The sequence below is a fragment of the Paraburkholderia lacunae genome (genome assembly GCF_003353175.1).
GTDB lineage: Bacteria > Pseudomonadota > Gammaproteobacteria > Burkholderiales > Burkholderiaceae > Paraburkholderia > Paraburkholderia lacunae.
The window spans coordinates 227642-276662 of record NZ_QHKS01000011.1; the positions used below are offsets into that span (position 1 = coordinate 227642).

48 protein-coding genes, 1 tRNA gene and 1 pseudogene (1 of these 50 only partly in view) are annotated in these 49021 nt (G+C 61.6%); 37 read left to right on the forward strand and 13 right to left on the reverse strand.

The features are described from left to right. The 6 genes from DLM46_RS18860 to DLM46_RS18885 all read left to right on the forward strand — a co-directional run. Positions 1 to 745, forward strand: the 3' portion of a protein-coding gene (locus tag DLM46_RS18860; protein WP_115102450.1) for an acetolactate synthase 3 catalytic subunit. It extends 1019 nt beyond the left edge of the window; only the last 745 of its 1764 coding nucleotides appear in the window; its start codon lies beyond the left edge, outside the window; its stop codon occupies positions 743 to 745. 125 nt (positions 746 to 870) lie between these two features. Further along, positions 871 to 1362: an acetolactate synthase small subunit gene (gene ilvN / locus DLM46_RS18865; protein WP_011487482.1), complete on the forward strand. Its 492-nt coding sequence runs from the start codon at positions 871 to 873 to the stop codon at positions 1360 to 1362. Between the two features lie 125 nt (positions 1363 to 1487). After that, a complete protein-coding gene (ilvC, locus tag DLM46_RS18870) occupies positions 1488 to 2504 on the forward strand; it encodes a ketol-acid reductoisomerase (RefSeq protein WP_115102452.1) in 1017 nt (338 codons plus the stop codon). A gap of 129 nt (positions 2505 to 2633) precedes the next feature. Next, entirely contained in the window at positions 2634 to 3272 is a 639-nt protein-coding gene (locus tag DLM46_RS18875) for a phosphatidylserine decarboxylase (RefSeq protein WP_115102455.1), read from the forward strand. 23 nt (positions 3273 to 3295) lie between these two features. After that, a complete protein-coding gene (gene pssA / locus DLM46_RS18880) occupies positions 3296 to 4165 on the forward strand; it encodes a CDP-diacylglycerol--serine O-phosphatidyltransferase (RefSeq protein ID WP_115102458.1) in 870 nt (289 codons plus the stop codon). A gap of 400 nt (positions 4166 to 4565) precedes the next feature. Further along, a complete protein-coding gene (locus tag DLM46_RS18885; protein WP_115102460.1) occupies positions 4566 to 6113 on the forward strand; it encodes a 2-isopropylmalate synthase in 1548 nt (515 codons plus the stop codon). A 124-nt stretch (positions 6114 to 6237) separates the two neighbouring features. Here DLM46_RS18885 and DLM46_RS18890 read toward each other — a convergent pair whose 3' ends face one another. The 3 genes from DLM46_RS18890 to DLM46_RS18900 all read right to left on the reverse strand — a co-directional run bounded on the left by DLM46_RS18890 (position 6238) and on the right by DLM46_RS18900 (position 9330). Next, the gene (locus DLM46_RS18890) at positions 6238 to 7827 is read right to left on the reverse strand and encodes a SulP family inorganic anion transporter (protein WP_115102600.1); all 1590 of its coding nucleotides are present in this window, start codon (positions 7825 to 7827) and stop codon (positions 6238 to 6240) included. Between the two features lie 87 nt (positions 7828 to 7914). Continuing rightward, the gene (locus tag DLM46_RS18895; protein ID WP_115102462.1) at positions 7915 to 8550 is read right to left on the reverse strand and encodes a carbonic anhydrase; all 636 of its coding nucleotides are present in this window, start codon (positions 8548 to 8550) and stop codon (positions 7915 to 7917) included. A 228-nt stretch (positions 8551 to 8778) separates the two neighbouring features. Next, a complete protein-coding gene (locus DLM46_RS18900; RefSeq protein ID WP_115102601.1) occupies positions 8779 to 9330 on the reverse strand; it encodes a hypothetical protein in 552 nt (183 codons plus the stop codon). Between the two features lie 190 nt (positions 9331 to 9520). On the opposite strand from DLM46_RS18900, the gene DLM46_RS18905 reads away from it, so the two are divergent. The 28 genes from DLM46_RS18905 (at position 9521) to DLM46_RS19040 (ending at position 36848) form a co-directional block, all read left to right on the forward strand. Beyond that, the gene (locus tag DLM46_RS18905) at positions 9521 to 10924 is read left to right on the forward strand and encodes a branched-chain amino acid ABC transporter substrate-binding protein (protein WP_244306288.1); all 1404 of its coding nucleotides are present in this window, start codon (positions 9521 to 9523) and stop codon (positions 10922 to 10924) included. A 193-nt stretch (positions 10925 to 11117) separates the two neighbouring features. Next, positions 11118 to 11390 (forward strand): 30S ribosomal protein S15, encoded by a 273-nt coding sequence (rpsO, locus tag DLM46_RS18910; RefSeq protein WP_115102468.1) that lies wholly within the window; start codon positions 11118 to 11120, stop codon positions 11388 to 11390. A 326-nt stretch (positions 11391 to 11716) separates the two neighbouring features. Next, a complete protein-coding gene (pnp, locus tag DLM46_RS18915; protein WP_208866300.1) occupies positions 11717 to 13864 on the forward strand; it encodes a polyribonucleotide nucleotidyltransferase in 2148 nt (715 codons plus the stop codon). Between the two features lie 243 nt (positions 13865 to 14107). Beyond that, positions 14108 to 15124 carry an NAD(P)H-quinone oxidoreductase gene (locus tag DLM46_RS18920; RefSeq protein ID WP_115102472.1) on the forward strand — a complete coding sequence of 339 codons (1017 nt, stop codon included), beginning with the start codon at positions 14108 to 14110 and terminating at the stop codon, positions 15122 to 15124. A gap of 145 nt (positions 15125 to 15269) precedes the next feature. Beyond that, entirely contained in the window at positions 15270 to 16049 is a 780-nt protein-coding gene (gene tpiA / locus DLM46_RS18925; protein ID WP_115102474.1) for a triose-phosphate isomerase, read from the forward strand. Positions 16050 to 16131: 82 nt separating this feature from the next. Further along, positions 16132 to 16509 (forward strand): preprotein translocase subunit SecG, encoded by a 378-nt coding sequence (gene secG, locus DLM46_RS18930; protein WP_115102477.1) that lies wholly within the window; start codon positions 16132 to 16134, stop codon positions 16507 to 16509. A gap of 114 nt (positions 16510 to 16623) precedes the next feature. Continuing rightward, positions 16624 to 16708 (forward strand) — tRNA-Leu (locus tag DLM46_RS18935). 159 nt (positions 16709 to 16867) lie between these two features. Next, positions 16868 to 17227, forward strand: coding sequence for an NADH-quinone oxidoreductase subunit A (locus tag DLM46_RS18940; RefSeq protein WP_025496704.1), 360 nt, complete (start codon positions 16868 to 16870; stop codon positions 17225 to 17227). Positions 17228 to 17289: 62 nt separating this feature from the next. Next, positions 17290 to 17769 carry a NuoB/complex I 20 kDa subunit family protein gene (locus DLM46_RS18945; protein WP_006052903.1) on the forward strand — a complete coding sequence of 160 codons (480 nt, stop codon included), beginning with the start codon at positions 17290 to 17292 and terminating at the stop codon, positions 17767 to 17769. Between the two features lie 21 nt (positions 17770 to 17790). Continuing rightward, positions 17791 to 18393, forward strand: coding sequence for an NADH-quinone oxidoreductase subunit C (locus tag DLM46_RS18950; RefSeq protein WP_115102479.1), 603 nt, complete (start codon positions 17791 to 17793; stop codon positions 18391 to 18393). Between the two features lie 9 nt (positions 18394 to 18402). Then, entirely contained in the window at positions 18403 to 19656 is a 1254-nt protein-coding gene (locus tag DLM46_RS18955) for an NADH-quinone oxidoreductase subunit D (protein ID WP_115102482.1), read from the forward strand. A 131-nt stretch (positions 19657 to 19787) separates the two neighbouring features. Further along, positions 19788 to 20273 (forward strand): NADH-quinone oxidoreductase subunit NuoE, encoded by a 486-nt coding sequence (gene nuoE / locus DLM46_RS18960; RefSeq protein WP_115102484.1) that lies wholly within the window; start codon positions 19788 to 19790, stop codon positions 20271 to 20273. After that, positions 20270 to 21595 carry an NADH-quinone oxidoreductase subunit NuoF gene (gene nuoF, locus DLM46_RS18965; protein ID WP_115102486.1) on the forward strand — a complete coding sequence of 442 codons (1326 nt, stop codon included), beginning with the start codon at positions 20270 to 20272 and terminating at the stop codon, positions 21593 to 21595. Before nuoE ends, nuoF begins: the two co-directional genes overlap by 4 nt. 123 nt (positions 21596 to 21718) lie before the next feature. Next, a complete protein-coding gene (gene nuoG / locus DLM46_RS18970) occupies positions 21719 to 24052 on the forward strand; it encodes an NADH-quinone oxidoreductase subunit NuoG (RefSeq protein WP_115102488.1) in 2334 nt (777 codons plus the stop codon). After that, positions 24053 to 25117: an NADH-quinone oxidoreductase subunit NuoH gene (nuoH, locus tag DLM46_RS18975; RefSeq protein ID WP_115102490.1), complete on the forward strand. Its 1065-nt coding sequence runs from the start codon at positions 24053 to 24055 to the stop codon at positions 25115 to 25117. Between the two features lie 15 nt (positions 25118 to 25132). Next, entirely contained in the window at positions 25133 to 25621 is a 489-nt protein-coding gene (gene nuoI / locus DLM46_RS18980; RefSeq protein ID WP_090803773.1) for an NADH-quinone oxidoreductase subunit NuoI, read from the forward strand. Between the two features lie 158 nt (positions 25622 to 25779). Next, positions 25780 to 26457, forward strand: a complete 678-nt coding sequence (locus tag DLM46_RS18985; protein WP_115102493.1) for an NADH-quinone oxidoreductase subunit J — start codon at positions 25780 to 25782, stop codon at positions 26455 to 26457. Between the two features lie 17 nt (positions 26458 to 26474). Then, positions 26475 to 26780 (forward strand): NADH-quinone oxidoreductase subunit NuoK, encoded by a 306-nt coding sequence (nuoK, locus tag DLM46_RS18990; RefSeq protein ID WP_115102602.1) that lies wholly within the window; start codon positions 26475 to 26477, stop codon positions 26778 to 26780. A gap of 17 nt (positions 26781 to 26797) precedes the next feature. Continuing rightward, positions 26798 to 28855, forward strand: coding sequence for an NADH-quinone oxidoreductase subunit L (gene nuoL / locus DLM46_RS18995; RefSeq protein ID WP_115102495.1), 2058 nt, complete (start codon positions 26798 to 26800; stop codon positions 28853 to 28855). A 14-nt stretch (positions 28856 to 28869) separates the two neighbouring features. Then, on the forward strand, positions 28870 to 30360 hold the full coding sequence (locus DLM46_RS19000; RefSeq protein WP_115102498.1) for an NADH-quinone oxidoreductase subunit M: 1491 nt from the start codon (positions 28870 to 28872) through the stop codon (positions 30358 to 30360). Between the two features lie 25 nt (positions 30361 to 30385). Further along, positions 30386 to 31858 (forward strand): NADH-quinone oxidoreductase subunit NuoN, encoded by a 1473-nt coding sequence (nuoN, locus tag DLM46_RS19005; RefSeq protein ID WP_115102500.1) that lies wholly within the window; start codon positions 30386 to 30388, stop codon positions 31856 to 31858. Next, positions 31858 to 32154, forward strand: a complete 297-nt coding sequence (locus DLM46_RS19010; RefSeq protein WP_007175603.1) for a DUF2818 family protein — start codon at positions 31858 to 31860, stop codon at positions 32152 to 32154. The genes nuoN and DLM46_RS19010 overlap by 1 nt, the downstream gene beginning before the upstream one ends. A gap of 43 nt (positions 32155 to 32197) precedes the next feature. Then, on the forward strand, positions 32198 to 32782 hold the full coding sequence (locus tag DLM46_RS19015) for an NUDIX domain-containing protein (protein ID WP_115102503.1): 585 nt from the start codon (positions 32198 to 32200) through the stop codon (positions 32780 to 32782). Between the two features lie 286 nt (positions 32783 to 33068). Next, on the forward strand, positions 33069 to 33497 hold the full coding sequence (locus DLM46_RS19020) for a DUF1178 family protein (protein WP_115102505.1): 429 nt from the start codon (positions 33069 to 33071) through the stop codon (positions 33495 to 33497). Positions 33498 to 33545: 48 nt separating this feature from the next. Then, positions 33546 to 34742, forward strand: a complete 1197-nt coding sequence (locus DLM46_RS19025) for an acyl-CoA dehydrogenase family protein (RefSeq protein WP_115102508.1) — start codon at positions 33546 to 33548, stop codon at positions 34740 to 34742. A 10-nt stretch (positions 34743 to 34752) separates the two neighbouring features. Next, on the forward strand, positions 34753 to 35880 hold the full coding sequence (locus DLM46_RS19030; RefSeq protein ID WP_115102510.1) for an acyl-CoA dehydrogenase family protein: 1128 nt from the start codon (positions 34753 to 34755) through the stop codon (positions 35878 to 35880). 36 nt (positions 35881 to 35916) lie between these two features. Then, entirely contained in the window at positions 35917 to 36375 is a 459-nt protein-coding gene (locus DLM46_RS19035) for a MaoC family dehydratase (protein WP_115102513.1), read from the forward strand. Continuing rightward, on the forward strand, positions 36372 to 36848 hold the full coding sequence (locus DLM46_RS19040; protein WP_115102515.1) for a MaoC family dehydratase: 477 nt from the start codon (positions 36372 to 36374) through the stop codon (positions 36846 to 36848). The genes DLM46_RS19035 and DLM46_RS19040 overlap by 4 nt, the downstream gene beginning before the upstream one ends. A gap of 88 nt (positions 36849 to 36936) precedes the next feature. Here the strand turns inward: DLM46_RS19040 and DLM46_RS19045 are convergent, their stop codons facing one another. The 6 genes from DLM46_RS19045 to DLM46_RS19070 all read right to left on the reverse strand — a co-directional run bounded on the left by DLM46_RS19045 (position 36937) and on the right by DLM46_RS19070 (position 43401). Next, positions 36937 to 37638: a glutathione binding-like protein gene (locus DLM46_RS19045; RefSeq protein WP_115102517.1), complete on the reverse strand. Its 702-nt coding sequence runs from the start codon at positions 37636 to 37638 to the stop codon at positions 36937 to 36939. 228 nt (positions 37639 to 37866) lie between these two features. Continuing rightward, a complete protein-coding gene (locus tag DLM46_RS19050) occupies positions 37867 to 39126 on the reverse strand; it encodes an acyl-CoA dehydrogenase family protein (protein WP_115102519.1) in 1260 nt (419 codons plus the stop codon). A 62-nt stretch (positions 39127 to 39188) separates the two neighbouring features. Further along, positions 39189 to 40295 (reverse strand): phosphotransferase, encoded by a 1107-nt coding sequence (locus DLM46_RS19055; protein ID WP_115102522.1) that lies wholly within the window; start codon positions 40293 to 40295, stop codon positions 39189 to 39191. 20 nt (positions 40296 to 40315) lie between these two features. Then, positions 40316 to 41032, reverse strand: a complete 717-nt coding sequence (locus DLM46_RS19060) for a histidine phosphatase family protein (protein ID WP_115102524.1) — start codon at positions 41030 to 41032, stop codon at positions 40316 to 40318. A gap of 27 nt (positions 41033 to 41059) precedes the next feature. Then, a complete protein-coding gene (locus tag DLM46_RS19065) occupies positions 41060 to 41848 on the reverse strand; it encodes an oxepin-CoA hydrolase, alternative type (protein WP_115102526.1) in 789 nt (262 codons plus the stop codon). Further along, positions 41845 to 43401 (reverse strand): 3-hydroxyacyl-CoA dehydrogenase, encoded by a 1557-nt coding sequence (locus tag DLM46_RS19070; RefSeq protein WP_115102603.1) that lies wholly within the window; start codon positions 43399 to 43401, stop codon positions 41845 to 41847. Before DLM46_RS19070 ends, DLM46_RS19065 begins: the two co-directional genes overlap by 4 nt. Before the next feature lie 125 nt (positions 43402 to 43526). On the opposite strand from DLM46_RS19070, the gene DLM46_RS19075 reads away from it, so the two are divergent. Continuing rightward, entirely contained in the window at positions 43527 to 44174 is a 648-nt protein-coding gene (locus DLM46_RS19075; protein WP_115102529.1) for a glutathione S-transferase family protein, read from the forward strand. 106 nt (positions 44175 to 44280) lie between these two features. Here DLM46_RS19075 and DLM46_RS19080 read toward each other — a convergent pair whose 3' ends face one another. Continuing rightward, positions 44281 to 45453 carry a pyridoxal phosphate-dependent aminotransferase gene (locus DLM46_RS19080; RefSeq protein ID WP_115102531.1) on the reverse strand — a complete coding sequence of 391 codons (1173 nt, stop codon included), beginning with the start codon at positions 45451 to 45453 and terminating at the stop codon, positions 44281 to 44283. 127 nt (positions 45454 to 45580) lie between these two features. Continuing rightward, the gene (locus tag DLM46_RS19085; RefSeq protein WP_115102534.1) at positions 45581 to 46078 is read right to left on the reverse strand and encodes a putative toxin-antitoxin system toxin component, PIN family; all 498 of its coding nucleotides are present in this window, start codon (positions 46076 to 46078) and stop codon (positions 45581 to 45583) included. A gap of 57 nt (positions 46079 to 46135) precedes the next feature. Between DLM46_RS19085 and yaaA the strand changes: the two genes are divergently transcribed. Further along, a complete protein-coding gene (yaaA, locus tag DLM46_RS19090; protein ID WP_115102537.1) occupies positions 46136 to 46918 on the forward strand; it encodes a peroxide stress protein YaaA in 783 nt (260 codons plus the stop codon). A gap of 35 nt (positions 46919 to 46953) precedes the next feature. Then, positions 46954 to 48108, forward strand: a complete 1155-nt coding sequence (locus DLM46_RS19095) for a M14 family metallopeptidase (protein ID WP_115102604.1) — start codon at positions 46954 to 46956, stop codon at positions 48106 to 48108. A gap of 130 nt (positions 48109 to 48238) precedes the next feature. Here the strand turns inward: DLM46_RS19095 and DLM46_RS19100 are convergent, their stop codons facing one another. Next, complete coding sequence (locus tag DLM46_RS19100; protein WP_115102539.1) at positions 48239 to 48898, reverse strand: BspC domain-containing protein; 660 nt, start codon at positions 48896 to 48898, stop codon at positions 48239 to 48241. Next, positions 48899 to 49021, reverse strand: a pseudogene (locus DLM46_RS19105) (IS630 family transposase); the annotation flags it as partial.

Sequence of the window (49021 nt, forward strand, 5' to 3'; positions counted from 1 at the left end):
GAAGGAAGTGCTGAAGGAGCTGATCGAGCAGCTGCAAACGGCCGAGCATGGCCCGGACACCGCGGCGCTCGCCGACTGGTGGAAGGACATCGAAGCCTGGCGTGCGAAAGACTGCCTGAAGTTCGACCGCAAGAGCGACATCATCAAGCCGCAGTACGTGGTGGAAAAGGCGTGGGAGTTGACCGACGGCAATGCCTTCGTGTGTTCCGACGTCGGCCAGCACCAGATGTGGGCGGCGCAGTTCTATCGCTTCAACAAGCCGCGCCGCTGGATCAATTCCGGTGGCCTCGGCACGATGGGCTTCGGCCTGCCGGCGGCGATGGGCGTGAAGATGGCGCACCCGGACGACGACGTGCTCTGCATCACTGGTGAAGGCTCGATCCAGATGTGCATCCAGGAGCTCTCCACCTGCAAGCAGTACGAGACGCCGGTGAAGATCATCTCACTGAACAACCGCTATCTGGGCATGGTGCGCCAGTGGCAGCAGATCGAATACAGCAAGCGCTATTCGCATTCGTACATGGATGCGCTGCCGGATTTCGTGAAGCTCGCCGAGGCGTACGGCCATGTCGGCATGCGTATCGAACGCACCGCGGATGTCGAGCCGGCGCTGAAAGAAGCGCTGCGCCTGAAAGATCGCACGGTGTTTCTCGACTTCCAGACCGATCCGACCGAAAACGTCTGGCCGATGGTTCAGGCCGGCAAGGGCATCACCGAGATGCTCATGGGTTCGGAAGATCTATAACGACCGTTTCTGACGCCGGCTTCGTCACGCACGCCTTCACAAAGGGCCACAGCGGACGAAGCGGCGCGAACCGGCCCGCCTTTATAGACATATCGCGATACATCGACATCTGGAAGAAGCGAAACATGAGACACATCATTTCCGTCCTGCTGGAAAACGAACCGGGCGCGTTGTCACGCGTGGTTGGTCTCTTCTCGGCACGCGGCTACAACATTGAAACCTTGACGGTGGCTCCGACCGAAGACCGTTCGCTGTCGCGCATGACCATCGTCTCCATTGGCTCGGACGACGTGATCGAACAGATCACGAAGCATCTGAACCGCCTGATCGAGGTGGTGAAAGTGGTCGACCTTACCGAGGGCGCCCACATCGAGCGCGAGCTGATGTTGATCAAGGTGAGGGCGGTCGGCAAGGAACGTGAGGAGATGAAGCGGATGTCGGATATTTTCCGCGGCCGCATTATCGACGTCACCGAAAAGACCTACACGATCGAACTGACGGGCGCGAGCGACAAGCTCGATGCCTTCATCGAAGGGATCGACGCCACCGCGATTCTCGAAACCGTCCGTACGGGCAGTTCGGGCATCGGCCGCGGCGAGCGCATTTTGAAGGTCTGACGCGCGCGCGGTTTAATACCGTCTCGATCGAAGCCGGGCAGTGTCTTCAAGAAACCCGGCCAAGCAACACAACATTCGCAGTATTTGAATTTCACTGAATCATCGAATTTAGCCAAGGAACCGACATGAAAGTTTTCTACGACAAGGACGCCGACCTCTCCCTCATCAAGGGCAAGCAAGTCACCATCATCGGCTATGGCTCGCAAGGCCATGCGCACGCACTGAACCTGAGCGAAAGCGGCGTGAAGGTGACGGTCGGTCTGCGCAAGGGCGGCGCATCGTGGAGCAAGGCTGAGAACGCCGGCCTGCAAGTCAAGGAAGTGGCGGAAGCCGTCAAGGGCGCGGACGTCGTGATGATGCTGCTGCCGGACGAGCAGATCGCCGACGTGTACGCGAAGGAAGTCCACGCCAACATTAAGCAAGGCGCTGCGCTCGCATTCGCACACGGCTTCAACGTTCACTACGGCCAAGTGATCCCGCGTGCCGATCTGGACGTCATCATGATCGCGCCGAAGGCACCGGGCCACACGGTTCGCGGCACCTACTCGCAAGGTGGCGGCGTGCCGCACCTGATCGCTGTCGCGCAAGACAAGTCGGGCGCAGCACGTGACATCGCTTTGTCGTACGCAGCAGCGAACGGCGGCGGCCGTGCCGGCATCATCGAAACGAACTTCCGCGAAGAAACCGAAACCGACCTGTTCGGCGAACAAGCCGTCCTGTGCGGCGGTACGGTCGACCTGATCAAGGCCGGCTTCGAAACGCTCGTGGAAGCGGGCTACGCGCCGGAAATGGCGTACTTCGAGTGCCTGCATGAACTGAAGCTGATCGTCGACCTGATCTACGAAGGCGGCATTGCGAACATGAACTACTCGATCTCGAACAACGCCGAATACGGCGAGTACGTGACGGGTCCGCGCATCGTGACGGCTGAAACGAAGAAGGCGATGAAGCAGGTGCTGACGGACATCCAGACCGGCGAGTACGCAAAGAGCTTCATCATCGAAAACAAGGCCGGCGCACCGACGCTGCAATCGCGCCGCCGTCTGACGGCCGAGCACCAGATCGAACAGGTCGGTTCGAAGCTGCGCGCGATGATGCCGTGGATCGCGAAGAACAAGCTGGTCGATCAATCGAAGAACTAAGCCAGTCTCTGCTTTTGTCCAGCGCGGCGCACTGCCGCGCAAGCGGACAGGTCAAAAAGCCGTCCAAGGGTGCTGAACCCTGGGCGGCTTTTGCTATCCTACGGTTTTACAAAAATACAGAAGCCATCCATGAATTACCCTCATCCGATCATCGCGCGAGAAGGCTGGCCGTTCATCGCCATCGCGGCCGTCGTAGCATTGCTGGTTCATGCCTTCGCGGGGTTCGGCTTTGCATGGCTGTTCTGGCTGATCCTGATCTTCGTGGTGCAGTTCTTCCGCGATCCGGCACGCCCGATTCCGACTCAGGCGAATGCCGTGCTGTGCCCGGCCGACGGCCGCATCGTCGCAGTCGAAACAGCGCATGATCCGTATGCCAACCGTGAGGCGCTGAAGATCAGCGTGTTCATGAACGTTTTCAACGTCCACTCGCAACGCTCGCCGGTGGACGGTGCGATCTCCAAGGTCGAATATTTCCCGGGCGCGTATCTGAACGCGGCGGTGGACAAGGCTTCGCTCGAAAACGAGCGCAACGCGGTGGTGATCGAAATGGCCGGCGGTCAGACGGTGACCTCGGTGCAGATCGCCGGTCTGATTGCGCGTCGTATTCTTTGCTACGTTCGGGCGGGTGAGCCGCTCACGCGTGGTCAACGTTATGGATTCATCCGGTTTGGCTCGCGCGTCGACGTGTATCTGCCGGTGGGCAGCCGTCCGCGGGTGTCGATCGGCGAGAAGGTTTCCGCGTCGTCCACGATCCTCGCTGAACTATAAAGCGGCACAAAGGAGGTTTTCCGATGGCCGCATTCAAACCGCGTCGACCCCGCAGCAATGGACCGCTGCCGCGTCCGTTTCGCCGCAACAAGCCGATCGTGGCGGAGCCTTCCGCAGTCGACAGCCGGCGCGCGCAGCGTCAGCAGTTCCTGAGAAAGCGTGGCATTTATCTGCTGCCGAACGCGTTCACCACCGCGGCGCTCTTCTGCGGCTTCTTCGCCGTGGTGCAGGCAATGAACGTGCGCTTCGAAGTCGCGGCCATCGCGATCTTTGTCGCCATGGTGCTCGACGGCATGGACGGCCGCGTCGCCCGCATGACGCATACGCAGAGCGCCTTCGGCGAACAGTTCGACAGCCTGTCGGACATGGTGTCGTTCGGCGTGGCGCCGGCACTCGTGATGTACGAGTGGGTCCTGAAGGATCTGGGCCGCTGGGGCTGGCTTGCGGCGTTCGTCTACTGTTCGGGGGCGGCGTTGCGTCTTGCGCGCTTCAATACGAACATCGGCGTGGTCGACAAGCGCTTCTTCCAGGGCATGCCGAGTCCGGCCGCGGCGGCGCTGATTGCCGGTTTCGTGTGGCTCGCCACCGATAACCGCGTGCCCCTCAAGCTGGTGTGGCTGCCGTGGGTTGCTTTTGTGCTGACCATCTACGCCGGTGTGACGATGGTGTCGAACGCGCCCTTCTATAGCGGCAAGGCGCTCGACGTGCGGCATCGCGTGCCGTTCGGCGTGATTCTGCTGGTGGTGGTCGCGTTCGTGCTGGTGTCGTCCGATCCGCCGCTGATGCTGTTCGGCCTGTTCGTGCTGTATGGTCTGTCGGGCTATGCGTTCTGGGGCTATCAGGCGATGCGCGGCAGGGCGAATCCGGCGCGCTCGGTGCAACGCGACAGGTAGGCGCGGCGAGTCGGTGTGACAAGTAAGCGTGGCAACTGAGTCTGGCAAGTTGGCGCGGCATCACATTCGTGTGCCGGGATGGAAAAACGGCGGCCTTCGGGCCGCCGTTTTTCCTGGTGCGAGCGACGCCCGAGGCCGCCCGGAGGCAGGTGTGACGCCAATTGCACGACGGGGGGAATGCCGCTATAGTCGTTGGATGACTGCGTTCACGCTCTCCGGCAAGTATCAACAAGCGTTTCAACGTGCGCCGCTAGGCGCGCCAGCGCTAGTGCGTCTACCGCGCTGATCGTTTTCGCCCTCCGTCTGCCTCGTCTGTGGTTGAGCGTCGCCAGCGGTGGCGCAAACACCCGAATTCCAATATCCGATCCCCACAATTGACCGACTCCTCAGGAGACCCGACATGGCCGACAAACTGATCATATTCGACACGACTTTGCGTGACGGCGAACAATCGCCCGGTGCGTCGATGACGAAAGAAGAAAAAATCCGCATCGCGAAGCAGCTGGAGCGGATGAAGGTGGACGTGATCGAAGCAGGCTTCGCGGCCAGCTCGAACGGTGACTTCGATTCGATCCACACCATTGCGGGACTGATCAAGGACAGCACGATCTGTTCGCTCGCCCGCGCCAACGACAAAGACATCCAGCGCGCCGCTGACGCGCTCAAGCCCGCTGATCGTTCCCGCATCCACACGTTCATCGCAACGTCGCCGCTGCACATGGAAAAGAAGCTGCGCATGACGCCGGATCAGGTATTCGAGCAGGCGAAGCTGGCCGTGCGCTTCGCGCGCAAGTTCACTGACGACGTCGAGTTTTCGCCGGAAGACGGCAGCCGCTCGGATATGGATTTCCTGTGCCGCGTGCTGGAAGCCGTGATCGCGGAAGGCGCGACCACCATCAATATCGCGGACACGGTCGGCTATGGCGTGCCGGAGCTGTACGGCCAGCTCGTGAAGACGTTGCGCGAGCGCATTCCGAACTCGCATAAGGCGGTGTTCTCCGTGCATTGCCATAACGACCTCGGCATGGCAGTGGCGAACTCGCTGGCCGGCGTGAAGATCGGCGGCGCGCGTCAGGTCGAGTGCACGATCAACGGTCTCGGCGAGCGCGCGGGCAATACGTCGCTCGAAGAAATCGTGATGGCCGTGAAGACTCGCAAGGATTACTTCGGCCTCGATATCGGTCTCGATACGACGCAGATCGTGCCAGCATCGAAACTGGTGTCGCAGATCACCGGTTTTGTCGTGCAGCCGAACAAGGCAGTGGTCGGTGCGAACGCGTTTGCGCACGCGTCGGGCATCCATCAGGACGGCGTGCTGAAAGCGCGCGACACCTATGAAATCATGCGTGCCGAAGATGTGGGCTGGAGCGCGAACAAGATCGTGCTCGGCAAGCTGTCGGGTCGCAACGCATTCAAGCAGCGTCTGCAGGAACTGGGCATCGCGCTCGATAGCGAAGCCGAGCTGAACACGGCATTCGCGCGCTTCAAGGAACTGGCCGACCGCAAGGCTGAAATCTTCGACGAAGACATCATCGCGATCGTGACCGAGGAATCGGCCGAGGCGCAGGAAAAGGAGCACTACAAGTTCCTGTCGCTGTCGCAGCATTCGGAAACCGGCGAGCAGCCGCACGCGAAGGTCGTGTTCTCCGTGGAAGGCAAGGAAGTGACCGGCGAAGCGCGCGGCAACGGTCCGGTCGATGCCACGCTCAATGCGATCGAAACGGAAGTCGGCAGCGGCTCGGAATTGCTGCTGTATTCGGTCAACGCGATTACCACCGGTACGCAGGCGCAGGGCGAAGTGACCGTGCGGCTGTCGAAGAGTGGGCGCATCGTCAACGGCGTGGGCACCGATCCGGACATCGTCGCGGCTTCCGCGAAGGCCTATATCTCGGCGCTCAACAAGCTCTATTCGAACGTGGACAAGTTGAATCCGCAACGTTCGGAATGAGGAGGATGCAGGGCGCTGATTGCGTTCCTGCTAACCCGTGATAATCGAAGCCCTGTGCGTTGAAAAGCACGGGGCTTCGTTTTTTTGCGTCGCGTGCTCGATGCAGCGCGTGCGTGTGCTGCCGCTACTCCGCAGCGGTGCGCCGCATCGACCAACCGCGCGCCGCGCGTGCCTGCGCCTGGACCTGATGTCGCACTTCGACGGCGATCTCACGGCGCGGCGCATCGGCGACAAACGCGTCGAGCAGCTCACGCACTTCGTGATCGACGAAATCGGCGCGCGTCGCGTCGACGATCAAAGTCGCGCCATCGGGAATCTGCTGCAGATAGTGCTTCAGCGGCACCTTGCCGAGAAACGACACATCTTTGCGAAACGACAGCAGATAGTGATCGCCGTGCTGCGCGAGCACGATCGGGCTGCGCAGGTTCGCATACAGCGCAAGCAGCACGCTGCACAGAATGCCGAGCAGGATGCCGATCAGCAGATCGGTGGCGAGCACGCCGACCAGCGTGACGATGAACGGTGCAAACGGCGCGAAGCCTTGCCTCGCGACAGCGACGAACAACGACGGCTTGGCCAGCTTGAGACCGGTGAAGATCAGGATCGCCGCAAGGCAGGCCAGCGGAATCAGGTTGATGACGCTGGTGAGCGCAAACACGCTCACCAGCAGCAAAACACCGTGGATGATCGCTGACAGCCGGCTCTGCGCGCCCGCATGCACATTGGCGGAACTGCGCACGATCACCGAGGTGATCGGCAGGCCGCCGATCGCGCCGGCAATCAGATTGCCGATGCCTTGCGCCTTCAACTCGCGATCCGGCGGCGCCGGACGGCGTTGCGGATCAATCTGTTCGACCGCTTCGAGACTGAGCAGCGTCTCCAGACTCGCGACGATCGCGAGCGTAACGGCCACGCGCCAGACGTCGGGATTCACGAGCTGCGCGAAGTGCGGCCCGAAGTCGGCCCATTCCATCGCAACGCTCAACGCGGCGAACGATTCGAGCGGCGGCAGCGCGACGCGATGCTCGGCGGCTGGCGCGATAGACGGCGCCAGCAAGCCGAGCAGCAGGGTCGCGCCGATGCCGAACAAAACCACCGCGAGCGGTGCCGGTACGAGGCGCACCAGCGCGAAGCGGCGCAACGCGCGCGTTTCCCAGCCGGCCAGAATCGCCAGCGACAGCAGCGTGATTGCGCATGCGGCGAGCGAGATCGAGCCGATCGGCGTCGTTACCGTGCCGGCCACGTGGACGGCGGCTTGCGACGCCGATGATGCTGCCGACGCGTGCGGGCCGAACAGCCCGAGCGCAAGCGGGAATTGCTTGACGATCAGCAGCACGCCGATCGCCGCCAGCATGCCTTTGATGACCGGCGACGGCACATAGGCGGCGAACCGGCCGGCCTTCAGCATGCCGAAGCCGAACTGGATCACGCCCGACAGCAAGACGGCCAGCAGGAAAGCGGCAAAGCTGCCGAGTTGCGCGATCCCGTCGACGACGATCACGACGAGGCCCGCCGCCGGGCCGCTCACGCTCAGCCGCGAACCGCTCAGCACGGCCACCACCAGGCCGCCGACGATGCCCGATACCAGCCCGGCGAACGGCTCGACGCCCGATGCATTGGCGATGCCCAGACATAGCGGCAGCGCCACGAGAAAAACGACTGTGCCCGCAAACAGATCGCGCTGAAACGTGGAGAAAAAAGCTCGAAGATTCATGGTGTCGGTGCAGGTGAGTGAGTGTGTCTTGTGTGCGAGCAAAGCCGGCAACGCGAAATCGAAGTGCGTGGGTGCCGGCGCGGTGCGCTACGCGGCGCTGCGGGCGATCGCCGTGCAAGCCGTCGCGTCGTCGGCTTCATAGCCGGACGTGAGTACCTTGATGCGCCCATCCTCGAGAGCGAAGATCCAGCCGTGAACGAGCGGCAGTGACTCGGCTTCCTGCACGATCGGACTCGCGCGTAACTGGCGAACCTGTTCGAGCACGTTCAGTTCGGCGAGGCGATCGATGCGGGCACGCTCGCCAACGTGCCCTTCGAGTTCGCCGCGATGGGTTTGCGCCAACGCGCATAAAGGCGCGATCCGCCGGTTGACGTGCGGCAGCCGCGGTTCCGGCGGCAACAGCGCGGCGCGCACGCCGCCACAGCCATAGTGTCCGCAGACGATTACGTGACCGACCTTCAAAACCCGCACCGCGTATTCGAGGACGCTTGCGGAGTTGTCGTCATCGGGATGAAAGAGGTTGGCGATATTGCGGTGAACAAACAGGTCGCCGGGCTCGCAATGTGTGATGGTTTCGGCGGGCACGCGGCTGTCCGAGCAGCCGATCCACAGCACGTGTGGATTCTGGCCCCGCACCAGATCGCGGAAGAAATCGGGGTTGCGCGCAGCGGTTTCGTGGGCCCATGCAACGTTGGCGACCAGCAGGCGTTTGGGACGGTTCATCGATAGCGGCTCCGGAAGTGAGGCAAATCGGCTGTGACCTGGCGCCCGCGTGCCGGCGGCGCGGCAGACGCGCGGTCAAATGTCGAATGTATTCTTACTAAAGCCTTTCTATCAAAAAATTAAACCGCTGTGTGTGAAATAAAATTCGCTGTCATGCGGAATAAATAAAAAAAAGCCGCCTGAAACGGCGGCTTGGTAGATCCATGCATCCTGATTAGGAAGGAATGCTCAGAACAGGTTGCGGCGATCCGGATCGTGCAGCGGATCGGGGGTTTTCTGCGTGAGCCGCACGATGCCCTGAGCGTCGAAATAAAAGTTGTACATCATGTACCAGACGTTGTCTTCCTGATAACGGTAGGTCCAGACCTCGCGCTTCATGAGCGGGAAGTACGAGGTTTCGACGGGACGGCCGAAATTGACGAGTACGTCGCTCTTGGTCCACTTGCCGATTTCCGCGCGGTAGAACTCGTTGGGCTGGAGCACCTGGCGTACGTTGACGATCTTGCCGGCGGCGTCGATGTCGGCGGCGGTGGTGGTTTCGCCCATCGGTTGCGTTGGCCACATGAGGCGCTTGCCGCCGTTCGGCAGATCGTAGATTTCGCGTGGCGGGCCGAGTCGCGCGACGATGGTCGACTCGTCCGCACCTTGCTGATATTGCTGCCACGGCTGCACGCAACCGGCTAGCGTCAACGCGCTCAGGCAGGCGAGCGCGGCACGGCGCAGGCGAGTGGCGGCGGGCACGCCGGTTGAGTCCGCCTTGGAATGGTGGCGGTTGAACATGAATTCCTCCGATGGCTTTTGCATAGCGGTTTTTATCATCGAGCCGCATTATTTTGACACGTGCTGCGGCAAAAGATTTGTGCTTGATGCGAGGCTTCGCCGCAGGCATGGAACGAGCTGGCCGGCTTGCTTATTCCGTCGCGAACGCCCTATGATCCGCGCTTCGAACGATTCAGTCGGGGCAAGGACGATGGCGAAGTGGCAACGGGCGGCGGCTGGGGCGCTGGTGGTGGTTTCAATGGCTGCGGCAGTCCATGCAGCGGGCGCGACGACGGCTGGGGTGGCGAGCGGGGCGGCAAACGGGGTCGCTAACGGAGCAGCGAACAAAGCAGCAAACGGAGCAGCAAACGGAGCAGCAAACGGAGCGGCAAACGGAGCAGCAGGCGCGGCGATCAGCAAGCCGGCTGGTGCGCCGATCCAGCTCGCGCTGATTGAAGGCATGTCCGGCCCGTTCGCCAATGCAGGCGCGGCAGTGGAGCGCAATCTGCGGTTCGGCGTGGAGCAGGTGAATGCGCATGGCGGCGTCAAACTTGCCGATGGTTCACATCCGCTCGAACTGGTCGTGCTGGACAGCAAGGGCAGCACCGAAGAAGCGCTGGTGCAACTGCGCGCGGCGGCCGACCGGCACATCGGCTACATCCTGCAAGGCAACAGTTCGGCGGTCGCGGCCGCGCTGATCGGCGCGATCGACAAGCAGAACAGCCGCGAGCCGGAGAACCGCGAGTTGTTCCTCAACTATTCCGCCGGCGATCCCGCACTGACCAACGCTAATTGCAGCTTCTGGCATTTCCGCTTCGACGCGCACGCGGGCATGCGCATGGAGGCGCTCGCCGACGTGATCCAACGCGACAAAGCGGTCAAGAAGGTCTATCTGCTGAACCAGGACTACAGCTTTGGCCACGATGTCAGCGGCCTCGCGCGCTCGGCGCTGGCTGCGAAGCGTCCCGATATTGCCGTTGTCGGCGACGAATTTCACCCGATCGGCCGCGTCAAGGATTTCGCGCCGTACATCGCGAAAATCCGCGCGAGCGGGGCGGATGCGGTCATCACCGGCAACTGGGGCAACGACCTGACGCTGCTCGTCAAGGCGGCGCGCGAGCAGGGCCTCGATACGAAGTTCTACACGTTCTACGGCAATAGTCTCGGTGCGTCAGCGGCGTTGGGCGACGCCGGCGTCAAGCACGTGATCGCGGTGGCCGAATGGCACCCGAACGCAGGCGGCGCGGCTTCCGACGCCTGGTACGCAGCGTTTCGCGCCCGTTTCCCCGCCGCGCAAGACGATTACCCGGTGCTGCGCATGTCGCTGATGATCGAAACGCTCGCCGAGGCGATGGGCCGCGTCGGCAGCGCCAACCCGGCAGTCGTTGCTAAGGCGTTGGAGGGGATCAGGTTCGACAACGGCTTCCATGCCTCGTGGATGCGCGCCGACGACCATCAGCTGATCCAGCCCCTTTACGTGATGGAGATGGACAGGGCAGGTTCGCCGGGCGTGCATTTCGATAACGAAGGCTCTGGGTACGGCTTTCGGACGGTGCTGGCGTTGTCGCCCGAGCGTACCGTGCCGCCGACCGTCTGCCGGATGAAGCGGCCATGAATCGACCGTGAATCTGCCATGAAGCGGCCATGAATCGACCATAAGCCGGCCAAAGCGCCCCTGATCCGGTCCGGCAGAGCAGGGTTCGCGGCCGGTTTGGGCTGTGCTACAATACGCGTCCCGTTGTAATACGGGTAACCCACGGCACGGCCTTTCTTCCGTGACCGCCTGTCTAGTTCTCAAGGAAATCGACATGTCCGCAGTTGAAACAAGCAAGAAGTCCGAAGTCGTTGCGCAATTCGCACGCGCCGCTAACGACACCGGCTCCCCCGAAGTTCAGGTCGCGCTGCTCACGACCCGCATCAACGAACTGACCACGCACTTCAAGGAACACACGAAAGATCACCACAGCCGCCGCGGTCTGCTGCGCATGGTGAGCCGTCGTCGTAAGCTGCTCGACTACCTGAAGGGCAAGGACGCGGATCGTTACCGCGCACTGATCGAGAAGCTGGGTCTGCGTAAGTAATCGGCCAGTCGTTCAGCAAGATGCCTGTGTCAGTTCCGCTGATACAGGCATTTTGTTTTTGAACGGTGCGCTTCATGTGATGCGCACCGTCTGTTGTCCGCGCTAACGTGCCTGCGCATGTGGCGCGGAGCGGAAAAAGCAGTAAATAAGCAGTAAAAAAGAGAAACACGGCCGGGCTGCAGGGCAGGGCTTTGTGTCATTCCAGCGGTTCGCGCGCGTAGAGCGTGGTTCTCTGGAATGGCATAACACTACTCTTCCCATGTGGCGCCGGTTCTGGCGTTGCCGCGCCGCTTCTGGTTCGCGCGGCATTACGATGAGGAAAAGCAATGACTATGTTCAATAAAGTCGTCAAAGAGTTTCAGTGGGGACAGCATAAGGTTCGCCTCGAAACGGGCGAAATCGCCCGCCAGGCGAGCGGCGCAGTGATCGTCGACGTCGAAGACACCGTTGTGCTGGCTACAGTGGTCGGCGCCAAGACGGCCAAGCCGGGCCAGGACTTCTTCCCGCTGACCGTCGACTACCTCGAAAAGACCTATGCCGCCGGCAAGATCCCGGGTGGCTTCTTCCGCCGCGAAGGCCGTCCGTCGGAAGGCGAAACGCTGATTTCGCGCCTGATCGACCGCCCGCTGCGCCCGCTGTTCCCGGAAGGCTTCTACAACGAAGTCCAGGTCGTGATCCACGTCCTGTCGCTGAACCCTGAAATCCCCGCTGACATCCCCGCGCTGATCGGCGCGTCGGCGGCGCTCGCCGTGTCCGGTCTGCCGTTCAACGGCCCGGTCGGCGCAGCGCGCGTGGCCTACATCAACAACGAATACGTGCTGAACCCGACGCGTCCGCAAATGAAGGACTCGGCGCTCGACCTGGTCGTCGCGGGTACGGAACGCGCGGTGCTGATGGTGGAATCGGAAGCGCAGCAACTGAGCGAAGAAGTGATGCTCGGCGCCGTGGTGTTCGGCCACGAGCAAATGCAGATCGCGATCGACGCGATTCATGATCTGGTCCGCGAAGGCGGCAAGCCGGAATGGGATTGGCAGCCGGCGGCGAAGAACGAGCCGCTGATCGCACGCGTGGCGGAACTGGCGCAAGCCGATTTGCTCGCCGCTTACCAGATTCGCGACAAGCAGGCGCGTTCGGCCAAGCTGAAGGAAGTCTACGGCGCCGTGTCCGCGAAGCTGGAAGAAGAAGCCGCGGCAGGTGGTGCGGTGGCGGCCGACAAGGCGACCGTCGGCAACGTGCTGTTCGACATCGAAGCGAAGATCGTCCGCACGCAGATCCTGAACGGCGAGCCGCGTATCGACGGCCGCGACACGCGCACTGTGCGCCCGATCGAAATCCGTACCGGCGTGCTGCCGCGTACGCACGGCTCGGCGCTGTTCACGCGCGGCGAAACGCAGGCGCTGGTTGTCGCGACGCTGGGCACCAAGGGCGACGAGCAGAACATCGACGCGCTCGAAGGCGAATACCGCGAGCGCTTCATGCTCCACTACAACATGCCTCCGTTCGCGACCGGCGAAACGGGCCGCGTCGGTTCGCCGAAGCGCCGTGAAATCGGCCACGGCCGTCTGGCCAAGCGCGCACTGGCCGCGTGCCTGCCGAGCGCCGACGAATTCGGCTACTCGATCCGAGTCGTGTCGGAAATCACCGAATCGAACGGTTCGTCGTCGATGGCTTCGGTGTGCGGCGGCTGCCTCGCACTGATGGACGCCGGCGTGCCGATGAAGGCGCACGTCGCTGGCATCGCGATGGGCCTGATCCTCGAAGGCAACAAGTTTGCCGTGCTGACCGACATTCTCGGCGACGAAGACCATCTCGGCGATATGGACTTCAAGGTGGCGGGTACCGAGCAAGGCGTGACCGCGCTGCAAATGGACATCAAGATCCAGGGCATCACCAAGGAAATCATGCAGGTCGCCCTCGCGCAAGCGAAGGAAGGCCGTATGCACATCCTCGGCAAGATGACCTCGGCGGTGTCCGGCGCGAACACGCAACTGTCGGAGTTCGCACCGCGCATGATCACCATCAAGATCAACCCGGAAAAGATCCGCGACGTGATCGGCAAGGGTGGTTCGGTGATTCGCGCGCTGACTGAAGAAACCGGTACGACGATCGACATTTCGGACGACGGCGTCGTCACCATTGCGAGCACGAGCAGCGAAGGGATGGCCGAAGCGAAGAAGCGTATCGAGAACATCACGCTGGAAGTCGAAGTGGGCCAGGTGTACGAAGGTACCGTGCTCAAGCTGCTCGATTTCGGCGCGATCGTGAACATCCTGCCGGGCAAGGACGGTCTGCTGCACATCTCCGAAATCGCCAACGAGCGTATCAAGGACATCAACGACTACCTGAAGGATGGCCAGCAAGTGAAGGTCAAGGTCATCCAGACTGACGAAAAGGGTCGCGTGCGTTTGTCGGCCAAGGCGTTGCTGAACGACGCCGCGTCGGGCGCGCCGCAAGGCGAGCCGACGCCGCAGTAATGCGGTAGAAGGCAACGGCCGGCAGCGTGAATGCGCGCCGGCCGTTTTTCATGCAGGGTGCAGGATGGTTTGCACTGCGACCAGATGAAGACGAGTGAAAGCGGGTACTCTGTTTGCATGGAGCGCTTCGTGGCCGTTCGGACGATTCGTGTTCCCCAATCCCCCAAGGGGACTTCCTTCGGGGCGAGGGATTTCGTCCTGGGCGCTGGTACGCAACGCAATCCAATCTTGGAGTTGACGCAGATGAGAGCGATCGAAATCACTGAATTCGGCGCGCCGGAAGTCCTGAAACTGGCGGAGCGGCCGATGCCGCAGCCGAAAGCGGGCGAGGTGCTGATCAAGGTGGCGGCTTCGGGCATCAACCGTCCGGACGTGTTCCAGCGCAAGGGTGGCTATGCGCCGCCGCCGGGCGCGTCGGATTTGCCGGGGCTCGAAGTGGCGGGCGAGATTGTCGGCGGCACGATCGACGAAAAGAACAACCCATTCGGTCTGAAGAGCGGCGATCGCGTGTGCGCGCTGCTGGCGGGCGGCGGCTACGCGGAATATGTGGCGGCGCCGCTGCTGCAGTGCTTGCCCGTGCCGGCGGGTCTGTCGGATGTGGAGGCGGCTTCGCTGCCGGAGACGTTTTTCACGGTGTGGAGCAACGTCTTCGACCGCGCACAACTTGGCGCTGGCGAAGGTGGGCCGAATGAGACCCTGCTGGTGCAGGGCGGTTCGAGCGGCATCGGTGTCACGGCGATCCAGATTGCGCACGCACTCGGTTTTCGCGTGTTCGCCACTGCCGGTTCGGACGAAAAGTGTCGCGCATGCGAAGCGCTCGGCGCGGAGCGCGCGATCAACTACAAGACTGAAGATTTCGTCGAAGTCATCAAGTCGCTGACGAACGATCGCGGCGTCGACGTGATTCTCGACATGGTGGCCGGCAACTACGTGCCGCGTGAGCTGTCGGCGCTGGCCGACGGCGGGCGCATCGTGGTGATCGCGTTGCTCGGCGGCGCGAAGGCGGAAGTGAATCTGAACGAAGTGCTGCGCCGTCGTCTGACGGTGACCGGCTCGACGCTGCGTCCGCGGCCGAGCGAATTCAAGGCGAAGATTGCCGCGCAACTGAAAGAGCGCGTGTGGCCGCTTCTCGAGGAAGGCCGCATCAAGCCGGTGGTGTACCGCGTGTTTCCGGCGGCGCAGGCTGCCGACGCGCATGCACTGATGGAAAGCAGTCTGCACGTCGGCAAGATCGTATTGACTTGGGGTCAGGACGCTTGACGAGGCCGGTTTGACCCGATCCACCCCACGCAGTAAAATTGCGCGTTTTGCGCACGCCGCGTAAATCCGAAAGGCGGACTGTCAGCGCAATCAAGGCGCGAGGCATGGCGCCAAGCGAAGTCCGCCGCCACGACAAGACGAGACGATGTCGAAACAACGAGCCAAACTGGTAGTCGGTAACTGGAAGATGCACGGGCGCCTCGCCGATAACGCCGCGCTGTTGCAGGCGGTAGTGCAGGGCGCCGACGAATTGCCGGCCGACGTGCGTGTCGGCGTCTGTGTGCCGTGTCCGTATCTTGCGCAGACGCAAGCGTTGCTGGAAGGCAGCCGGGTCGTGTGGGGCGTGCAGGACGTGTCCGCCTTCACGCACGGTGCTTATACCGGCGAAGTGGCGGCGCAGATGGTCGTGGATTTCGGCGCGGCGCTGGCTATCGTCGGACATTCGGAGCGCCGCGCCTACCATCGCGAAAGCGCGGAACTGGTGGCGGTGAAGGCACAGCGTGCACTGGAAGCGGGCTTGACGCCGATCGTTTGCGTCGGCGAAACGCTCGAAGAACGCGAGGCCGGTTCGACCGAGCAGGTAGTCGGCGCGCAACTGGATGAAGTGCTGGCGAAATTGTCGGCGCAAGAGGCGGCGCGTATCGTTGTTGCGTATGAGCCAGTGTGGGCCATCGGCACCGGCAAGAGTGCGACGTCGGAGCAGGCGCAGGCCGTTCACGCATTTCTGCGTTCGCGTCTTGCGGCAAAGGGCGCGGCTGTTGCGGACGTGCCGGTGTTGTATGGCGGCAGCGTGAAGCCGGAGAACGCGGAAGAATTGTTCTGTCAGCCGGATATCGACGGTGGCCTGATCGGCGGCGCGTCGTTGAAAGACCAGGATTTCCTGGCGATCTGCAAAGCGGCGGGCGCGGCAAGCGTCGCCGGTTAAGCAGGGCGCCTCGGCGAGGATGACCCAATCCCGCGCGGCACACCTCGTGTGGCGCGGTTAAATAAAGACTCAGGTGAGTGTAATGCTGTATTTGAAAACATTGATTATCGTCGTTCAGTTGTTGTCGGCGCTCGGGGTCATCGGCCTCGTCTTGCTGCAGCACGGCAAGGGCGCCGATATGGGCGCTGCTTTTGGTAGCGGCGCGTCGGGCAGCTTGTTCGGTGCGACGGGTTCGGCGAACTTTCTGTCGCGTACAACAGCGGTTCTGGCGGCGGTGTTTTTCGTCACCACGTTGACACTGACGTATCTCGGTGCGTATCGTGCGAAACCCTCTGCAGGCTTGCTGGGCGCGGCGGTGACTGCTCCGGTTGCGGCTTCCGCTGCATCCGCGCCGGCAGGTGCTTCGGCTGCATTGCCGGCGTCGGCTGCATCCGTCCCGGGCCAGGACGTGCCGAAATAAATTTTTCGTTCAAAGTGCCTTTTGTGCGTTGAACAAACTGTTTAGACAAGTTACAATTCAAGTCTTGAAGCGATTCGCGGGTTTTATAAGTTGTTTTCCCGGATTGCATACAGTGCCGACGTGGTGAAATTGGTAGACACGCTATCTTGAGGGGGTAGTGGCGAAAGCTGTGCGAGTTCGAGTCTCGCCGTCGGCACCAATGTTATCGAATGCCAGCCGCTTGCTTCGCTCCGGCTGGCATTTTCACTTCTGGCTCGCTGCTTGCGTTGGGCTTGCCAAGTTGAGCATCCCGAAGTGATTTCGCGTCAGAAGTGCTATGCTCCTGACGGCACTCAGAACCAACCGATTGAGGATAGTCTTGAACCTCGCAGCCTATTTCCCCGTCTTGTTGTTCCTCATTGTGGGCACCGGTTTAGGCGTAGCACTGGTCAGTATCGGCAAGATCCTCGGTCCCAACAAGCCCGATACCGAGAAAAACGCACCGTACGAGTGCGGCTTCGAAGCATTCGAAGATGCGCGCATGAAGTTCGATGTGCGCTACTACCTCGTCGCCATTCTCTTCATCATTTTCGATCTTGAAACCGCGTTCCTGTTCCCGTGGGGGGTAGCCCTGCGCGACATCGGTTGGACGGGTTTCATGGCGATGATGATTTTCCTGCTCGAATTCCTGCTGGGCTTCGCCTATATCTGGAAGAAGGGCGGCCTCGACTGGGAATGATGGATTAATCGCCGGTTTGCGTGGGTGGCCTGGCTTGCCACCCCGTCTGGAGTGGAAAGCAAATGAGTATCGAAGGGGTCTTGAAGGAAGGGTTTGTCACCACCACGGCTGACAAGCTGATCAACTGGACGCGCACTGGCTCCTTGTGGCCGATGACGTTCGGTCTTGCGTGTTGTGCGGTCGAGATGATGCATGCGGGTGCTGCCCGTTATGACCTCGACCGTTTTGGTGTGGTGTTTCGTCCCAGTCCGCGTCAGTCGGACGTGATGATCGTCGCCGGCACGCTGTGCAACAAGATGGCGCCTGCTCTGCGCAAGGTCTACGACCAGATGGCGGAACCGCGCTGGGTGATCTCGATGGGCTCGTGCGCGAACGGCGGCGGCTACTACCACTATTCCTATTCGGTAGTGCGCGGCTGCGACCGGATCGTGCCGGTCGACGTCTACGTACCGGGTTGCCCGCCTACGGCGGAAGCGCTGGTGTACGGCGTGATCCAGTTGCAGGCCAAGATCCGCCGCACCAACACCATCGCCCGTCAATAAGGCCAACGCCTCCCCCACAATATGGCAAGCAAACTCGAGACCCTGAAAGCGAACCTCGAGGCGGCCTTTGGCGGCCTCCTGCTGAGCACTACCGAGGCAATCGGTGAGTTGACGATCGTCGTGAAGCCTGGCGACTACCTCAACGTGGCAACGCGTCTGCGTGACGATCGCTCGTTCGGCTTCGAGCAGTTGATCGATCTGTGTGGCGTCGACTACCAGACCTACGCCGACGGCGCATACGACGGCCCGCGTTTCGCGGCCGTGCTGCATCTGTTGTCAGTGCAGAACAACTGGCGTCTGCGTGTGCGCGTGTTCGCACCGGACGACGAAGTGCCGATCCTCCCGTCTGTCGTCGAAATCTGGAATTCGGCCAACTGGTACGAGCGCGAAGCATTCGACCTGTACGGAATCGTTTTCGAAGGTCATCCGGACCTGCGCCGTATCCTGACCGACTACGGTTTCATCGGTCACCCGTTCCGCAAAGATTTCCCCGTCTCCGGCTACGTCGAAATGCGTTACGACCCGGAAGAGAAGCGCGTCGTCTATCAGCCTGTGACGATCGAGCCGCGGGAAATCACGCCGCGCGTGATCCGCGAGGATCACTATGGCGGTCTGAAACACTAAGAGAACGCCATGGCAGAGATCAAGAACTACACGCTCAACTTCGGCCCGCAGCACCCGGCAGCGCACGGCGTGCTGCGCCTTGTGCTCGAACTCGACGGCGAAGTCATTCAGCGCGCCGATCCGCATATCGGCCTGCTGCATCGTGCGACTGAAAAGCTCGCGGAAACCAAAACGTTTATCCAGTCCGTGCCGTACATGGACCGTCTCGACTACGTGTCGATGATGGTCAACGAGCACGGCTATGTGATGGCGATCGAAAAGCTGCTCGGCATCGACGTGCCGGTGCGCGCGCAATACATCCGCGTCATGTTCGACGAAATCACGCGCGTGCTGAACCACTTGATGTGGATCGGCGCACACGCGCTCGACGTCGGCGCGATGGCGGTGTTTCTGTATGCGTTTCGTGAACGCGAAGACCTGATGGACGTGTACGAAGCTGTGTCCGGCGCACGGATGCACGCGGCGTATTACCGTCCGGGTGGCGTGTATCGCGATCTGCCGGATGCGATGCCGCAATACAAGGCATCGAAGATTCGCAATGCGAAGGCGTTGTCGAAGATGAACGAGAACCGCCAGGGTTCGCTGCTCGACTTCATCGACGATTTCTTCACGCGTTTCCCGAAGTGCGTAGACGAGTACGAAACGCTGCTCACCGACAACCGCATCTGGAAGCAGCGTCTGGTTGGTATCGGCGTAGTCAGCCCGGAACGCGCGCTGCAACTTGGCATGACCGGCGCGATGCTGCGCGGCTCGGGTATCGAGTGGGATCTGCGCAAGAAGCAGCCGTACGAAGTCTATGACAAGCTCGATTTCGACATTCCGGTCGGCGTCAATGGCGATTGTTATGACCGGTATCTGGTTCGTGTGGAAGAAATGCGCCAATCCACGCGGATTGTGAAACAGTGCATTGATTGGCTGCGTAAGAATTCCGGTCCTGTGATGATCGACAATCACAAAGTTGCGCCGCCGTCGCGCGTCGGCATGAAGTCGAACATGGAAGAGCTGATTCACCACTTCAAGCTCTTCACGGAGGGCTTCCACGTGCCTGAAGGCGAAGCCTACGCGGCCGTCGAACATCCGAAGGGCGAGTTCGGTATCTACCTGATCTCGGACGGCGCGAACAAGCCGTATCGTCTGAAGATCCGCGCACCGGGCTATGCGCACTTGTCCGCTCTCGATGAAATGGCGCGCGGTCACATGATCGCCGATGCTGTGACGATCATCGGCACGCAGGACATCGTGTTCGGCGAAGTGGATCGCTAGGACGTATTCATCGGCGCGCGTCTTCAGATTGCACCGAAGCGCGCGTCAAGCAAAGGAACGCCGGGTCTGTCGCAGCATTGTGTGAGCGGCAGGTTTTCGTTCGGTAGGAATTGAAAGAGTCGTGTCTGAAAATGATCTCAGCTGAAGGCCTGAAAGAAATCGATCGCGCGATCGCGAAGTATCCCGCCGATCAGAAACAGTCCGCCGTGATGTCGGCGTTGGCCACTGCTCAGGAAGAGCATGGCTGGCTGTCGCCCGAACTCATGCAGTTCGTCGCGGACTATCTCGGCATGCCGGCAGTCGCCGTGCAGGAGGTGGCTACCTTCTACACGATGTATGAGACCTCGCCGGTCGGCAAGCACAAGATCACGCTCTGCACGAACCTGCCGTGCCAGCTCGGCCCGGACGGCGGTGCCGACAGCGCTGCTGAATATCTGAAGCAGAAGCTCGGCATCGACTTCGGCGAAACCACGGCGGACGGCAAGTTCACCCTCAAAGAAGGTGAGTGCATGGGTTCGTGCGGCGACGCGCCGGTGATGCTGGTGAACAACCATCGCATGTGCAGCTTCATGAGCCGCGAGAAGATCGACCAGCTGCTCGAGGAACTTTCGAAATGACGTCTTTACACGATCGTCACATCAAACCGCTGATTCTCGCCGGCCTGAACGGCGACAACTGGCATCTCGAAGACTATGTGGCGCGCGGCGGTTACGCCCAGCTGCGCCGCATTCTGGAAGAAAAGATTCCGCCCGAACAGGTCATCGCCGACGTCAAGGCGTCGGGTCTGCGCGGACGTGGGGGTGCAGGCTTCCCGACCGGCCTGAAGTGGAGCTTCATGCCGCGTCAGTTTCCGGGGCAAAAATATCTCGTCTGCAATTCGGACGAAGGCGAGCCGGGCACGTTCAAGGATCGCGATATCCTTCGCTTCAATCCGCACTCGCTGATCGAAGGCATGGCGATCGGCGCGTACGCGATGGGCATCACGGTCGGCTACAACTATATCCACGGCGAAATCTGGGAAGTCTACAAGCGCTTTGAAGAAGCGCTGGACGAAGCTCGCCGCGCCGGGTTCCTCGGCGCGAACATCATGGGTTCGGGCTTCTCCTTTGAGCTCCATGCGCACCACGGTTACGGCGCCTATATCTGCGGCGAAGAAACCGCGCTGCTCGAGTCGATCGAAGGCAAGAAAGGCCAGCCGCGCTTCAAGCCGCCGTTCCCGGCGAGCTTCGGCGTGTACGGCAAGCCCACCACGATCAACAACACCGAGACGTTCGCGGCGGTGCCGTTCCTGCTCGCGGTCGGTCCGCAGAATTACCTCGAGATCGGCAAGCCGAACAACGGCGGCACGAAGATCTTCTCGGTCTCCGGCGACGTCGAGCGTCCGGGCAACTATGAAATTCCGCTCGGCACGCCATTCGCGACGCTGATGGAGCTCGCCGGCGGCATCCGTGGCGGCAAGAAGATCAAGGCCGTGATTCCTGGCGGTTCGTCGGCGCCGGTGATCCCGGGCGACATCATGATGCAGACCGACATGGACTACGACGCGATCGCCAAGGCTGGCTCGATGCTCGGTTCGGGCGCGGTTATCGTGATGGACGAGACGCGCTGCATGGTGCGCTCGCTGCTGCGTCTGTCGTATTTCTATTACGAAGAGTCGTGTGGTCAATGCACGCCGTGTCGCGAAGGCACCGGCTGGCTCTACCGCGTCGTGCATCGTATCGAGCATGGGCTCGGCCGTCCGGAAGATCTGGATCTGCTGAACTCGGTCGCTGAAAACATCATGGGCCGCACAATCTGCGCGCTCGGCGATGCAGCGGCGATGCCGGTACGCGGCATGCTCAAGCACTACTGGGACGAATTCGAATATCACGTTGCCCACAAGCATTGCCTCGTCGGCGGTCATGCCGGTGTGGCGGCGCCGGAAACAGTGGCTGCCTGAGTCGGCTACCGAGTTGGCTATCCAGCACCAGAAGAACACGTCAACCGCAGGATTCATCGCCTGAAGCGGGCGATGGACAGGGCGAACGATTGAGCGGTAACAGGTTAAGGAAGATTGACCATCATGGTTGAACTTGAAATAGACGGCAAGAAAGTAGAGGTGCCTGAAGGCAGCATGGTGATCCAGGCTGCGCATAAGGTCGACACGTACATTCCTCACTTCTGCTATCACAAGAAGCTGTCGATTGCGGCCAACTGCCGGATGTGTCTGGTCGATGTCGAAAAGATGCCGAAGGCCGTGCCTGCATGCGCCACGCCGGTGTCGGCGGGCATGATCGTGCGCACCAAGTCCGAGAAGGCGGTGAAGGGCCAGCAAGCCGTGATGGAATTCCTGCTGATCAATCACCCGCTGGATTGCCCGATCTGCGACCAGGGCGGCGAGTGTCAGTTGCAGGATCTGGCGGTCGGTTACGGCAAGTCGTCGTCGCGGTATAGCGAAGAAAAGCGCGTCGTGTTCCACAAGAATGTCGGCCCGCTGATCTCGATGGAAGAAATGTCGCGTTGCATTCACTGCACGCGGTGCGTGCGTTTCGGCCAGGAAGTTGCCGGCGTGATGGAACTCGGCATGCTGGGCCGCGGCGAACATTCGGAAATTACGTCGTTCGTCGGCAAGACGGTCGACTCGGAACTGTCGGGCAACATGATCGATCTGTGCCCGGTCGGCGCGCTGACCAGCAAGCCGTTTCGCTACAGCGCCCGCACGTGGGAACTGTCGCGCCGCAAGTCGGTGAGCCCGCACGATTCCGTCGGCGCGAACCTAGTGGTGCAAGTGAAGAACAACCGCGTGATGCGAGTTCTGCCGTTCGAAAACGAATCCATCAACGAATGCTGGATTTCGGACAAGGACCGCTTCTCGTATGAAGGCCTGAACAGCCCGGAACGCCTGACGCAGCCGATGCTCAAGCAAGGCGGCAAGTGGGTCGAGACCGATTGGCAAAGCGCGCTTGACTACGTGGTCAAGGGTCTGAAGGGCATCAAGAGCGACCACGGCGCAAACGCGCTGGCCGCACTGGGCAGCGCCCACAGCACGGTCGAAGAACTGTTCCTGTTGAAGCAACTCGCGCAAGCGGTCGGCACGCCTAACGTCGACTTCCGTCTGCGCCAGTCGGATTTCTCGGCACCGGTCAACGGCGCGCCGTGGCTCGGCACGGCGATCGCCGATCTGTCGAACCTCGACGCCGCATTGGTGATCGGTTCGGATCTGCGCCGCGATCATCCGCTGTTCGCCGCGCGATTGCGTCAAGCAGCAAAGAGCGGCACGAAGCTCACGCTCTTGCAAGCCACCAACGACGACGCCCTGATTCCGCAAGCGCAACGCGTGGTTGCGGCTCCGTCGGGCTGGCTCGATGCACTGGCTGGCATGGCCGGCGCGGTCGCGGAGGCGAACGGCGTTGCCTTGCCTGAAGCCTTCGCCGGCATGCAGCCGACAGACGCCAACAAACAGGTCGCGAAGTTGCTTGCCACCGGCGAACGGCGCCTCGTGCTGCTCGGCAACGGTGCGGTCCGGCATCCGGACTTCGCCGCCATTCACGCCGCGGCGCAATGGATTGCTGATGCGACCGGCGCGACGCTGGGTTTCCTCACGGAGGCCGCGAACACGGTCGGCGCGCACATTGTCAACGCATTGCCGGGCGAAGGCGGTCTGAACGCTCGCGAAGTGTTCGAGCAACCACGTAAGGGTTATGTGCTGCTGAACGTCGAACCGGAGTTCGACACCGCCAATCCGGCACAGGCTCTGGCCGCGCTCAAGCAGGCTGAAATGGTCGTCGTGCTGTCGCCGTTCCAGACGGGCGCCGAATACGCCGACGTGCTGTTGCCGATCGCACCGTTCACGGAAACGGCCGGCACGTTCGTCAATGCCGAAGGTACGGTGCAAACGTTCAATGGCGTCGTGCGTCCGCTCGGCGATACGCGTCCGGCATGGAAGGTATTGCGCGTGCTGGGCAGCCTGCTGGGCGTCCCGGGCTTCGAATTCGACACGGCAGAAGAAGTGCGCTCGGCGGCGCTCGGCGACGGCGAGCTGACGTCGCGTCTGTCGAACAAGACGGGCCTCGCGGTGACACGCGGCAAGGCAGCGAAGGCGGCAGACGGCAAGTTCGAGCGTATCGCCGACGTGCCTATCTATCACGCGGACGCGCTGGTGCGCCGCGCGGAATCGCTGCATCTGACGGCAGCGGCGCGCTCGGCGAACTCGGTCGGGCTGCCGGCCGCGCTGTTCGACAAACTGGGTTTGAAGGAAGGCGACGCAGTGAGCGTGCGCCAGGGCGAGCAATCGGTGCAGTTGCCGGCCGTGCGCGACGCGAATCTTGCGGAGACGGTCGTCCGCGTATCGGCGGCTACGCCTGCCGGTGCGGCGCTGGGCAGCCTGTTCGGTGAACTGGTGGTGGAGAAGGCGTAAATGAGCTTGTTCGATACGATCAACTCGGGCGGCACCCAGCTTCTCGGTGTGGCATGGCCCACGGTGTGGGCACTGGTGCGCATTCTGGTGGTGGCCGTCGTGATCCTGCTGTGCGTGGCTTACCTGATTCTCTGGGAGCGTAAGCTGATCGGCTGGATGCACGTGCGTCTCGGCCCGAATCGCGTCGGCCCCGCAGGTTTGCTGCAACCGATCGCCGACGTGCTGAAGCTGTTGCTGAAGGAAGTGATTCAGCCGGCTCAGGCGAGCCGCTGGATCTACCTGATCGCGCCGATCATGGTGGTGGTGCCGGCCTTCGCAGTCTGGGCGGTGATTCCGTTCCAGGCGGGCGCAGTGCTCGGCGACATCAACGCGGGTCTGTTGTACGCGATCGCGATTTCGTCGATCGGCGTGTACGGCGTGATCCTGGCCGGCTGGGCGTCGAACTCGAAGTACGCGTTCCTCGGCGCCATGCGCGCCGCGGCTCAGATGGTCTCGTACGAAATTTCGATGGGCTTCGCGCTGGTCGTCGTGCTGATGACCTCCGGCAGCCTGAATCTGTCGGACATTGTCACTTCGCAAGAACGCGGCATCTTCGCGGGCTACGGCTTGAACTTCCTGTCGTGGAACTGGCTGCCGCTGTTGCCGATGTTCGTCGTGTACTTCATCTCGGGCATCGCCGAAACGAACCGCCACCCGTTCGACGTGGTGGAAGGGGAGTCCGAAATCGTCGCGGGCCACATGATCGATTACTCGGGGATGGCGTTCGCGCTGTTCTTCCTCGCCGAGTACATCAACATGATCGTGATCTCGGCATTGGCTGCAACACTGTTCCTCGGCGGCTGGAGCGCACCGTTCGGCTTCCTGTCGTTTGTCCCGGGCATCGTTTGGCTCGTCGCCAAGGTTTTCTTCCTGTTGTCGGTGTTCATCTGGGCGCGTGCCACATTCCCGCGCTATCGCTACGACCAGATCATGCGTCTGGGCTGGAAGATTTTCATTCCGGTCTGCGTGGTGTGGCTGGTGGTGGTCGGCTTCTGGATCATGTCGCCGTTGAATATCTGGAAATAAAGGGCGGATGAACCCATGACCGCAATCCAAAATTTTTTCAAGACCTTCTTCCTGACGGAACTGCTCAAAGGTCTCGCGCTGACGGGACGTTACGCGTTCCAGCGCAAGATCACGGTGCAGTTTCCGGAGGAGAAGACGCCGATCTCGCCGCGTTTTCGCGGCCTGCATGCACTGCGCCGCTATGAAAACGGTGAAGAACGCTGCATCGCCTGCAAGCTGTGCGAAGCAGTGTGCCCGGCGCTCGCCATCACGATCGAATCGGAAACGCGCGCGGACAACACGCGCCGCACGACGCGTTACGACATCGACCTGACCAAGTGCATCTTCTGCGGTTTCTGCGAAGAAAGCTGCCCCGTCGATTCGATCGTCGAGACGCACATTCTCGAATATCACGGCGAAAAGCGTGGCGATCTGTACTTCACGAAAGAAATGCTGCTGGCCGTTGGCGATCGCTACGAAGCGGAGATCGCCGCGAACAAGGCAGCTGACGCACCGTATCGTTGAGACGCTTCTGTTTGATGCAGTAAAACGTAAAACGGCCTGTTGTCGGGCCGAGCGCCGCGGCCTCACCGCCGCGGCATGGCGCAGCTGTGCGGCCTTTCTGCCAGATGCACGTGCCAAAGAACAATGCCTGACGATGGCCTAACGATGAACCGGTAATCATGGAATTCACGACCGTACTGTTCTACATCTTCGCGCTGCTCCTGGTTGTCTCAGGACTGAAGGTGATCACCTCGCGCAACCCGGTGGCGTCCGCACTGTTTCTGGTGCTGGCGTTCTTCAACGCGGCGGCGATCTGGATGCTGCTGCAGGCCGAGTTCCTCGCGATCCTGCTGGTGCTGGTCTACGTGGGCGCGGTGATGGTGCTGTTCCTGTTCGTCGTGATGATGCTGGACATCAACGTCGACGTGCTGCGGCGCGACTTCAAACGCTTCGTGCCGATGGCGACCCTGGTGGGCGCGATCATCGTGATCGAGACCGCGCTGATCCTGTGGCATGGCTACGGCGCGACCGCGACGGCGCTGCGCGACACCACGGCTGCGGCCAACGGGATGGCCGGCTGGTCGAACACCCGCATCATAGGCAAGATCATCTACACCGACTACATCTTCGCGTTCGAAGTGGCCGGCCTCGTGCTGCTGGTCGCGATCATCGCGGCGGTCGCGCTGACCACGAGCCACAAGAAGGACAGCAAGCGCCAAAGGGTCGGCGAGCAGGTCAAGGTGCGTGCTCAGGATCGCGTGCGCGTCGTGAAGATGGCATCGGAAAAAACCGCGGCGACTCTCGCGGCGGAAGAAGCCGCAGCAGCGGCCGACTCTGCGGCCGGCAAGAACGGCTGAGCAGACAGGAGATAAAAATCATGACCCTAGCTCACTACCTCGTCCTTGGCGCAATCCTGTTTGCGATTAGCGTCGTTGGCATTTTCCTGAACCGTCGCAACGTCATCATCATCCTGATGGCGATCGAACTGATGCTGCTGGCGGTGAACACCAATTTCGTCGCGTTCTCGCATTACCTCGGCGACGTGCATGGCCAGATCTTCGTCTTCTTCGTGCTGACGGTTGCAGCAGCGGAATCGGCGATCGGCCTCGCAATTCTGGTGACCCTGTTCCGTAGCCTCGACACGATCAATGTCGAGGATCTCGATCAGCTCAAAGGTTAATTTCAGGTAAAGCTGTTATGTCAACGACACTCAATGAAAACCTGCTGCTGGCGATTCCGCTGGCACCGCTGGCCGGCTCCCTGATTGCGGGGCTGTTCGGGAAAGCGGTAGGGCGAGCCGGTGCCCACTCGGTAACGATCCTCGGCGTCGCGATCTCCTTCATCCTGTCGGCCATCGTGTTTGTCGATGTGCTGAACGGCGCGAGCTTCAATGCGACCGTCTATGAATGGATGATGATCGGCAAGACCAAGTTCGAGGTCGGCTTCCTGGTCGACTCGCTGACGGCGATGATGATGTGCGTGGTGACCTTCGTGTCGCTGATGGTGCACATCTACACGATCGGCTACATGGCCGACGACGACGGCTACCAGCGCTTCTTCTCGTACATCGCGCTGTTCACGTTCTCGATGCTGATGCTCGTGATGAGCAACAACTTCCTGCAGCTGTTCTTCGGCTGGGAAGCGGTGGGTCTGGTGTCGTACCTGCTGATCGGCTTCTACTTCACCCGTGAGAGCGCGATCTACGCGAACATGAAGGCGTTCCTCGTGAATCGCGTCGGCGACTTCGGGTTCCTGCTCGGCATCGGCCTGCTGTTCGCGTTCGCTGGTTCGATGAACTACGGCGATGTGTTCGCGAAGCGCACCGAACTCGCCGCCTTGAGCTTTCCGGGCACGGACTGGGGCCTGCTGACGGTCGCCTGCATTTGCCTGTTCATCGGTGCGATGGGTAAGTCGGCGCAGTTCCCGCTGCACGTCTGGCTGCCGGATTCGATGGAAGGCCCGACGCCGATCTCCGCGCTGATTCACGCGGCAACCATGGTGACGGCCGGTATCTTCATGGTCGCGCGCATGTCGCCGCTGTTCGAGCTGTCGGAGAGCGCGCTGTCGTTCATCACGGTGATCGGCGCGATTACGGCGTTGTTCATGGGCTTCCTCGGGATCGTCCAGAACGACATCAAGCGCGTGGTCGCGTACTCGACGCTGTCGCAGCTCGGTTACATGACGGTTGCGCTCGGCGTGTCGGCTTATCCGGTCGCCATCTTCCACCTGATGACGCACGCGTTCTTCAAGGCGCTGCTGTTCCTCGGCGCGGGTTCCGTGATCATCGGCATGCACCACGATCAGGACATGCGCAACATGGGTGGTCTGCGCAAGTACATGCCGATCACGTGGATCACGTCGCTGGTCGGTTCGCTGGCGCTGATCGGTACGCCGTTCTTCGCGGGCTTCTATTCGAAAGACTCGATCATCGACGCGGTGAAGCTGTCCCATCTGCCGGGTTCGGGTTTCGCGTACTTCGCGGTGGTGGCGAGCGTGTTCGTGACTGCGCTGTATTCGTTCCGTATGTACTTCATGGTGTTCCACGGCAAGGAGCGCTTCCGCGATCCGAAACATCCGGAATCGCCGATGGGCGCGGAAGCCGCAGCGCATGGTCACGGCCACGACGCACACGGCCATGGTCACGACGACCATGCGCACGAGCCGCACGAAACCCCGTGGGTCGTGTGGGTGCCGCTGGTGCTGCTGGCGATTCCGTCGGTGGTGATCGGCGCGATCGCGATCGGTCCGATGCTGTTCGGCGACTTCTTCCAACACGGTGTCGCGTTCGAGAAGGTGATTTTCATCGGCGAAAACCATCCGGCACTGGAAGAGATGAGCCACGAGTTCGTCGGCTGGAGCCAGATGGGTCTGCACTCGGTTGCCGGCTTGCCGGTGTGGCTGGCACTCGCGGGCGTAGCGGTCGCGTGGTTCCTGTATCTGGTCCGTCCTGATCTGCCGGCTGTCATCAAGCGCGCGTTCGGCCCGATCTATACGCTGCTCGACAACAAGTACTACATGGACAAGATCAACGAAGTCGTGTTCGCGAGGGGCGCCGTGGCGATCGGCCGTGGTCTCTGGAAGGAAGGCGACGTCGTGGTCATCGACGGTATCGTCAACGGCAGCGCGCGCTTTATCGGCTGGTTTGCCGGCGTGATCCGCTTCCTCCAATCCGGCTATATCTATCACTACGCGTTCGCCATGATTATCGGCATGCTGGGGCTCCTGACCCTGTTTGTAACGCTCGGCGGCAAATAAGGCGAGGGACACTAATGCACGCTTATCCGATTCTCAGTATTGCGATCTGGTTGCCGATCCTCGTCGGTCTCCTGGTCCTGGCTATCGGCTCCGACCGGAACCCGGGTCCAGCGCGCTGGATTGCCCTGATTGGCTCGGTCGTCAGCTTCCTCGTGACGATCCCGCTGATTACCGGTTTTGATTCGAGCAGCGCCGAGTTGCAGTTTGTCGAAAAGGCGAACTGGATCGAGCGCTTCAACATTACGTATCACCTGGGTGTCGACGGCATCTCGATGTGGTTTGTCGTGCTGACCGCAGTGATCACGGTGATCACGGTGATCGCCGGGTGGGAAGTCATTACGAAGAATGTCGCGCAGTACCTTGCTTCGTTCCTGATCCTGTCCGGCATTATGGTCGGCGTGTTCAGCGCGGCGGACGGCATGCTGTTCTACGTGTTCTTCGAAGCGACGCTGATTCCGATGTACATCATCATCGGCGTGTGGGGTGGGCCGGACCGCGTGTACGCGGCGTTCAAGTTCTTCCTGTACACGCTGATGGGCTCGCTGCTGATGCTGGTCGCGCTGCTGTACCTGTACATCCAGACCGGCACGTTCGATCTGGCGACATGGCAGAACGCGCAGGTCGCCATGACCCCGCAGGTGTTGCTATTCATAGCGTTCTTCCTGGCCTTTGCCGTGAAGGTGCCGATGTGGCCGGTGCACACGTGGTTGCCTGACGCCCACGTGGAAGCGCCGACCGGCGGCTCGGTCGTGCTGGCCGCGATCATGCTGAAGCTCGGCGCATACGGTTTCCTGCGCTTCTCGCTGCCGATCACGCCGGATGCGAGCCACTTCCTTGCGCCGGTCGTCGTCACGCTGTCGCTGATCGCCGTGATCTACATCGGCCTGGTTGCGATGGTCCAGTCGGACATGAAGAAGCTGGTCGCGTATTCGTCGATCGCGCACATGGGTTTTGTGACGCTCGGTTTCTTCATCTTCAACCAGCTCGGCGTGGAAGGCGCGATCGTGCAGATGATTTCGCACGGTTTCGTGTCGGGCGCGATGTTCCTGAGTATCGGCGTACTTTACGACCGGATGCACTCGCGTCAGATCGCCGATTACGGCGGCGTCGTCAACATGATGCCGAAGTTCGCGGCGTTCGTGATGCTGTTCTCGATGGCGAATTGCGGCTTGCCGGGTACTTCCGGTTTCGTCGGCGAGTTCATGGTGATTCTGGCGGCAGTCCAGTACAACTTCTGGATCGCAGGCGGTGCGGCAGTCACGCTGATTCTCGGCGCGGCCTACACGCTGTGGATGTACAAGCGCGTGTACTTCGGCGCGGTCGCCAACGATCACGTGAAGAGCCTCGCCGACATCAACCGTCGCGAATTTTTCATGCTGGCAGTGCTCGCCGCACTGACGCTGTTCATGGGCCTGTATCCGAAGCCCTTTACCGATGTGATGCACGTATCCGTGGAAAACCTCCTCTCCCACGTCGCGCAATCGAAGCTGCCGTTGACACAGTAATGCAGAGCGGAGGAACTTAAAGATCATGCAAAACGCCCCTATGACAGCTCTGTTGCCCGACGCACTGGTGATGCTCGCCGTTGTCGTCGCGTGGCTCAACGACACCTTCGTCGGCGAGTCCGGTCGCCGCACCACGTATTTCATCGCGTTCCTATCGACGCTCGTGGCCGGCATCTGGTTCGCAATGAACGCGTTCGACCCGCAAGTGCACTACTTCTTCGGTCACATGTATGTGGTGGATTCGTTTGCCAATGTGATGAAAGCGGTGGTGACGCTCGGCTATACCGTGTCGATCGTTTACTCGCGCAAATACCTCGAAGACCGCGGTCTGTTCCGTGGCGACTTCTTCCTGCTGGGCATGTTCTCGCTGCTCGGCCAGCTGGTGATGATCTCCGGCAACAACTTCCTGACGCTGTACCTCGGTCTGGAACTGATGTCGCTGTCGCTGTACGGCGCGATTGCGCTGCGTCGTGACGCGGCGCCGTCGAACGAAGCGGCAATGAAGTATTACGTGCTCGGCGCGCTGGCTTCGGGTTTCCTGCTGTACGGCATCTCGATGCTGTACGGCGCGACCGGCTCGCTCGACCTGAACGAAGTGTTCAAGGCAATCGGCACGAGCCATTACGATCCGAGCGTGCTGCTGTTCGGCGTGATCTTCATCGTGGCGGGCGTGGCGTTCAAGATGGGGGCGGTGCCGTTCCACATGTGGGTGCCGGACGTGTATCAGGGCGCGCCGACGGCGATGACTCTGCTGGTCGGTGGCGGTCCGAAGGTCGCGGCTTTCGCGTGGGGCCTGCGCTTCCTCGTGATGGGTCTGCTGCCGCTGGCTGTCGAATGGCAGCAAATGCTGGTGATTCTCGCCGCGCTGTCGCTGATCGTCGGCAACATCACCGGTATCGTGCAACGCAACGTGAAGCGCATGCTCGCGTACTCGGCGATCTCGAACATGGGTTTCGTCCTGCTGGGGCTGCTGGCAGGGGTGGTGGATCAGAAGACCACCGGCGCGGCCAACGCGTACGGCTCGGCCATGTACTACAGCATCGTCTATCTGATCACGACGATGGGCACCTTCGGCATCATCATGCTGCTGGCGCGCCGCGATTTCGAAGCAGATACGCTCGACGACTTCAAGGGCTTGAACCAGCGCAGCCCGGTGTTCGCGTTCGTGATGATGGTGATGATGTTCTCGCTCGCCGGCATCCCGCCCGCCGTCGGCTTCTACGCGAAGCTCGCCGTGCTGCAGGCAACCATGAACGCCGGATTGACCTGGCTGACCGTGCTGGCCGTGATCACGTCGCTGTTCGGCGCGTTCTACTACTTGCGTATCGTCAAGCTGATGTACTTCGACGAGCCGCAAGACAAGTCGCCGATCCACGCCGACACTAGCACGCGTGCATTGCTCGCGCTCAACGGGGTTGCCGTGCTGGTGCTCGGCATCGTGCCGGATCCGCTATTGAAGGCCTGCCTGCAGGCAATCCAGCACACGCTGCTGCTCTGATGTCGGCTGCGGGTTGGTTTATCGTGTTGTTGGCGCTGGTCGGCGCCAACCTGCCGTTCCTGAATCAGCGTCTCTTTGCCGCCGTGCCTTTGAAAGCGGCGAAGAAGAGCGCGTGGATCCGGATTGCCGAACTGATCGTGCTGTATTTCGTGGTCGGCGCGCTCGGTTTTCTGCTTGAAGCGCGCGCAGGCAACCGCTTCGAACAAGGGTGGCAGTTCTATGCGATCACGTTTGCGCTGTTCGTCGTGTTCGCGTTTCCCGGCTTCACCTTCCAGTATCTCGTCAAACGCCGCTGACGGCGTCTCGCCGTCGCGCACCACGTTGTCCTGAGGTCCGCAAATGGCTGCACTTCCCGATCACGACGCCGCACTGACTGAGACCTGTCTCGAGAGCAGAACGGTCTATCAAGGGCCGTTCCTCACGGTCAAGTGCGATACCGTCCGCTTGCCGGACGGCAAGCACGCAACCCGCGAGTACGTTCAGCATCCGGGCGCGGTGATGGTGATTCCGCTGTTCGACGACGGCCGCGTGCTGATGGAAAGCCAGTACCGCTATCCGATGGGCAAGGTCATGGTGGAGTATCCAGCGGGCAAGCTCGATCCGAATGAAGGCGCGCTGGCATGCGCAAAGCGTGAGTTGCGGGAAGAAACCGGCTACACCGCGCGCGAATACGTCTATCTGACGCGCGTTCATCCGATCATTTCCTACTCGACCGAATTCATCGATATCTACCTCGCACGCGGTTTGACCGCCGGCGAGCGCAAACTCGACGACGGCGAGTTCCTCGAGCTGTTCACGGCCAGCGTTGCCGACGTGTCCGAATGGGTACGCACCGGCAAGATCACTGACGTAAAAACGATTATCGGCACGTTCTGGTTGGAGAAGGTTTTGTCGGGGACTTGGCCGACTGCGGAGCCGCGATAGCGCGCTCGGCGCTCAACCGTGCAGAGAGATAGGCGCGCGTCGCAGCAGTTCTGGAAAGTCCATAAAAAGCCCCTGTTGGTCTGTGACCGACAGGGGCTTTTTAGTTACGGGGGGAAGGTATCTAACCTGTGCGACCTTCGGCAACCCGCTGCGCAAAGGGTTAAAATCGCTCACACGTTCGATTTTTTGTGACGTTTGGTGTTAACGCGCCGCCCGTAAAAAATTGCGAACGACCGTTCACAAATTTTCATTTTGCGCTAAACTGGCACGCAAGCCCTGATTCCACATGAAGGTCCTCGATTTACAGTGTCCGCATGGCCATCGGTTCGAAGGCTGGTTTGCTTCGGCTGATGACTTCGAATCGCAGCAGTCCCGCAAGCTCGTCGAATGTCCGATCTGCGGTGCGAACGAAGTAAGCCGTTTGCCGTCGGCGCCCCGGCTGAATCTGTCTGGCGCGACTGACACGAGAGTCCCAGCGGCGGACACAGGGGAAATGCAGGCGCGTGTCATGCGCGCACTGCGCGAGGTACTCGAAAAGACCGAGAACGTGGGCGACCGCTTCGCCGAGGAAGCACGGCGCATTCACTACAACGAAGCGCCAGCGCGCAATATTCGCGGTGTCACGACACCGGAAGACGCGAGAGCCTTGGTCGAAGAAGGCATCGAAGTGATGCCGCTGCCGGTCCCGGCTGCACTGAAGGAACCGCTGCAATAGCGCGGTGGTTCACTGGCAGCGGGCGGCTGCGGCCAGGAGACCCTGCGCATGAATCTGGACTATTCCCCCGCTGACGACGCGTTCCGCGCCGACATCCGCGCCTGGCTCGAAGCGAATCTGCCTCGCGAGCTGAGCGACAAAGTACTCAACCACAAACGTCTGAATCGCGACGACTTCGCAAGCTGGCACAAACTGCTCGGCACGCGCGGCTGGTCGGTGGTCGCCTGGCCGAAAGAATACGGCGGCCCGGGCTGGGACGCGACGCAACGACACATCTGGGACGAAGAGTGCGCACGTATCGGCGCGCCGTCCGTGTTGCCGTTCGGCGTTTCGATGGTGGCGCCCGTGCTGATGAAGTACGGCAACGAGGCGCAGAAGCGCCGCTATTTGCCACGCATTCTCGATGGTACAGACTGGTGGTGCCAGGGCTACTCGGAGCCGGGTTCCGGTTCCGATCTGGCGTCGCTGCGTACACGCGCCGAGCGCGCCGGCGATCATTACGTCGTCAACGGCCAGAAAACCTGGACCACGCTCGGCCAGTATGCCGACATGATGTTCTGCCTCGTGCGCACTGATAGCGGCGCGAAGAAGCAAGAGGGCATCTCGTTCCTGCTGATCGACATGAAAACGCCGGGCATCACCGTGCGTCCGATCATCACGCTCGACGAAGATCACGAAGTCAACGAAGTCTTTTTCGAAGACGTGAAGGTGCCGGTCGAAAATCTGGTGGGTGAAGAGAACCGCGGCTGGACCTACGCGAAGTATCTGCTCGGGCACGAGCGCACCGGTATTGCCCGCGTCGGCCAGTCCAAGCGCGAACTCGTATTTCTGAAGCGCCTCGCGCTCGACCAGAGGAAGAACGGCAAGCCGCTTCTGCATGATCCCGTGTTCGCTGCAAAAGTCGCGAGCCTGGAGATCGAGCTGATGGCGCTCGAAGTCACCGTGCAACGCGTCGTCGCCAATGAAACGGGTGGACGCGGACCGGGACCGGAGGCATCGATGCTCAAGATCAAGGGCACGGAAGTGCAGCAAGGTCTGACCGAATTGATGTTCGAGGCGATCGGCCCGCTCGCCGCACCGTTCGATGTGCCGTTCCTCGAAGGCGAACACGAACACAGCGTAGCCGGTGACGATGACGCCGCGCCGCTGGCCGCGTACTACTTCAACTTCCGCAAAACGTCGATATACGGCGGCTCGAACGAAATTCAAAAGAACATCATCGCGCAGATGATTCTCGGACTTTGAGGGGCGGCGCATGGACTTCACTTTCAACGACGAACAGCAGCAATTCGCGGATGCACTGCGCCGCTATCTGGACAAGAGCTATGGGTTCGAGGCGCGTCAGGCGATCGTGCAATCGGAAGCTGGCGTGTCGGCTGCACATTGGTCGGCCTTCACGGAACTCGGCCTGACGGCGTTGCCGGTGCCGGAAGCTCATGGCGGCTTCAATGGCAGCGCGATCGACATGCTGGTGGTCATGCAGGAGTTGGGGCGCGCGCTGGTGGTCGAGCCGTATTGGGCGACCGCCGTGGGCATTGAAGCATTGCGGCTGGCCGGCACGGCGCAGGGCGAGGACGCATCTCTGCTCGAAAGCGCGGCGCAGGGCGACATCAAGCTGGCGGTGGCATTTCACGAACCGCGCGCCCGTTACGATCTGTTCGAGGTTCAGACCACCGCGAGCGGGCAAGACGAGCAGCAGACGTTGAGCGGCACGAAGTCGATTGTGCTGCATGGCGCGCAAGCTGACTACTGGATCGTGCCGGCCCGGCTGAACGGCGAGATCGCGCTCTTCGTCGTCGCGCGCGATGCGGCCGGCGTCAAAGTAACCGACTATCGCACGATCGACGGTCAACGTGCCGCCACCCTCGAGTTCCACGGTACACCGGCACGCCGGCTCGCCGGCCGACACGCCGGCGCGGCGGCACTCGAGCACATCGCGGATTACGGCACGGTACTGCTGTGCGCAGAGGCCGTTGGCGCGCTCGACGCACTGAATCACGCCACGGTCGAGTACACCAGGACGCGCCAGCAATTCGGCCAGCCGATCGCGCGGTTTCAGGCGTTGCAGCATCGCATGGTCGAGATGCTGATTCACGCCGAGCAGGCTCGTTCAGTGACTTACCTGGCAGCCGTGCGCTACAGCAGCGAAGAGGCGGACCAGCGCCGTCGCGCTGTGTCCGCTGCGAAGGCGCGGGTCGGCCAGGCCGCGCGTTTCGTCGGCCAGCAGGCGGTGCAGTTGCACGGCGGCATGGGCGTCACGAACGAAGTGGCCGCGGCGCATCTGTTCAAACGCCTTTCGATCATCGAGACAACCTTGGGCGATGTCGATCACCATCTCGCGCGCTTCGCTGCGTTGCCGGGGTTTGCCACCGCCGAAGCCTGATTGGCCAGTTGGGTCGAACAAATAAGAGGTGCGAAGATGGGTTTGAGTTTTGAGGACATGGTGGTCGGTACGACTACCGAAATCGGCAAGCATACGTTCACGCGTGAAGAGATCGTTGCGTTTGCGCAGCAGTTCGATCCCCAGCCGTTTCACGTCGATGAGGCGGCAGCCGCCGAGTCGCCGTTCAGCGGGCTGATCGCAAGCGGCTGGCACACCTGTTCGGTCATGATGGGGATGCTGGTGCGCAACACGATCGCCGGCTCCACATCGATGGGTTCGCCAGGTATCGACGAGATTCGCTGGTTGAAACCGGTCCGCGTCGGCGACACGATCACGATGACGAACGCCGTGCTCGACAAGCGTGTTTCGGCGAGCAAGCCGGATCGCGGCATCGTATCGACGCAGTGGGAAGGCATCAATCAGCATGGCGAAACGGTGATTATCGTGCGCTCGAAGGGGCTCTTCGGGTTGCGTAATCCGGGAGCCGAGTCATGACGGGCAGCGCGGCGCCTGCCGCTACGTTCGACGATGCACAGGCGTTGCGCGCGCTGGTAGGCGCGCAACCGCTCGTGAGCGAGTGGCTGACGGTCGATCAGCCGAGCGTCGATCGTTTCGCCGAGGCTACCGGCGATCACCAGTGGATTCACGTTGACCCAGAGCGGGCGCGGCGTGAGTCGCCCTTCGGCGGCCCGATCGCGCATGGCTTCATGACGTTGTCGCTGATTCCGGCGCTGCTGGGAAAGACGGTGGCGCTCAAGCAGCGTATGGGTGTCAATTACGGATTGAACCGCGTGCGGTTCACGTCGCCGGTGCTGGTGGGCTCGCAACTGCGTGCCAGGTTCGCGGTGGAGTCCGTCGAAGATGTCGACAACGCAGGCGTTCAGGTCGCGTGGAATGTGACGCTCGAACTGCAGGGCAGTGAGCGGCCGGTGTGTGTCGCGGAGTTCATCACGCGGCACTACTTCTAGCGGTTCAGCGCGTGCAAGCCGGACAAAAAAGCGCGAGCGGCATGAATGCCGGCTCGCGCTTTTTTGCTGCTGATACCGCAAAATCGCTTCAATGTTTCGCGTATTGCGTCGCGCCGAACAGCATCTCTTTGGCCCTGTCGTCCATGAGCGGCTTGCGTGCCGACGCCAACACGTCGACGCCACGCACCACCGCGGGACGTACGGCAATTTCCTCGTGCCAACGCTTCACGTTCGGAAACGCATCGAGGTCGACGCCCTGGTTCTGCCACGAGCGTGTCCAGGGAAACGCAGCGATATCGGCGATCGTGTAGTCGTTGCCGGCGAGATATTGCGTCTTGCCGAGTTGTGTATCCATGACGCCGTACAGGCGCCGCGTCTCGTTCGTGTAGCGATTGATCGCGTATTCGATCGGCTCCGGCGCGTAGACGCGGAAATGATGCGTTTGCCCGAGCATCGGCCCCAGGCCGCCCATCTGGAACATCAGCCATTGCAGTGTTGCATAGCGCGAAGCCGGGTCGGAGGGCAGGAGCTTGCCGGTTTTTTCGGCCAGGTAGATCAGAATCGCTCCCGATTCGAACAGTGCGAACGGCTTGCCGTCGGCGCGCTTCGGGCCGTCGGAATCGACGATCGCCGGAATCTTGTTGTTCGGGCTGATGTCGAGGAATTCGGGTTTGAACTGGTCGCCGGCGCCAATGTTCACGCCGTGCACGGCGTACGCGAGGCCCGTTTCCTCGAGCATGATGTGAACTTTGTGGCCGTTCGGGGTTGCCCAGCTGTAGACGTCGATCATCGAGACTCCTTTGTTTCGTGAAAGCGGCGCCGCAAAGGACGCCGCAACTGGCGAAAATTAGAGCACAGATCGAACGATGCTGCTGGCGACGGCGTCGCGCGCGAACTCAAGCGCGCGGCGCCGGAATCAGCCTCGAATCCAGCCTCGAATCCAGCCTCGAATCCAGCCTCGAATCCAGCCTCGAATCCAACCTCGAATCCAACCTCGAATCCAAACCCGGATTCAACCTCACACCCGCGTAAACGGCATCTCCACGCGAGCCGCCGCGCTCGCATCCATATAGCGCGCAAGTTCAAGTTTCGCGATGGCGTTGCGGTGCACTTCGTCGGGACCGTCGGCGAAGCGCAGCGTCCGTGCGGACGCATAGGCGTAGGCCAGCGGGAAATCATCGCTGACCCCGCCGCCGCCGTGCGCCTGGATCGCCCAGTCGATCACCTGGCACGCCATGTTCGGCGCGACCACCTTGATCATCGCGATCTCGCCGCGCGCGCCCTTGTTGCCGACCGTGTCCATCATGTACGCGGTCTTCAGTGTCAGAAGGCGCGCCTGCTCGATCATGCAGCGCGCTTCGGCCATGCGCTCCTGCGTGACGCCCTGCGCGGCGACCGGCTTGCCGAACGCGACGCGCTGCATCGAGCGTTTCACCATCAGTTCGAGCGCGCGCTCGGCGAGCCCGATCAAGCGCATGCAGTGGTGAATCCGTCCCGGTCCGAGGCGACCTTGCGCGATCTCAAAGCCGCGTCCTTCGCCGAGCAGCATGTTGGCCGCCGGCACCCGCACGTTCTGAAGCGTGATTTCCATGTGACCGTGCGGCGCGTCGTCGTAGCCGAATACGTTGAGAGGGCGGTGCACGGTGATGCCGGTGGCATCGGCCGGCACCAGAATCATCGACTGCTGTTGATGGCGCGGTGCTTCGGGATCGGTCTTGCCCATCACGATATAGATCTTGCAGCGCGGATCGCCCGCGCCGGACGACCACCACTTGTGGCCGTTGATCACATAGGAGTCGCCATCGCGCACGATGCTCGTCTGGATATTGGTCGCATCCGATGACGCCACTTCCGGCTCGGTCATCAGAAACGCCGAACGGATCTGGCCTTGCAGCAGCGGTTCGAGCCACTCGCGCTTGTTGTCTTCGCTGCCGTAGCGCTCGATCGTTTCCATGTTGCCGGTGTCGGGCGCATTGCAGTTGAACACTTCCGGCGCCCAGGGCACGCGGCCCATGATCTCGCACAGCGGCGCATATTCGAGATTCGTCAGACCGGCGCCGCGCACGGATTCAGGCAGAAACAGATTCCACAAGCCGGCGTCGCGCGCCTTCAGTTTCAGTTGCTCGATGAGCTCGGTCGGCAGCCATGCGTTGCCGTTCTGGCGATTGCGTGCGATCTCGGCGTAGAACGCCTGCTCGTTCGGATAAATGTGCTCGTCGAAGAAGGCGAGCAGTTTCTCGCGCAGTGCCTGAACCTTCGGGGTGTAGTCGAAATTCATGTATGACCTCGCGGATGACGAATGACGTTTGATCGTTAGCGCAAGCCGGTACGCCGAGTCGGCTAGCTCACCTTCTGTGCGTAGCGCCACGCGAGTTCCGCCATCGGCCTGGCGCGGCGGCCGGCGTCGAGTGCCTGCGCACTGGCTGCCGTGCCGTCGACGACGCGTTTCATGATCCCTTGCAGGATCGCGGCGATGCGGAACATGTTGTACGCCAGGTAGAAATTCCAGTCGCCGTGAATCTCGAAGCCGGTGCGTTTGCAATAGCGCTCCACATACTGCGCTTCGTCGGGAATGCCGAGCGCTGCCCAGTCGAGACCCGCAATGCCGCGAAATTGGCCCGGATCGACATGCCACGCCATGCAGTGATAGGCGAAGTCGGCGAGCGGATCGCCGAGCGTCGACAGTTCCCAGTCGAGCACGGCGAGCACGCGCGGTTCGTGCGGGTGAAAGATCAGATTGTCGAGCCGGTAATCGCCATGCACGACCGAGGTGCGCTCGCTCGTTTCGGCCGGAATATGCTGCGGCAGCCATTCGATCAGGCGCTGCATCGCGTCGATCGGTTCGGTTTCGGACGCGATGTACTGTTTGCTCCAGCGGCCGATCTGGCGCGCGAAGTAGTTACCCGGTTTGCCGTAGTCCGCAAGGCCGGCTGCCGCGACATCGACGCTATGCAGCGCGGCGATCACGCGATTCATCTCGTCGTAGATGGCCGCGCGCTCAAGCGGCGTCATGCCGGGCAAAGATTGATCCCACAACACGCGGCCTTCAACGAACTCCATGACATAAAACGCGCGGCCGATTACGCTTTCGTCCTCGCACAGGGCAAGCATCTTCGCGACCGGCACGTCGGTGCCGGCTAGCGCATGCATCACGCGGTATTCGCGCTCGATGGCGTGCGCAGACGGCAGCAGCTTTGCAGCCGGCCCTGGCTTGGCGCGCATGACATACGAACGCGACGGCGTAATCAGTTTGAATGTGGGATTCGACTGACCACCGGCGAATTGCTCGAGCGTGAGCGGCCCTGAAAACCCGCCGACATGCTGGGACAGCCACGCGGCGAGCGCATCGCTGTCGAAGCGTTGCCGCTCGTTGACCGGACGCGTGCCCTCGAAGGCCGAATAATCCGCTTGGTGTTCTGGTTCGCCAGTCTGTGTGGCTCGCACCATGTGTCTCCTCCAGTTCGGTTTCAGCTACGCTTGTATTGAATGAATTGTGCGTAGAGCATTTCCATCGTCGTATTGCGAACGTCGCGATGCAGCGGCGACGGCGGTGAATAGTTGATCGTGCGCAGCACCCAGTCGCGCGGCGCGGCGCCGATGTCGAGCGCGTTGATACAGCCGGTGGCCTGCGCCAGATGGCCGAAGAAAGTGCGGCCGCCGGCGGTGAGCGCATGCGACAGAATCGCGCGATTCACGCCGCCGTGCAGCACGAGCAGCGCGGTGTCCCACGACGTGTCCTCGCGCAGCGCCGCCACCGCGGGCAGCACGCGATCGAACAGCGCGCCGATCGTTTCACCGTCGAGAAAGCGTGCGCTTTCCGGCACGATGCCGTCGAACACACCCAGAAAAGCCGCCTCGATATCTTGCGGCGGAATATTGCTCAGCTTGCCACCGCGGATTTCCTGCCACGCAGGCTCGATCTCGAGTTCGATCTGTTGGCCCGTTTCGGCCAGGACGCGCTGCGCGGTTTCGACCGTGCGCGGCAAACCGCTGACGATCACGCGATCGAAACGCACGTTCTGCGCGGCAAACACGCGGCCCGCCGCGCTTGCCTGCTCGCGGCCGTTGGCGTTCAACGGCACGGTCTCCGGATCGATCGCGCGGCCGGAGTCGTCGAAGTAGGTTACGTCGCCGTGGCGCATCAGAAAGATGCGGCGGCGTTTGGGGAGTTGATATTCGGACATGGTCCCTTTATTCACTCTCTCGTCACGTCACTTGTAGACCGGAGCACGTTTTTCGAGGAACGCGGAAATCCCTTCGAGCCCGTCGCGATGATGCAGCGACGCGACGAAGCTGTCGCGCTCCGCAACCAGATGGTCGGCGAGCGGCTGTGCGCCGGCTGCACCGATCAAGCCCTTGATGCGCGCCACCGAATGCGGCGAAATCTTGCCGAGTTCGTCGGCCCAGGCGACAGCGGTGTCGCGCACGGCGCCGGCCTTCGCCAGTTTGTTGACGACGCCGAGATCATGCAAACGCGCGGCGCCGATCGGCTTGCCTTCGATCAGCACTTCGGTCGCCAGCTGGCGCGGCAAAGCTTGCGCGAGAAACCACGAACCGCCGCCATCCGGCGTCAGGCCGACGCGCGCGTACGACATCACGAATTTGGCGTCCTCAGCGGCGACGATCAGGTCGCACGCGAGCGCGAGCGAGAAGCCCGCGCCGGCCGCGGCGCCTTCGACCGCGGCGATCACCGGCTTCGACGACAGCCGCAGCGCGGAAATCCATTCGCCGAGCAGGTCGATGCTTTCCGCCTGCACCGACGGATCTTTCGCACGGTTTTCCAGCAAGCGGTTCAGATTGCCGCCGGCGCAGAAGAAGTTGTCCGCGCCGGTGATCACCACTGCGCGGATCGACGGATCGCGCTCTACTGAATCGAGCGCTTCGATGCCCGCGGCATACATGTCCGGATGCAACGCGTTGCGCGCACCGGGATTCGAGAGCGTGAGGACCAGCGTCGATTCGCTTTCGGTCGGGCGCGAGGTCAGCAGTTCGGCGCTCATTGTTGTGTCTCCGTTTGGGTATCGGCAGCGTCGCGTTGGGTCAGCGACAGACCGAGTTGCGCCCGCCGCGCGAGCCATGGCGAGGGCCGGTAGCGCGGATCGCCAAGCACGCTGAAGATATTGCGCAAAATCGTCAGGATCGTATTCGCGCCGAGCGCATCGCCGAGTGAGAGCGGACCGCGTGGGTAGCCGAGCCCGAGCGTCACGGCGAGATCGATGTCTGCGGGCGTGGCGATCTGCTTTTGCGCGATATCGCAGCCGATGTTGACGATCGTTGCCACCACGCGTTGCGCGACGAATCCAGTCGAGTCGCGGATCACCGTGACGGGCGTGCCGTCGGCGGCAAACAGCGCATGCGCGGTGTCGCGTGCGGTGCGGGTCGTGGCGGGCGTTGTCATCAGCGTGCGGCGTTGCGCGCCGTGCAGCGGGAATAGTGTGTCGAGCGCGACCACGCGGTTCGCATCGAGTGCTTCGTCGACGGCGGCAGTGGTCGCGTCATAACCGAACGGCGTGACGACGATCAGTGAATTGGCAGCGGGCGTGGCCCCTTCGTCGAGCGTCACGCCAGCGTTGGCGACCAGTTGCACGACAGCTTCATGCGCTTGCGGATAACGCTTGCTGACCCACACGCTTTCAGGCAGTTCGGTCGGTGCAGGCGCTTCGGCCGGCACCTGCTGCTTGCCGTCTTCGTAGCGGTAAAAACCTTCGCCCGTCTTGCGGCCGATCAGGCCGCCCGCGAGCCGCGTGCCGGTGATCGGCGACGGCGTGAAACGTGGTTCTTCATAGAACTGGTGATAGATCGATTCCATCACCGGATGCGACACGTCGAGTGCGGTCAGATCGAGCAGTTCGAACGGCCCGAGCCGAAAGCCGGCCTGCTCGCGCATGATGCGGTCGATATCGGCAAAGCTCGCGATACCTTCGCCCGCCACGCGCAGGCCTTCGGTATTCATTCCGCGGCCGGCGTGATTGACGATGAAGCCGGGCATATCTTTCGCGCGCACCGGCGTGTGGCCCATGCGGCGCGCGAGGTCCATCAGCATGTCGCCGACCGCCGGATCGCTGCGCAGGCCGTCGATCACTTCGACGACCTTCATCAATGGCACGGGATTGAAGAAGTGGTAACCGGCCACGCGCGACGGATCGGTGCAACCCGCGGCGATTGCGGTGATCGACAGCGACGACGTGTTCGACGCCAGCACGCAGCTGCCGCTCACCACTGTTTCGAGTTCGCGGAAGAGGGCCTGCTTCACGTCGAGCTTTTCGACGACCGCTTCGACGATCAGATCGCAATCGGCCAGATCGCCAATGACCTGCGCGCCGCTCACGTTGGCGAGCGCGGCAAGCGAGCGGGCCTGGTCGAGCTTGCCTTTGGCGGTCAGCCTGGCGAATGTGTCGGCGAGGTAGTCGCGCGCGGCGCCGATCGCGGCGGGCTTCGTATCATAGAGACGCACGGTGAGACCCGCCAGCGCGGCGATCTGGGCGATACCGCGACCCATTGCGCCGGTTCCGACAATGCCGATAGTCTCGATGCTGTAATTGCGAGAGGTCATTGTGATGCTCGACTCCATGGTTATTTTAGAATAGCACGATCGTGCAATTAACTGGATGATTGATCGAAGGCCGCTGCATTGAGTCTGACGAGCGGCTTCAACAACCCGAAGGAAGGAGACACCCGATGATCAAGCTGTGCGGTTTCGCGCTGTCCAACTACTACAACAAAGTGAAGTTCGTGCTGCTCGAACACGGCATTCCGTTCGAGGAAGTGTTCGTGCTGCCGAGCCAGGAGGATACGGTGCTCGAGCATTCTCCGCTCGGTAAGGTGCCTTATATCCAGACCGAGCACGGCGATCTGTGCGAGTCGCAATGCATCGTCGACTATCTGGCCGCGCGTTTTCCCGATAAGACAATTTTCTCGGTCGACCCATGGGAAGCGGCCAAGGAGCGTGAGTTGATCATGTTCGTCGACGTGCATCTCGAACTGACCGCGCGCAATCTGTACAAGGAAGCGTTCTTCGGCGGCACGGTGACCGAGGCGACCAAGGGGCGCGTCGAGAAGCTGCTCGCGCATCACCTCGCCGGCTTCAAAAGGATCGCGGAGTTCGGCCCTTATTTGCGCGGCGAGCGCTTCAGTGTCGCCGATACGGCGGGTTATGTGAGCCTGCCGTTGGTGGGCATGGCGACGCAGACGATCTACGGCCGCGATTTTCTGCTCGACGTCGGCATCGACTGGAAAAGCTACGTGAAGGCGATCAACGACCGGCCGGCCGCGCGGCGCGTGACCGAAGACCGCAAGGCGTATATCGCGGCGTCGCGTCCGGCTTGACGGGCGATATGGCAGATGAAACGAGCTAAGGCATGCCGCACAGGTCCTAGCCGCTACGCGCGATGGCGGGGAACGTGGGTTCGTTCGCGGCATCGCGCGGGGCGTCCTAGAGCCGCGCCAGCCGTTCGAGCGCGGTGGCCAGCGTGCTTTCCTGCTTGGCAAAGCAGAAGCGCACGACGCCCGATTCATGCGCCTCGTGATAGAACGCCGACACGGGAATCGCCGCGACGCCGATCTCGCCGGTCAGCCAGTGCGCGAATTCGGCTTCGGGCAAATCGCTGATCGCGGAATAGTCGACACACTGAAAGTACGTGCCCGTGCAAGGTAGGAGCTTGAAGCGGGAATTCGCGAGACCGGCGCGGAAAAAGTCGCGCTTCTTCTGATAAAACGCGGGCAGATCCAGATACGGTGCCGGATCCTGCATGTATTGCGCAAGACCGATCTGCATCGGCGTGTTGACCGTGAACACGTTGAACTGGTGCACCTTGCGGAATTCCGCCGTCAGCGCGGCGGGCGCGGCCACATAGCCCACCTTCCAGCCCGTCACGTGATAGGTCTTGCCGAAGCTCGACACCACGAAACTACGCTGCGCCAGTTCCGGATACCGCGCGACGCTTTCGTGCGGTGCGCCGTCGTACACCATGTGCTCGTACACTTCGTCGGACAAAATTAGCACGTTGGTGCCGCGCACGATGTCTTCGAGCTTGTGCATGTCCTCGGCGCGCCAGACCGTGCCGGTCGGATTGTGCGGCGTGTTGATCAGCAGCAGCCGCGTTTTCGGCGTGATCGCGGCGGCGAGCTTGTCGAACGGAATCGCGTAATCCGGTGCGTCGAGCGTGACGAATACCGGCTTGCCGCCCGCCAGTTCGATCGACGGCAAGTAGCTGTCGTAAGTTGGCTCGACCACGATCACTTCGTCGCCCGGATGCACGGCGCAGAGAATCACGGTCAGCAACGCTTGCGTGGCGCCCGCTGTCACGGTGATTTCGTGGGTGGCGTCGTAACGGCGGCCGTAAAGGTTCGCGATTTTGTCCGAGATCGCCTGACGTAGCGGCGCCGCGCCGGCCATCGGCGGATATTGATTGTGACCGTCGCGCATGGCGTTCGCGACCGCCTCTACAATTCGGGGATCGCAGCCGAAGTCGGGAAAGCCTTGGCCGAGGTTCACCGCGCCTTTTTCAGCGGCGAGCGCGCTCATCACGGTGAAAATCGTCGTGCCGACATCCGGCAGGCGAGAGGGAAACGAGGGACTCATGGGCGTGTCGTGCGGTGCATTCATGGCGCTTTTCGGAGCGTGAGCGAGTGAGTTGGCGAAAGACGTCGTTTGAAAAGGACGAAACCTGATTGTAGGGAATCGCGGCGGCGCGTGCGCGCAGTCGGCCCCACGTTGGCCGTTCGGCCAGGGGTCATGCGGGCGCGGGCTCGCCGGCTACCGTCGAGGAGGCGCTGACGAACGTGGCGAAGGGCGCCGGCTGCGCGATCTGAAAACCGAAATCGCGCGCGATCCGCCTGGCCAACTTCAACACCGCGCGATCCTTCGATACCAGCCAGTCGGCCTGCGCGGCGTGCGCGAGTTCGAGAAACTTCTGGTCGTCACGGTCTTTGCATTTGGGCAACGGCATGGCGTCTTCCGCCGGCGCCGCCGGTTCGACCAGCTGTGCGAGACGCGCGACGACGGCCAGCGCGGCCGCCTTGTCGACATTGCGATGCACGAATTGCGGATAGTCGAGCACGTAGGTCAGTTCGGCGAGACAGCGCGCGTCGATCAGCGCGGCCAGCACGCCGCTTTCGAGCGCGGCGCGGATCGGCCGCGTGTGCGGGTCGTCGAACACGAGAATATCGATCCACACGTTGGAATCGAGGACGACGCGCAAAGCGCCGCGTGAGGCATGGGAACCGGGCATTCGTTACAATCTGGCTTTCGTCTTTGACCGCCAGGCACGGCGTGCCTGCAAGCCTCTATGATAATCGTTCTGTCGCCGGCGAAATCGCTCGACTACGAAACCCCGCCACACGTCAAAAAGCACACGATCCCCGATTTTGTCGACGATGCGGCCGAATTGATCGGCGGATTGCGCCGTTTGTCGCCGCAGCAGATTGCCACGCTAATGGGCATTTCGGATCCGCTCGCGCAGCTCAATTTCCAGCGCTATGCCGAATGGTCGCCGACCTTCGGCACACACAATGCCAAGCAGGCGGTGCTCGCGTTCAACGGCGACGTGTACGAGGGCTTCAATGCGAAGACGCTGTCGTCGGCCGATCTGGACTACGCGCAAAACCATGTGCGGGTGTTATCCGGCTTGTACGGATTGTTGCGGCCGCTCGATCTGCTGCAACCGTACCGGCTCGAAATGGGCACGCGCTTTGCCAATCCGCGCGGCAAGGATCTGTACGCGTTCTGGGGCGAGCGGATCACGCAGGCGTTGAACGCGCAGTTGAAGAAGAACGCCGCGGCGTCGCGCGTGCTGGTGAATTGCGCATCGGGCGAGTACTTCAAATCGGTCAAACCAAAGCTGCTCGAGGCGCCCGTCGTCACGCCCGTGTTCGAAGACTGGAAGGGCGGCCGTTACAAGATCATCAGCTTCCACGCGAAACGCGCGCGCGGCTTGATGGCGCGCTACGCGGTAGAGAACCGCCTGAACACGCCGCAGCAACTGAAGGACTTCGACGCTGAAGGCTATGCGTTCGACGTCGAAGCCTCGAACGATTCCACCTACGTATTTCGCCGCCGCGTCGCTGACTAAAGCGAGTGCCGCGCACACAAGCAGGGAAAAACATGATGACGTTATCGATTACGAGCAACTTCGACGCAGGCGCGATCGAAGTGCTGTCCTGCGAAGAGGCCGGCAATATCCGTCTGCGCGTGCGGCCCGACAGTCACGCCGAGTTCGCGCAGTGGTTCTACTTCCGGGTCTCTGGCGCTGCCGGCGAGCGTTGCGTGATGACCTTTGAAAACGCCGCTGCCTGCGCGTTCGCCGAAGGCTGGCGCGACTATCAGGCGGTGGCGAGTTATGACCGGGTGAACTGGTTCCGCGTGCCGACGTCGTACGACGGCCGCGTGCTCACGATCGATCACACGCCGGATTTCGACCGCATTTATTACGCGTATTTCGAGCCGTATAGCGAAGAGCGGCATTCGGAGTTCCTCGGCGCAGTGCAGCAGATGCCGCAGGCAACGCTCACGGAGTTGGGCAAGACCGTGGAAGGCCGGCCGATATCGCTATTGACGCTCGGCACGCCCCAAACCGGCGACTCACCCAAGAAGAAGGTCTGGCTGATCGCCCGTCAGCATCCCGGCGAGACGATGGCCGAATGGTTTATCGAGGGCCTGGTGAAACGTCTGGCCGGCTGGGGCGATTGGGCGGGTGACCCGGTCGCGCGCAAGCTTTACGATCACGCGGTGTTCTACATCGTGCCGAACATGAATCCGGACGGCAGCGTGCACGGCAATCTGCGCACCAACGCGGCGGGCGCGAACCTGAATCGCGAATGGATGGAACCGGATGCCGCGCGCAGCCCGGAAGTGCTGGTGGTGCGCGATGCGATCCACGGGACTGGTTGTGACCTGTTCTTCGATATTCACGGCGACGAGGCACTGCCGTATGTGTTCGTGGCCGGTTCAGAAATGCTGCCGGGTTTCACCGAGCGGCAAGGGCTGGAGCAAAAGGCGTTCATCGAAGCATTCAAACATGCGAGCCCGGATTTTCAGGACAAGTTTGGCTATGCCGCGAGCAAGTATCGCGAGGACGCGTTGAAGCTGGCTTCGAAGTACATCGGCAACGAATTCGGCTGCCTGTCGTTGACGCTCGAAATGCCGTTCAAGGACAACGCCAATCTGCCCGACGAGCGGGTAGGCTGGAACGGCGAGCGCAGCGCGTCGCTCGGCGCCGCGATGCTGCAGGCGATTTTGCGGCATGTGGAGACGTTTGCCTGATTTTGTCCAGTGTTCGTTTATCGAGCGGACGCAGCATAAAAAAGAGGCGCCCACTTGAGCGGTGGGCGCCTCTTTTTTGCCTTCGGGACCTACGGCGCGGGCATCCATGCTGCGCCGCGGATTTCGAATGTTAGGGAGTTTTTTTCGCGGAGGATTTCTTCGTACTCGATTTGCTGGAAGTGGCTTTGCCAGACGATTTGCCCGAGACCGCTTTCGAAGACTTGCCGCTCGCTTTCTTCGTCGTCTTGCCGCTTGCCGCGTGCTTGCCCTTCACACTCTTGTGCTTGCCTGACGACACGCTCGAGCCCGTAGAGCCGGAGCTATGTGCACGGTTCGGCGGCACCGGATCGTTCCAGCTGAAGGCCAGCATCTGGTTGCCGACGTAGCCGCAGCGGAACTTGAGATCGGCCGGATCGCCGTCGCCGCTTGGCCGGATGCCTAGTCCTTCGACGGTGACGATGTTGTCCACCTTGACGCGTTGCTTACCCTCGTCGAACGAGTCGTTCCATGGCGTCACCGACGCATGCGCGCTGTCGAAAGAACTCGGTGGAAATTCGACGTGATCGAAGGCAGTCGAGGTGCTGGCGACAAAGTTGCCATGCGCTGCGCAGTCCGCGACTAACGGGTCTGCGTGCATATCATTGACAAATCTGTTGACGAGGTCGTTGTGCTGTTCGAGTTGATCGGCGAATGCGGGAGCAATGCACATGAGCGAAAGACTCGCTGCACATGCTGCCAACCGGCCGACCAACCGCAGCAGTCGGCGCGGTGCGTTGGTGGTGCGATCCATCTAGTGTCCCGAGTTAGAAATTCGTAGACAAAATCGCTTGACGCTGGCGAGGATGTCGTCGGCCGATTTGGTCCAGTTGAAAGGTCTCGGATCAGTGTTGTTGATCTGGATGTATTGGCGAAT

Excerpts from the sequence above, each read along its gene's own strand:
- ilvN (WP_011487482.1), top strand. The coding sequence starts at position 871 with ATGAGACACATCATTTCCGTCCTGCTGGAAAACGAACCGGGCGCGTTG.
- ilvC (WP_115102452.1), top strand. The coding sequence starts at position 1,488 with ATGAAAGTTTTCTACGACAAGGACGCCGACCTCTCCCTCATCAAGGGC.
- DLM46_RS18875 (WP_115102455.1), top strand. The coding sequence starts at position 2,634 with ATGAATTACCCTCATCCGATCATCGCGCGAGAAGGCTGGCCGTTCATC.
- pssA (WP_115102458.1), top strand. The coding sequence starts at position 3,296 with ATGGCCGCATTCAAACCGCGTCGACCCCGCAGCAATGGACCGCTGCCG.
- DLM46_RS18885 (WP_115102460.1), top strand. The coding sequence starts at position 4,566 with ATGGCCGACAAACTGATCATATTCGACACGACTTTGCGTGACGGCGAA.
- DLM46_RS18890 (WP_115102600.1), bottom strand. The coding sequence starts at position 7,827 with ATGAATCTTCGAGCTTTTTTCTCCACGTTTCAGCGCGATCTGTTTGCG.
- DLM46_RS18895 (WP_115102462.1), bottom strand. The coding sequence starts at position 8,550 with ATGAACCGTCCCAAACGCCTGCTGGTCGCCAACGTTGCATGGGCCCAC.
- DLM46_RS18900 (WP_115102601.1), bottom strand. The coding sequence starts at position 9,330 with ATGTTCAACCGCCACCATTCCAAGGCGGACTCAACCGGCGTGCCCGCC.
- DLM46_RS18905 (WP_244306288.1), top strand. The coding sequence starts at position 9,521 with ATGGCGAAGTGGCAACGGGCGGCGGCTGGGGCGCTGGTGGTGGTTTCA.
- rpsO (WP_115102468.1), top strand. The coding sequence starts at position 11,118 with ATGTCCGCAGTTGAAACAAGCAAGAAGTCCGAAGTCGTTGCGCAATTC.
- pnp (WP_208866300.1), top strand. The coding sequence starts at position 11,717 with ATGACTATGTTCAATAAAGTCGTCAAAGAGTTTCAGTGGGGACAGCAT.
- DLM46_RS18920 (WP_115102472.1), top strand. The coding sequence starts at position 14,108 with ATGAGAGCGATCGAAATCACTGAATTCGGCGCGCCGGAAGTCCTGAAA.
- tpiA (WP_115102474.1), top strand. The coding sequence starts at position 15,270 with ATGTCGAAACAACGAGCCAAACTGGTAGTCGGTAACTGGAAGATGCAC.
- secG (WP_115102477.1), top strand. The coding sequence starts at position 16,132 with ATGCTGTATTTGAAAACATTGATTATCGTCGTTCAGTTGTTGTCGGCG.
- DLM46_RS18945 (WP_006052903.1), top strand. The coding sequence starts at position 17,290 with ATGAGTATCGAAGGGGTCTTGAAGGAAGGGTTTGTCACCACCACGGCT.
- DLM46_RS18950 (WP_115102479.1), top strand. The coding sequence starts at position 17,791 with ATGGCAAGCAAACTCGAGACCCTGAAAGCGAACCTCGAGGCGGCCTTT.
- DLM46_RS18955 (WP_115102482.1), top strand. The coding sequence starts at position 18,403 with ATGGCAGAGATCAAGAACTACACGCTCAACTTCGGCCCGCAGCACCCG.
- nuoE (WP_115102484.1), top strand. The coding sequence starts at position 19,788 with ATGATCTCAGCTGAAGGCCTGAAAGAAATCGATCGCGCGATCGCGAAG.
- nuoF (WP_115102486.1), top strand. The coding sequence starts at position 20,270 with ATGACGTCTTTACACGATCGTCACATCAAACCGCTGATTCTCGCCGGC.
- nuoG (WP_115102488.1), top strand. The coding sequence starts at position 21,719 with ATGGTTGAACTTGAAATAGACGGCAAGAAAGTAGAGGTGCCTGAAGGC.
- nuoH (WP_115102490.1), top strand. The coding sequence starts at position 24,053 with ATGAGCTTGTTCGATACGATCAACTCGGGCGGCACCCAGCTTCTCGGT.
- nuoI (WP_090803773.1), top strand. The coding sequence starts at position 25,133 with ATGACCGCAATCCAAAATTTTTTCAAGACCTTCTTCCTGACGGAACTG.
- DLM46_RS18985 (WP_115102493.1), top strand. The coding sequence starts at position 25,780 with ATGGAATTCACGACCGTACTGTTCTACATCTTCGCGCTGCTCCTGGTT.
- nuoL (WP_115102495.1), top strand. The coding sequence starts at position 26,798 with ATGTCAACGACACTCAATGAAAACCTGCTGCTGGCGATTCCGCTGGCA.
- DLM46_RS19000 (WP_115102498.1), top strand. The coding sequence starts at position 28,870 with ATGCACGCTTATCCGATTCTCAGTATTGCGATCTGGTTGCCGATCCTC.
- nuoN (WP_115102500.1), top strand. The coding sequence starts at position 30,386 with ATGCAAAACGCCCCTATGACAGCTCTGTTGCCCGACGCACTGGTGATG.
- DLM46_RS19010 (WP_007175603.1), top strand. The coding sequence starts at position 31,858 with ATGTCGGCTGCGGGTTGGTTTATCGTGTTGTTGGCGCTGGTCGGCGCC.
- DLM46_RS19015 (WP_115102503.1), top strand. The coding sequence starts at position 32,198 with ATGGCTGCACTTCCCGATCACGACGCCGCACTGACTGAGACCTGTCTC.
- DLM46_RS19020 (WP_115102505.1), top strand. The coding sequence starts at position 33,069 with ATGAAGGTCCTCGATTTACAGTGTCCGCATGGCCATCGGTTCGAAGGC.
- DLM46_RS19025 (WP_115102508.1), top strand. The coding sequence starts at position 33,546 with ATGAATCTGGACTATTCCCCCGCTGACGACGCGTTCCGCGCCGACATC.
- DLM46_RS19030 (WP_115102510.1), top strand. The coding sequence starts at position 34,753 with ATGGACTTCACTTTCAACGACGAACAGCAGCAATTCGCGGATGCACTG.
- DLM46_RS19035 (WP_115102513.1), top strand. The coding sequence starts at position 35,917 with ATGGGTTTGAGTTTTGAGGACATGGTGGTCGGTACGACTACCGAAATC.
- DLM46_RS19040 (WP_115102515.1), top strand. The coding sequence starts at position 36,372 with ATGACGGGCAGCGCGGCGCCTGCCGCTACGTTCGACGATGCACAGGCG.
- DLM46_RS19045 (WP_115102517.1), bottom strand. The coding sequence starts at position 37,638 with ATGATCGACGTCTACAGCTGGGCAACCCCGAACGGCCACAAAGTTCAC.
- DLM46_RS19050 (WP_115102519.1), bottom strand. The coding sequence starts at position 39,126 with ATGAATTTCGACTACACCCCGAAGGTTCAGGCACTGCGCGAGAAACTG.
- DLM46_RS19055 (WP_115102522.1), bottom strand. The coding sequence starts at position 40,295 with ATGGTGCGAGCCACACAGACTGGCGAACCAGAACACCAAGCGGATTAT.
- DLM46_RS19060 (WP_115102524.1), bottom strand. The coding sequence starts at position 41,032 with ATGTCCGAATATCAACTCCCCAAACGCCGCCGCATCTTTCTGATGCGC.
- DLM46_RS19065 (WP_115102526.1), bottom strand. The coding sequence starts at position 41,848 with ATGAGCGCCGAACTGCTGACCTCGCGCCCGACCGAAAGCGAATCGACG.
- DLM46_RS19070 (WP_115102603.1), bottom strand. The coding sequence starts at position 43,401 with ATGACCTCTCGCAATTACAGCATCGAGACTATCGGCATTGTCGGAACC.
- DLM46_RS19075 (WP_115102529.1), top strand. The coding sequence starts at position 43,527 with ATGATCAAGCTGTGCGGTTTCGCGCTGTCCAACTACTACAACAAAGTG.
- DLM46_RS19080 (WP_115102531.1), bottom strand. The coding sequence starts at position 45,453 with ATGAATGCACCGCACGACACGCCCATGAGTCCCTCGTTTCCCTCTCGC.
- DLM46_RS19085 (WP_115102534.1), bottom strand. The coding sequence starts at position 46,078 with ATGCCCGGTTCCCATGCCTCACGCGGCGCTTTGCGCGTCGTCCTCGAT.
- yaaA (WP_115102537.1), top strand. The coding sequence starts at position 46,136 with ATGATAATCGTTCTGTCGCCGGCGAAATCGCTCGACTACGAAACCCCG.
- DLM46_RS19095 (WP_115102604.1), top strand. The coding sequence starts at position 46,954 with ATGACGTTATCGATTACGAGCAACTTCGACGCAGGCGCGATCGAAGTG.
- DLM46_RS19100 (WP_115102539.1), bottom strand. The coding sequence starts at position 48,898 with ATGGATCGCACCACCAACGCACCGCGCCGACTGCTGCGGTTGGTCGGC.